The 57,671-nt window shown below is 46.8% G+C and carries 52 protein-coding genes (1 of these 52 cut by a window edge); 25 read left to right on the top strand and 27 right to left on the bottom strand.

What is annotated here, in order from left to right; genetic code table 11:
* Positions 1-68 precede the first annotated feature (68 nt).
* The 12 genes from QCB45_RS02275 to metG all read right to left on the bottom strand — a co-directional run bounded on the left by QCB45_RS02275 (position 69) and on the right by metG (position 11,333).
* On the bottom strand, positions 69-863 hold the full coding sequence (locus tag QCB45_RS02275; protein ID WP_279418917.1) for an RMD1 family protein: 795 nt from the start codon (positions 861-863) through the stop codon (positions 69-71).
* Positions 864-1,065: 202 nt separating this feature from the next.
* A complete protein-coding gene (locus QCB45_RS02270) occupies positions 1,066-1,293 on the bottom strand; it encodes a hypothetical protein (protein WP_279418916.1) in 228 nt (75 codons plus the stop codon).
* A gap of 28 nt (positions 1,294-1,321) precedes the next feature.
* Positions 1,322-2,230, bottom strand: coding sequence for a rhodanese-like domain-containing protein (locus QCB45_RS02265; protein WP_279418915.1), 909 nt, complete (start codon positions 2,228-2,230; stop codon positions 1,322-1,324).
* A gap of 17 nt (positions 2,231-2,247) precedes the next feature.
* Positions 2,248-2,679, bottom strand: a complete 432-nt coding sequence (locus tag QCB45_RS02260) for a DUF1841 family protein (RefSeq protein ID WP_279418914.1) — start codon at positions 2,677-2,679, stop codon at positions 2,248-2,250.
* A gap of 25 nt (positions 2,680-2,704) precedes the next feature.
* Entirely contained in the window at positions 2,705-3,337 is a 633-nt protein-coding gene (gene nth, locus QCB45_RS02255; RefSeq protein WP_279418913.1) for an endonuclease III, read from the bottom strand.
* Positions 3,338-3,376: 39 nt separating this feature from the next.
* Positions 3,377-4,072 (bottom strand): electron transport complex subunit E, encoded by a 696-nt coding sequence (locus tag QCB45_RS02250; RefSeq protein WP_279420005.1) that lies wholly within the window; start codon positions 4,070-4,072, stop codon positions 3,377-3,379.
* A gap of 58 nt (positions 4,073-4,130) precedes the next feature.
* Entirely contained in the window at positions 4,131-4,787 is a 657-nt protein-coding gene (rsxG, locus tag QCB45_RS02245; protein ID WP_279418912.1) for an electron transport complex subunit RsxG, read from the bottom strand.
* Positions 4,784-5,818 carry an RnfABCDGE type electron transport complex subunit D gene (locus QCB45_RS02240; RefSeq protein WP_279418911.1) on the bottom strand — a complete coding sequence of 345 codons (1,035 nt, stop codon included), beginning with the start codon at positions 5,816-5,818 and terminating at the stop codon, positions 4,784-4,786. Before QCB45_RS02240 ends, rsxG begins: the two co-directional genes overlap by 4 nt.
* Positions 5,815-8,085, bottom strand: coding sequence for an electron transport complex subunit RsxC (gene rsxC / locus QCB45_RS02235; RefSeq protein ID WP_279418910.1), 2,271 nt, complete (start codon positions 8,083-8,085; stop codon positions 5,815-5,817). The genes QCB45_RS02240 and rsxC overlap by 4 nt, the downstream gene beginning before the upstream one ends.
* Positions 8,082-8,633 (bottom strand): electron transport complex subunit RsxB, encoded by a 552-nt coding sequence (rsxB, locus tag QCB45_RS02230; RefSeq protein WP_279418909.1) that lies wholly within the window; start codon positions 8,631-8,633, stop codon positions 8,082-8,084. Before rsxB ends, rsxC begins: the two co-directional genes overlap by 4 nt.
* Positions 8,630-9,208, bottom strand: coding sequence for an electron transport complex subunit RsxA (gene rsxA, locus QCB45_RS02225; protein ID WP_279418908.1), 579 nt, complete (start codon positions 9,206-9,208; stop codon positions 8,630-8,632). Before rsxA ends, rsxB begins: the two co-directional genes overlap by 4 nt.
* Before the next feature lie 49 nt (positions 9,209-9,257).
* Positions 9,258-11,333, bottom strand: coding sequence for a methionine--tRNA ligase (gene metG, locus QCB45_RS02220; protein WP_279418907.1), 2,076 nt, complete (start codon positions 11,331-11,333; stop codon positions 9,258-9,260).
* A 275-nt stretch (positions 11,334-11,608) separates the two neighbouring features.
* Between metG and QCB45_RS02215 the strand changes: the two genes are divergently transcribed.
* Positions 11,609-11,926: an STAS domain-containing protein gene (locus QCB45_RS02215; RefSeq protein WP_279418906.1), complete on the top strand. Its 318-nt coding sequence runs from the start codon at positions 11,609-11,611 to the stop codon at positions 11,924-11,926.
* Between the two features lie 88 nt (positions 11,927-12,014).
* Here QCB45_RS02215 and apbC read toward each other — a convergent pair whose 3' ends face one another.
* Complete coding sequence (apbC, locus tag QCB45_RS02210; RefSeq protein WP_279418905.1) at positions 12,015-13,139, bottom strand: iron-sulfur cluster carrier protein ApbC; 1,125 nt, start codon at positions 13,137-13,139, stop codon at positions 12,015-12,017.
* Positions 13,140-13,503: 364 nt separating this feature from the next.
* On the opposite strand from apbC, the gene mutL reads away from it, so the two are divergent.
* The 9 genes from mutL (at position 13,504) to QCB45_RS02165 (ending at position 23,412) form a co-directional block, all read left to right on the top strand.
* Positions 13,504-15,408 carry a DNA mismatch repair endonuclease MutL gene (gene mutL, locus QCB45_RS02205; RefSeq protein WP_279418904.1) on the top strand — a complete coding sequence of 635 codons (1,905 nt, stop codon included), beginning with the start codon at positions 13,504-13,506 and terminating at the stop codon, positions 15,406-15,408.
* Positions 15,409-15,435: 27 nt separating this feature from the next.
* On the top strand, positions 15,436-16,386 hold the full coding sequence (gene miaA / locus QCB45_RS02200; protein WP_279418903.1) for a tRNA (adenosine(37)-N6)-dimethylallyltransferase MiaA: 951 nt from the start codon (positions 15,436-15,438) through the stop codon (positions 16,384-16,386).
* Between the two features lie 256 nt (positions 16,387-16,642).
* Positions 16,643-16,909, top strand: coding sequence for an RNA chaperone Hfq (gene hfq, locus QCB45_RS02195; RefSeq protein ID WP_347710068.1), 267 nt, complete (start codon positions 16,643-16,645; stop codon positions 16,907-16,909).
* Positions 16,910-16,981: 72 nt separating this feature from the next.
* Entirely contained in the window at positions 16,982-18,292 is a 1,311-nt protein-coding gene (gene hflX, locus QCB45_RS02190; protein ID WP_279418902.1) for a ribosome rescue GTPase HflX, read from the top strand.
* A gap of 161 nt (positions 18,293-18,453) precedes the next feature.
* Entirely contained in the window at positions 18,454-19,686 is a 1,233-nt protein-coding gene (gene hflK / locus QCB45_RS02185; protein ID WP_279418901.1) for an FtsH protease activity modulator HflK, read from the top strand.
* Positions 19,686-20,543, top strand: a complete 858-nt coding sequence (gene hflC / locus QCB45_RS02180; protein ID WP_279418900.1) for a protease modulator HflC — start codon at positions 19,686-19,688, stop codon at positions 20,541-20,543. The genes hflK and hflC overlap by 1 nt, the downstream gene beginning before the upstream one ends.
* A gap of 56 nt (positions 20,544-20,599) precedes the next feature.
* Positions 20,600-20,788 (top strand): DUF2065 domain-containing protein, encoded by a 189-nt coding sequence (locus QCB45_RS02175; protein WP_279418899.1) that lies wholly within the window; start codon positions 20,600-20,602, stop codon positions 20,786-20,788.
* A 72-nt stretch (positions 20,789-20,860) separates the two neighbouring features.
* A complete protein-coding gene (locus tag QCB45_RS02170) occupies positions 20,861-22,033 on the top strand; it encodes an ATP phosphoribosyltransferase regulatory subunit (RefSeq protein WP_279418898.1) in 1,173 nt (390 codons plus the stop codon).
* A 59-nt stretch (positions 22,034-22,092) separates the two neighbouring features.
* Entirely contained in the window at positions 22,093-23,412 is a 1,320-nt protein-coding gene (locus tag QCB45_RS02165) for an adenylosuccinate synthase (RefSeq protein ID WP_279418897.1), read from the top strand.
* A gap of 114 nt (positions 23,413-23,526) precedes the next feature.
* Here QCB45_RS02165 and QCB45_RS02160 read toward each other — a convergent pair whose 3' ends face one another.
* Positions 23,527-23,886: a response regulator gene (locus QCB45_RS02160; protein WP_279418896.1), complete on the bottom strand. Its 360-nt coding sequence runs from the start codon at positions 23,884-23,886 to the stop codon at positions 23,527-23,529.
* Between the two features lie 188 nt (positions 23,887-24,074).
* Here QCB45_RS02160 and QCB45_RS02155 point away from each other — a divergent pair, with 188 nt between their 5' ends.
* Positions 24,075-25,979 (top strand): SurA N-terminal domain-containing protein, encoded by a 1,905-nt coding sequence (locus tag QCB45_RS02155; RefSeq protein WP_279418895.1) that lies wholly within the window; start codon positions 24,075-24,077, stop codon positions 25,977-25,979.
* 200 nt (positions 25,980-26,179) lie between these two features.
* Here the strand turns inward: QCB45_RS02155 and QCB45_RS02150 are convergent, their stop codons facing one another.
* The 4 genes from QCB45_RS02150 to QCB45_RS02135 form a co-directional block, all read right to left on the bottom strand.
* Positions 26,180-26,452, bottom strand: coding sequence for a cupin domain-containing protein (locus tag QCB45_RS02150; protein WP_279418894.1), 273 nt, complete (start codon positions 26,450-26,452; stop codon positions 26,180-26,182).
* 30 nt (positions 26,453-26,482) lie between these two features.
* Positions 26,483-27,157, bottom strand: coding sequence for a high frequency lysogenization protein HflD (hflD, locus tag QCB45_RS02145; protein ID WP_279418893.1), 675 nt, complete (start codon positions 27,155-27,157; stop codon positions 26,483-26,485).
* A gap of 56 nt (positions 27,158-27,213) precedes the next feature.
* On the bottom strand, positions 27,214-28,335 hold the full coding sequence (gene mnmA / locus QCB45_RS02140) for a tRNA 2-thiouridine(34) synthase MnmA (protein ID WP_279418892.1): 1,122 nt from the start codon (positions 28,333-28,335) through the stop codon (positions 27,214-27,216).
* 79 nt (positions 28,336-28,414) lie between these two features.
* Positions 28,415-28,969: an rRNA large subunit pseudouridine synthase E gene (locus QCB45_RS02135; RefSeq protein WP_279418891.1), complete on the bottom strand. Its 555-nt coding sequence runs from the start codon at positions 28,967-28,969 to the stop codon at positions 28,415-28,417.
* Between the two features lie 117 nt (positions 28,970-29,086).
* Here QCB45_RS02135 and QCB45_RS02130 point away from each other — a divergent pair, with 117 nt between their 5' ends.
* The 3 genes from QCB45_RS02130 (at position 29,087) to QCB45_RS02120 (ending at position 33,466) form a co-directional block, all read left to right on the top strand.
* Positions 29,087-31,312, top strand: a complete 2,226-nt coding sequence (locus QCB45_RS02130) for an NADP-dependent isocitrate dehydrogenase (protein ID WP_279418890.1) — start codon at positions 29,087-29,089, stop codon at positions 31,310-31,312.
* Positions 31,313-31,473: 161 nt separating this feature from the next.
* Positions 31,474-32,814: a diguanylate cyclase gene (locus QCB45_RS02125; RefSeq protein ID WP_279418889.1), complete on the top strand. Its 1,341-nt coding sequence runs from the start codon at positions 31,474-31,476 to the stop codon at positions 32,812-32,814.
* A gap of 211 nt (positions 32,815-33,025) precedes the next feature.
* Entirely contained in the window at positions 33,026-33,466 is a 441-nt protein-coding gene (locus tag QCB45_RS02120; RefSeq protein WP_279418888.1) for a host attachment protein, read from the top strand.
* Positions 33,467-33,515: 49 nt separating this feature from the next.
* Here the strand turns inward: QCB45_RS02120 and QCB45_RS02115 are convergent, their stop codons facing one another.
* Positions 33,516-34,088 (bottom strand): alkylphosphonate utilization protein, encoded by a 573-nt coding sequence (locus QCB45_RS02115; RefSeq protein WP_279418887.1) that lies wholly within the window; start codon positions 34,086-34,088, stop codon positions 33,516-33,518.
* 306 nt (positions 34,089-34,394) lie between these two features.
* Between QCB45_RS02115 and QCB45_RS02110 the strand changes: the two genes are divergently transcribed.
* The 3 genes from QCB45_RS02110 to clpA all read left to right on the top strand — a co-directional run bounded on the left by QCB45_RS02110 (position 34,395) and on the right by clpA (position 37,973).
* Positions 34,395-35,213 carry a DnaJ domain-containing protein gene (locus QCB45_RS02110; protein ID WP_279418886.1) on the top strand — a complete coding sequence of 273 codons (819 nt, stop codon included), beginning with the start codon at positions 34,395-34,397 and terminating at the stop codon, positions 35,211-35,213.
* Positions 35,214-35,415: 202 nt separating this feature from the next.
* Entirely contained in the window at positions 35,416-35,727 is a 312-nt protein-coding gene (gene clpS / locus QCB45_RS02105; RefSeq protein ID WP_279418885.1) for an ATP-dependent Clp protease adapter ClpS, read from the top strand.
* Between the two features lie 2 nt (positions 35,728-35,729).
* On the top strand, positions 35,730-37,973 hold the full coding sequence (gene clpA, locus QCB45_RS02100; RefSeq protein ID WP_279418884.1) for an ATP-dependent Clp protease ATP-binding subunit ClpA: 2,244 nt from the start codon (positions 35,730-35,732) through the stop codon (positions 37,971-37,973).
* Positions 37,974-38,159: 186 nt separating this feature from the next.
* Here clpA and infA read toward each other — a convergent pair whose 3' ends face one another.
* From infA to aat, 7 genes are all read right to left on the bottom strand, one after another.
* Positions 38,160-38,378, bottom strand: a complete 219-nt coding sequence (gene infA, locus QCB45_RS02095; RefSeq protein ID WP_279418883.1) for a translation initiation factor IF-1 — start codon at positions 38,376-38,378, stop codon at positions 38,160-38,162.
* 48 nt (positions 38,379-38,426) lie between these two features.
* Entirely contained in the window at positions 38,427-38,726 is a 300-nt protein-coding gene (locus tag QCB45_RS02090; RefSeq protein ID WP_279418882.1) for a succinate dehydrogenase assembly factor 2, read from the bottom strand.
* Positions 38,719-39,417 (bottom strand): succinate dehydrogenase iron-sulfur subunit, encoded by a 699-nt coding sequence (locus QCB45_RS02085; protein WP_347710067.1) that lies wholly within the window; start codon positions 39,415-39,417, stop codon positions 38,719-38,721. The genes QCB45_RS02090 and QCB45_RS02085 overlap by 8 nt, the downstream gene beginning before the upstream one ends.
* Before the next feature lie 26 nt (positions 39,418-39,443).
* Positions 39,444-41,237 carry a succinate dehydrogenase flavoprotein subunit gene (sdhA, locus tag QCB45_RS02080; protein WP_279418880.1) on the bottom strand — a complete coding sequence of 598 codons (1,794 nt, stop codon included), beginning with the start codon at positions 41,235-41,237 and terminating at the stop codon, positions 39,444-39,446.
* Between the two features lie 8 nt (positions 41,238-41,245).
* Complete coding sequence (sdhD, locus tag QCB45_RS02075) at positions 41,246-41,599, bottom strand: succinate dehydrogenase, hydrophobic membrane anchor protein (RefSeq protein WP_279418879.1); 354 nt, start codon at positions 41,597-41,599, stop codon at positions 41,246-41,248.
* Positions 41,596-41,988, bottom strand: a complete 393-nt coding sequence (gene sdhC / locus QCB45_RS02070) for a succinate dehydrogenase, cytochrome b556 subunit (RefSeq protein WP_279418878.1) — start codon at positions 41,986-41,988, stop codon at positions 41,596-41,598. Before sdhC ends, sdhD begins: the two co-directional genes overlap by 4 nt.
* A 114-nt stretch (positions 41,989-42,102) precedes the next feature.
* A complete protein-coding gene (aat, locus tag QCB45_RS02065; RefSeq protein WP_279418877.1) occupies positions 42,103-42,873 on the bottom strand; it encodes a leucyl/phenylalanyl-tRNA--protein transferase in 771 nt (256 codons plus the stop codon).
* Positions 42,874-43,003: 130 nt separating this feature from the next.
* Here aat and dnaE point away from each other — a divergent pair, with 130 nt between their 5' ends.
* The 3 genes from dnaE to QCB45_RS02050 all read left to right on the top strand — a co-directional run bounded on the left by dnaE (position 43,004) and on the right by QCB45_RS02050 (position 50,226).
* A complete protein-coding gene (gene dnaE / locus QCB45_RS02060) occupies positions 43,004-46,480 on the top strand; it encodes a DNA polymerase III subunit alpha (RefSeq protein ID WP_279418876.1) in 3,477 nt (1,158 codons plus the stop codon).
* Between the two features lie 9 nt (positions 46,481-46,489).
* A complete protein-coding gene (locus tag QCB45_RS02055) occupies positions 46,490-47,368 on the top strand; it encodes a sensor domain-containing diguanylate cyclase (RefSeq protein WP_279418875.1) in 879 nt (292 codons plus the stop codon).
* 167 nt (positions 47,369-47,535) lie between these two features.
* Positions 47,536-50,226 (top strand): ATP-binding protein, encoded by a 2,691-nt coding sequence (locus QCB45_RS02050; RefSeq protein WP_279418874.1) that lies wholly within the window; start codon positions 47,536-47,538, stop codon positions 50,224-50,226.
* Positions 50,227-50,271: 45 nt separating this feature from the next.
* On the opposite strand, the gene thpR is transcribed toward QCB45_RS02050, so the two are convergent.
* Entirely contained in the window at positions 50,272-50,847 is a 576-nt protein-coding gene (gene thpR, locus QCB45_RS02045; RefSeq protein ID WP_279418873.1) for an RNA 2',3'-cyclic phosphodiesterase, read from the bottom strand.
* Positions 50,848-51,126: 279 nt separating this feature from the next.
* Here thpR and acs point away from each other — a divergent pair, with 279 nt between their 5' ends.
* From acs to QCB45_RS02020, 5 genes are all read left to right on the top strand, one after another.
* On the top strand, positions 51,127-53,076 hold the full coding sequence (acs, locus tag QCB45_RS02040; RefSeq protein ID WP_279418872.1) for an acetate--CoA ligase: 1,950 nt from the start codon (positions 51,127-51,129) through the stop codon (positions 53,074-53,076).
* A gap of 319 nt (positions 53,077-53,395) precedes the next feature.
* Positions 53,396-53,701: a DUF485 domain-containing protein gene (locus QCB45_RS02035; protein WP_279418871.1), complete on the top strand. Its 306-nt coding sequence runs from the start codon at positions 53,396-53,398 to the stop codon at positions 53,699-53,701.
* Between the two features lie 5 nt (positions 53,702-53,706).
* Positions 53,707-55,356, top strand: coding sequence for a cation acetate symporter (locus tag QCB45_RS02030; protein ID WP_347710070.1), 1,650 nt, complete (start codon positions 53,707-53,709; stop codon positions 55,354-55,356).
* Between the two features lie 139 nt (positions 55,357-55,495).
* On the top strand, positions 55,496-57,355 hold the full coding sequence (locus QCB45_RS02025) for a putative nucleotidyltransferase substrate binding domain-containing protein (protein ID WP_279418869.1): 1,860 nt from the start codon (positions 55,496-55,498) through the stop codon (positions 57,353-57,355).
* Positions 57,355-57,671 carry the start of a 3'-5' exonuclease gene (locus QCB45_RS02020; RefSeq protein ID WP_279418868.1) on the top strand. The gene runs 325 nt beyond the window's last position, so 317 of the gene's 642 nt are visible here — the first part of the coding sequence; the start codon lies at positions 57,355-57,357; its stop codon lies off the right edge, out of view. Before QCB45_RS02025 ends, QCB45_RS02020 begins: the two co-directional genes overlap by 1 nt.

Raw genomic sequence — 57,671 nt, 5'->3', positions numbered from 1 at the left:
ACCATATCGTTACTTCAAACCGAGCAGGCCTGCCCGGTTTGCTTTTGGTTTGGTGAGCAGAACTTTTATTAGAAAACGCCCAGAAGGTCATGAAAAATCGTGACCGCGATTTCAAATGCAATCAGCCAGATGATGATCCATTCCAGTAAGGAAGAGTGTTTGTGTTTTTGCTCTTCGGCCATCATGTCGAACAATTCATGGATGGTTTCCAATTTTTTGCTGAGTACTTCGATGCGTTGTTTGATCTCCAGGTAATCCGAGACCATGATGTAGAAGTGGTCCAGTTCGGGGTATTCCCAGAAGAAGTCGGGTATGTCCAATAGATCGTAGTTAAGCATGACATTGCTTTTGGTGATAAAAAGCAGACCTCTCAATTTTGCCAACTCCTTGCCACTGAGTTTCGATTTACCTGTGTCGGCAATATTGGCAGGAATGTAAGCCGTATCGTTGATGGTTTGTTGTACCTGGTATTCAAAATGCATCAGCTTGGTGGACTGGGCGATTCCGTGGGAAATCGCTAGCCGGCTCATCATTTCATCGTTTGACAGAGAAATGTGGTCGTTCTTTATGATTAGTTTGTCGCTGCCGGTCGAATAGCTGAATTCGTCTTCGATTAGATAATCCAACGGCTTGATGGCAAACGGTTCAAGTTTGTGCAGCAATTCAAGCCGGTCGACGATATCCAGATTGAAAAACACTATGACACCGTAATCGAAGATAAACGCATCTCCTTGTTTCCATTCGATATTGAGTACTTTTCGGTAAGCGGTGCAGCGAAGGTTTTCTAGAAGGTGTTGTTGAAGTTCGTCGAAATTGAAATTGTCACAGTAGCAGAGTGCATAGAGGGTGTGGTTCACGCTCATATTGATCGATCCTCTTTGGATATCGGTGCGCAAAAATAAAGAGTTGTGGTAACGGATGACGCAAATCAATTATCGCATTTTATCGTTCGCTGTCGAGCTATTTGACCTTATCCATTGGAGTGTTATTGAGGTGTTCGATAAAGGAGGAATGGGCAGTTCGAAAACGAACAGGCCTGTTCGTTTTCGATGTTGCTCGATGCGGTCAGTGATCGTGTCGCTCGGTTTGGTCTTCCGGATTCTTATATTTGTCCAGCAGGCTTTGAGTGTAGCGGAACGAAAGCCACAAAGCAGGGAAGGTGACACAGAAAGTAAATAGCGCTGTTAGGGCGCTTTTCAGGGCACCGTCACCTTGATAGACCACTACGGCCGCTACGACTAGACTAAGGACGATACTGTTGCGCAGTGCGCGTTTAACCGGTGACAGTTCCATGCCTGTTTCCTTTTAGTATGAATTCGATTTAAGGCGTTTTGCCGAGTTTCAACGGCAAGGTTTTATCGATGCCGTATTCCTGCATGGAGCCATCATACAACTTGACATGATTGAATCCCAGACTTTCAAGCATCGCCATACTGCGAGAGGCTCTGTGTCCCGAATTGCAGTAAACGATGATCGGTTGTTGCTTGTCTGAGATGCCCAATGACTTCAGATGATCCAGCAGTTTATTTTGAGGCAGTTGTTTGAATCCGTTGGTGACATCCAGTGCTTCGCTCCAGTCGAACCAGCGTGCAGACGGGATATGACCGGTACGCTTCTGTTTTTTATCTCCGATGTATTCCGGTTCGCTACGAGCGTCCAGCAGGGTGATTTTTGGATCGTCGATAGCGGCAAGAACTTCCTTTTTGTCTGCGGTCAGCACGTCGGTAAGGTTATTCGTCGGTAGTGGGTAATGGCTGATTGGCAGGCGTTTTGGAACAGTCTGTGTGACTGGCTTGCCCTTAAGAATCCATTCAACGATTCCACCGTCAAGCAGGCTGACTTTATTGTGGCCTAACTTTTTTAATTCCCACAATAAACGGCTGGCATTGAGATTGCCGATATCGTCGTATAGAACTATGTGGTCTTGAGGTTGGATGCCCAGCTGGGAAAGCACCATCACCATGTATTTTTCACCACCGCTGAGTGCCAGACCGTTCTGCGGGCGAATCAGCCAGTCGTAGTTGACCCATATGGCGCTTGGAAGGTGGAATTTCTGATAGGCCTGTTGGGAACTCAAATCGACCAGTAGCAGTTTATCTTGGTGTTTAGTTACCCAGTCGGCGGTGACAAACACATCGTTCTGAGAAGTAGTTTGGGCGTTTGCTGTATGGAAAAACAGACCGCTCAGGAAAAGGGTTAGGATTAGGGAAAACCGTTTGAATGTTTTCATATGACGTCTCTGTGTGTTTATTTGATCAATAAGGATTGAAGGCAGCGCAAATAGGTCTGCTCGTCGGGTTCGACCTGGTCGCGTTGCGCCATCCATAAGGATTCGGCCAGGCAATCCATCATGGCGTGTTCGGTTGCTTGAACGTCGCCAAGACGTTGCCCAAGTTGCTCGTAAACCGCTTGGATGCCATGCGGACGATCCAGCGCCACTTGTTCCTGCAAGGCGAGGTGCATGCCCATATGTAGGAAAGGGTTGGTTTCGCCGTCTTCCGGTTTGTATTCATTGCCCAGATGCTTTTCATTGCTGAGCATGCTGTGGTATTCAGGATGCATTTCGATGACGCGTGCCACCATCTGCTCCATCGCATCCATCGGTTGGCCGGTGCGGGCCTTTTGCCAGGTGTCGGCATAGAATTGACGAAGTCGATCTCGTTCGGTGGTGTAAAACATAGCTAACAGGCCTGTCTGGTTTAATTTATTCGGTTTTGTCTTTGTATTCGCACAGATCATAGATGCAACAGGCGCCACAACGGGGTTTACGGGCGGTGCAAGTGTATCTACCATGCAGAATCAACAGATGGTGTGCTGGAATAAGGAACTGCTTCGGAACGAATTTGAGCAGGTTTTTCTCCACTTCCAGAACGGTTTTTCCCGGTGCGATTTTAGTACGGTTAGAGACCCGGAAAATATGGGTGTCCACCGCCATGGTCGGTTGGCCGAAAGCGGTATTGAGCACGACATTGGCGGTTTTTCGGCCTACGCCCGGCAAGGCTTCAAGATCCTTGCGATTGTCCGGCACCTCTGAGTTGTGCAGTTCCACAAGCATTTTGCAGGTTTTAATGACGTTTTCAGCTTTGGTATTAAACAGACCGATGGTTTTGATGTACTCTTTCAGTCCGTCCACGCCCAAGGCATAGATGGCTTCGGGCGTGTTGGCGACAGGAAACAGTTTGGCGGTGGCGATGTTGACGCCTTTATCTGTTGCCTGAGCGGATAAAATTACGGCAATCAGCAATTCAAACGGAGTGGTGTAGTTGAGCTCGGTTTCCGGTTCCGGAATCGCTTCACTCAGGCGCTCGAAAATTTCCAGTCGTTTCTGTTTATTCATAGTGCTGTATTGTGTGTCTATTTTGTTGTTTTGCGGTACTTATTTGTGTTGCATCGGTGACGTCACCGCAACCTGAATACCCAATTGGTTTTGCTGTTTGGCTACTTTTTTTGCATCCACATAGTTCTTGAATGCGATCAATAATCCCAGACCGATAAAGGCACCCGGTGGCAAGACTGCCAACAGTACGCCCTGGTAGTTGTCACCGAAGTGGATCGTCCAGCTACGGGCGCTTTCACCGAACATCAGGTAGGCCTGGTCAAAGAGTGTGCCGTTGCCGATCATTTCTCGTAGGGCACCCAATAAAACCAGAACGAACAGGAAACCGATTCCCATGAAGAAGGCGTCCAATGCGGCTTTGTCCAATGAGTTTTTGGAAGCGTAGGCTTCGGCGCGACCAAGGATCGCGCAGTTGGTGACGATCAAAGGGATGAAAATGCCGAGTATGCCGTGCAGGGTATGGAAGTAGGCATTCATCAATAAGTCGATGATGGTCACGGCCGTTGCAATGATGGCGATGAACACTGGGATGCGGATTTCGTCGGAGACGTGCTGACGGATCAAGGAAACCAAGATATTGGACGTCATCAAGACAACCAGTGTCGCCAATCCCAGTCCTAAACCGTTGATGGCGTTATTGGAGACAGCTAACAGAGGACACAGTCCAAGTAGGGCAACCAAAGCCTGATTATTTTTCCATAGGCCGTTTTGGGCAATCAGCTTGTAATCATCCAGTCGGCTTTTAGTTGGCTCCGTGGATGTCTGAACTTCGGTTGCCGTTACGTTTGTGGAATCACTCATACAGTTTTTCCCCCTGTTGATTGATTAGGCGAAGCGCATTCTTCACGGCGGCTACGACAGCACGTGGCGTGATTGTGGCACCGGTGAACTGGTCAAAGTCCCCGCCGTCTTTTTTGACCGCCCAGCGTGGGTCGTTGTCGTCCCGAAGGTTGCGCCCGTCAAACTCTAGAATCCATGGATTCTTGTTCAATTCAATTTTATCGCCTAGTCCCGGTGTTTCTTTGTGTTTCAAAACCCGGACGCCGGAAATACGACCATCCGCCATGACACCGATCAATAGGTGGACTTCTCCGCTGTATCCATTTGGAGCGATGGCGGTTAGAATCAGGCCGCTTGGTTTGCCGTTCTTGCGTGCCCGGTACACGGTCACCGGCATTTCACTGCCAAGCATTTTCAACATGGCTGGGTCTGTGATGGTTTTAGTATCATTCAGGGGTTCATTGTCGTAAAGGTTTTTCGGCAACACCTGGTCGAAGGTTTCCATTAGCGTCGTTTTTTCAGCCTCGCTGACAAGCGGGTCGGTGATATATTTGATGCCCAGCAACAGAACGATACTGACCAGCACGAACAAGCTGAGTTTGCCGGCGGAACGCAGCATGGTTTGTAGCAGCAATTTGGTTTTAGATTCCTTCATTTCCGTATCACTCATCGTTTATGTCCGAATACGCGCGGTTGTGTGTATTGGTCGATTAGAGGAACCGCGATATTCATGAGCAGTATGGCAAATGCGATGCCGTCCGGGAAAGCGCCCCAATTACGGATAACGTAAACCAGTACGGCGATGCCCGCGGCATAAATCAATTTACCTTTTGGGGTCGTACTGGCTGTGACCGGGTCGGTTATGATGAAGAATGCGGCCAACATGGTTCCGCCGGTCAACAGTACCACGTCCATAGGAGGGTACAGTTCGGGGTCTACTTGGTTGAAGACAAAACTAATGATTGCAAGTGTCCCCAGGAACCCGATCGGGTATTGCCAGCTGATTACGCCGGAATAAAGCATCCATAAGCCGCCGAGCAGGAAGGCAAGGTTAATCCAGGCCCAGCTGTTCAGCCCTCCAAGTGTGGTTTGCATATCCTTGCTTAGTGTGTCTGTAATTGGCTGTCCTTGTGATAGGCCGGTGCGCATCTCATTAAGAGGCGTTGCACCAGTGTACATGTCCAATGAGACATCCGGAATGTGTCCGGTAAAGATGTACTGAGCAGACTGCATGAAGTCGAGCGTGTGTTGTGTGAATTCAACCGGCATGGTCCATTGAGTCATCTGAACCGGAAAGGAGATCAGTAGGAACGCATAACCAAGCATGGCCGGGTTGAATGGATTGTAGCCCAGTCCACCATAGAGGTGTTTGCCGAAGATGAGTGCGAATGCGCTACCCGTGACGACAATCCACCAAGGTGCATCCGGCGGAATACAGAACACCAGGCCGGTAATGGTGATCAGTGCGCTCATGTCTGTGATGAACGGCAGAACCGGACGACCGCGCAGTTTGAGCATGAAGTATTCGACGGCCAGTGCGGTGGTGAGTGCCAGCATCCATTGGATGACAATACCGAAACCAAACAGGTAGATGTGCGCTAAGAGCGCTGGGAAGGCCGCTATTTGAACTTGCAACATGACCTTGCGTACATTCTGATTGTTGTGCGCGTAAGGTGAGGAAGAGACGGTAGGCTGGTTCACTGAGGATTCTCCTGTTGCTCGTCACTGTCTTGTTTTTCAGCTTGTTGTTTTGCTTTACGTTCAGCAGCGCGTTTTCGTGCCGCCTCCATGGCCGCTTTGCGTTTGTCGACCGAAGTGTCGGTTTCCGTCTGTTCTGCAGAAGTATCAACCGGTTTGATTTGCTCTTCCGTTTTATCGCTATTTTGGGATTTAGCTGCCGCACGCTTTTTAGCAGCGGCTTTAGCGGCCTCCATAGCGGCTTTGCGTTTGTCTCCTGATGAATCTGTTTCAGGTTTTTCTGTTGCAGCGTCAGGTGATAGCGATTCGGTTTCTTTATTTTTGGTCTTGGCTGCTTCAGCTCGTTTTTTTGCAGCGGCTTTGGCCGCTTGCATCGCTGATTTGCGGGCGTCTTCTTTTTTGGACGCATCCGTTTCAGCAGTTTTCTGCGTCAGATCGGTCGGTTCTTCGGATTTTTGAGCTTTGGCTTGAGCGCGTTTTTTCGCTGCCATCATGGCCGCTTGTTTGGCCGCCGATTTTGTGTCTGCCTGCTTTGGTTTGGATTCTTCCGGCTGGGATGCCGTTTTTTCCGCTGCCGATTTTTGTGCCGCTTGTTTGGCCGCTTCAATCGCTTTCATACGGGCAGAGGGAACTTTATTGGTTTCCTGTCCTTCGGACTGGGAGGTTTTAGTCTTGGCGGCGGCACGCTTGGCCGCCGCTGCTTTGGCAGCTGCAGCCGCTGCGGATGCCGGTTTCTTGGTGGTATCTGCTGTTGCTTCCGATGATTTGGATGTCTGTTTTTTAACCGCTTCTTTTTTGGCTTTCAAGCGAGCTTCACGTTCCTGTTTTTCTCGCTCGATTCGCGCCAGTCTGAATTCATGGCGTTGTTTTGCCAGTTCGACCGCTTCTCTTTCGGCGTGAATTTCCTTGATTTCGGATTTTGCATGGCGGTAGTACTGGACAAGCGGTATGTGACTTGGACAGACATAGCTGCAGCAACCGCATTCGATACAGTCGAAAACGTTGAGTTTTTCGACCTTGTCGAATTCATGAGCCTGACTGTGCCAATACATTTGTTGTGGCAACAAGTTGACCGGGCAGGCATCCATACAGTCGCCACAGCGGATGCAAGGCATTTGCATTTCAACGGGCTCAGGTGGGTTGGCCAGAATACAGTTGGTGGTTTTGATGACAGGGACGTCGTTGTTCGCGACCTTGAAGCCCATCATCGGCCCACCCATGACTAGAGGGTAGTTGAGTTCGCTTTTAGGCGATGCCTCTCGAGCCAGAGCGGAGAACGGAGTTCCCATCATCACATTCATGTTATACGGTTGTTTCAAGCCGAGTCCTGATACGGTCACAAGGCGTGAAGTCAAAGGTTCGCCGAATTTGACCGCGTGATAGATGGCGGCATAGGTGGCGACGTTCATCATCAGCATGCCGACATCGACGGCATGCGCTTTGTGCGGCATTTCGACACCGGTCAATTCCAATGTGAGCTGTTTTTGTCCGCCCATCGGATAGACGGTCTCGACGACTTTGATTTCGACCTTGGTATTCGACGCAGCTTGTTTCATCGCTTTGATTGCTGCGGGTTTGTTGGATTCGATTCCACAAATAATGCGTTCCGCTCCCAAAGCTTCTGCGGTGATCAACGCGCCCTGAATGATGTCGCCGGCCTGAGTCTGCATTAAAAGGTCATCACAGGTGATGAACGGTTCACACTCGGCCCCGTTGATCAGCAGAGTATGGATTTTGCCGGCTTGATTCGGAATCTTGGCGTAGGTAGGGAATCCTGCGCCTCCCATGCCGACGATACCGGCATTCAGCAATATTGCTTTCAATGCCAGAGGCGAATCTGGAATGGAGCCGTCTACACCGAGTACATTGTCGATCGATTCATCCTGACCATCCGGTTCCAAAATGATCGCTTGATCTTGTAGCCCGGAAGGGTGCGGCAGGGTAACCGGTTCGATGGCGACAATCGTTCCGGAAGTTGGTGCGTGAACGGGAACGCTCAGAGCTTTGAATGGATCTTTGGACGGTTGTGCTAGAAGTTGGTTTTTTTTGACCTTGTCGCCGACCTGGACTTTGACTTCCGGCGTCAATCCCACCTGTTGTTGCAGAGGCAAGATAAGACGCTCGGGTATGATCTGTTTTCGGATCGGTTGGCTCGCAGACAAGGACTTATTGTATTTTGGAAATACGCCGCCGTTGAAACTGTGCATCCAACGCTTGGCTGCCGGATTGAACTTAGCCACTAACTTGATAACGGAGGAGAGCAAGTTCATTTACCTTTCTCCTTGTCAGCATTCGGTTCCGGCCATTTCCAGTTCTTTGTGGTGACCTCGACTGGAATCATGTCGATACAGTCAACCGGGCAGACTGGAACGCATTTTTCGCAACCGGTGCACTCTTGTTGGATGACGGTATGCATCATTTTGGTAGCACCCAGAATCGCATCGACAGGGCATTCCTTGATGCACAATACGCAACCGATACAAAGGTCTTCGTCAATGATCGCAGTCTCTTTCGGCTTTGGTTCCGATGCGGCTTCATCCATGGCCTTGGGTTCGAGGCCTGTGATCTCGGAAATTTCGATCATGACTTCGGTGCCGCCGGGTATGCACAAATTGACCTCTGCCTCACCGTTTGCCAGTGCGTCTGCATAAGGTCTACAGCCAGGGTAGCCACACTGGCCGCATTGGGTTTGGGGCAAAACCTTGTCGATCTGGTCGGCCATCGGATTGCCTTCCACTTTGAAACGTATGGAAGCGTAACCTAATAGGATGCCGAACAGAACCGCCAGGCCTAGGAAAATCAGAATGGCTTCGATCATTTAACTAAACCACCGAATCCCATAAATGCCATCGACATCAACCCGGCTGTGATCAAAGCGATCGGTGCGCCTTTGAATGGGGCGGGAACATCCGAAGCGTCCACTCTTTCACGAATTGAAGCGAACAGGATCATTACAAGCGTAAAACCGATTGCCGCCCCGAATCCGTATACCGCCGATGCGATAAAATCGTTCTTTTCACCGACATTCAGCAAGGCAACCCCAAGAACCGCACAGTTTGTGGTGATGAGCGGCAGGTAGATTCCCAATACTTGATACAGAGCAGGGCTGGTTTTGTGGATTGCCATCTCGGTGAAACCGACGACGGCGGCGATTGCCAGAATAAATCCAATTGTTTGTAGGTACTCAAGCCCGAACGGATGCAACAGATAGGTATAGATGATGTAACTGAGTACGGAAGAGAGCGTCATGACAAATGTGGTCGCCAATCCCATTCCCAATGCCGCATCGGTTTTCTTGGACACGCCCATGAAAGGGCATAGTCCCAGGAATTTGACCAACACGAAATTGTTCACCAGTACGGTACTGATCAGAATCAGGATATATTCTTGCATATACGCTCGCTTCGTTCAGCTATCACCCAATTGATTTGGCTCCAAGCCGTTATTTAACACGCATGCCCGGTTGTGCGCCTTCGTCTGGAGACAGGACAAACAGGTCGCTACCGCCAGGGCCAGCAGCAAGGACCATACCTTCTGACATGCCGAAGCGCATTTTACGTGGCTTGAGATTGGCGACCATGACGGTCATCTTGCCGATTAGTTGCTCTGGTTCGTAAGCCGACTTGATTCCGGCAAAGACCTGACGTTGCTCGAAGCCGATATCCAAAGTCAGTTTCAGTAGTTTATTGGCTTCCGGAACGGCTTCCGCATTGACAATCTTAGCAACACGAAGGTCAACCTTGGCGAAATCTTCAATAGAAATTTCTTCTGCCAGTGGATCAAATTCCTGTGGGGCCTGCGTGGCAGGAGCGGATGCCTTCGGTGCGTTAGCCGTCAGGCTTTGTTGTGAGTCTTCAACCATTTTCTCAATCTTTTCCATTTCCAAACGGGTCAACAAGGCTTTGAACTTGTTGATTGGATGTCCTTTAAGAGGCGTGGCTACGTCCTGCCAGCGCCACTCGTCGATATTAAGGAAGGTTCTTGCCTGTTCCGCCGTGGCCGGAATGACCGGTGCAAGATAGGTCATCAAAATACGGAACAGATTGATTCCGATACTGACCGATTCATGCAGCTCCTGCTCCTTGCCTTCTTCTTTTGCAAGTACCCAAGGTGCGGTTTCGGCGATGTATTCGTTGGCGCGATCCGCCAAGGCCATGATTTCACGCATGGCCTGACCGTAATCGCGTTTTTCGTATAGTTCGGCAATCATTTCAGCTTCGTTTGCAAAACTGTCGTAAAGCGCTTGGGCTTCATCGCTCCAGTCTGTGCTCAGTTTGCCGTCGAACTTCTTGACGACGAAGCCGGCACAACGGCTGGCGATGTTGACGACCTTACCGACTAAGTCCGAGTTGACTCTCTGTGCGAAGTCTTCCAGGTTCAAATCGATATCGTCGATACGACTGCTCAGTTTTGCTGCGAAATAATAACGCAGGTATTCCGGGTTCAAGTGGTTCAAGTAGGTCTTCGCCATGATGAAGGTGCCGCGTGACTTGGACATTTTCTGTCCGTCTACGGTCAGGAATCCGTGGGCGTAAATCGCATCCGGCGTGCGGAAACCTGCTCCGGATAGCATTGCAGGCCAGAATAGGGCGTGGAAGTAGATGATGTCCTTACCGATGAAGTGGTACAGTTCCGCATCACTGTCGGCTTTCCAGTAGTCGTCGAAGTTCAAGCCGGATTTTTCGCAGTAGGCTTTGAAACTCGCCATATAACCGACCGGAGCGTCTAGCCATACGTAGAAGAATTTGTCTTTTTCACCCGGAATCTGGAAACCGAAGTAAGGTGCATCACGGGAGATGTCCCAGCCGCGAAGACCGGATTCAAACCATTCGTCCAGTTTGTTGGCGATTTGGGTTTGCAGATGGCCTTTATGCGTCCAGTTTTTTAGCATCTCTTCGAAGTGCGCCAGTTCGAAGAATAGGTGGTCAGTCTCTTTTTCAACCGGCGTGGCGCCGGAAACTACGGATTTCGGGTTCAATAATTCCGTTGGGCTGTAGGTCGCGCCGCAGACTTCACAGTTATCACCGTACTGATCTTCCGCCTTACATTTCGGGCAGGTTCCTTTGATGAAACGATCCGGTAGGAACATCTCTTTTTCAGGATCGTAGTACTGAGTAATGGTTTTGCGGCTTATGTGGCCCTTTTCTTTAAGCTGGGTGTAAATATAGCCGGCCAGCTCTTCATTTTCCGGTGAATTGGTGCTGTGGTAATGGTCGAAGGCAATATTGAATCCGGCGAAATCGGCCTGATGCTCTTCGGATGATTTTGCAATCAATTGTTCTGGTGTGATGCCTTCGGCTTGGGCACGCAACATGATCGGCGTACCGTGGGCGTCGTCAGCGCAAACATAAGTACACTGATGTCCGCGCATTTTCTGGAAACGAGACCAGATGTCTGTCTGGATGTATTCGACTAAATGCCCCAGGTGGATTGGACCGTTAGCATAAGGTAATGCACTGGTAATCAAGATCTTTCTAGGGGATTGCTTTGCAATAGAAGAATTCGGTTTTTCAGACATCTTAAAAGAATCCATTTTCAGTTGTAAGTTAATAAGTTTTTAATCGAATGCAAACGCCGCCAGTTCAAGCGTAAACGATTGTTCGAAAGTAACCTGATATTATAGCTGCTTTATGGGGGGTGGTGTGTATTTGTTGGCTTAAATTATGTGGTTTTACCTGTTGGTTGATGATCAAAGTGACCACTTTAATACGTGTTTTTGCAGATAGTGTTTGAATCGAGTTTTAGTCTCATTTATTATGGGGTCAATTTGACAGGTTTTTCGAGAGGCAGATTGTGGGTGTTGAGTGTAAGGTTTTAAATCATGATGTCATTATTTCGATCATCGGAAGTTTTGATGTCAGTTGCTATGATGCATTCAACGATTCCTACAAGGCGTATCTTTCGTCCGTTGACAATGTTTTTACGATCGATATGCGGGAGACGACCTATCTGGACAGTTCTGCACTGGGGATGTTGTTGTTGCTTAGGGAACGTACCGGAGGCGACCGAAAGCGTGTCAAGATCATGAACGTCACCGAGCCTGTTATGGAAATCCTGAAGATGGCACACTTCGATCAGTTGTTTGTGATCGAGTCGGTGCAGGGCGGTTAGTAGGAAGATCGATTTTCGCAGAAGGAAATCGTATATAAAAAAAGCACGCTTTTAGCGTGCTTTTTTGTTTGTTGGTTTCGTTTCTTTTTTATGTGTTCTGAATGACAATCTCGGGGAACAGGTTGCCGTAGTTGCGTTTGGTGACACCGATCTTGGCGCCGATCTGGTGAGCCATGTTACGGTATTTTTGTGCAATCGAGCTGCTCGGTTCTGCTGTGACAGTCGGTTTTCCTATGTCCGCTTCTTCACGGATGCGCTTGTCGAGCGGTAACGAGCCAAGGAAGTCTACATTGTAGGTTTCTGCCAGTTTTTGGCCGCCATGTTCGCCGAATACCGCCTCTTCGTGTCCGCAATTAGTGCAGATGTGGGTAGACATGTTTTCGATGATTCCAAGAATTGGGATTTCCACTTTTTCGAACATCTTCAGACCTTTCTTCGCGTCGATTAAGGAAACTTGTTGCGGTGTGGTGACGATGACCGCGCCTGTGACCGGAATTTGTTGTGCCAGTGTGAGTTGGACATCGCCGGTTCCTGGTGGAAGGTCAATGATCAGATAGTCCAGATCGTTCCAGTCAGTTTCTTTTAGTAGTTGGGTCAAAGTTTGGGTGACAATCGGCCCGCGCCAGATCATTGGTGAATCTTCTTCAATCAGTGCGCCAATCGACATGACCTGCAAGCCATAGGCCTCAAGCGGTTTCATGGTTTTGCCGTTTTCGGATTGAGGTTTCTCTTTGATGTTCAGCATGGTGGGAATGCTTGGGCCGTAGATGTCGGCATCGAGGATGCCGACTCTCGCACCTTCCTGTTGCAGTGCTAGAGCCAGGTTGACGCTGGTGGTGGATTTACCGACGCCGCCTTTTCCGGAAGCGACGGCAATGATGTTTTTGATGTTTTGTAATGGAGATGTGCCTTTCTGGGCGTCGTGAGCGACGATTTGCGTCTCCCAGTTGATTTTGACAGACTCGATTTCAGCTATCTGTTTTAGGTTGTGTATGGCGTTCTGTTCGATGGTTGGCCACAGGCTTTTGCATGGATAGGGCATCTTCAGGGTGAGTTCAAGCAACCCTTTTTTAAATTGCATGTCACTAACCGACTTGAGTTCGATCAGGTCTTTTTCGCTGGTCGGGTCAATGGTTTTTTTGAGTTGTTGTTCGATTTCTGCTTGCAGGGTTTCAGAAATTCCGTTGCCGAATAGTTTGTTTAAAATTCCCACTGAGAGCCTCTTTCGTTTTTGGTTTGCGTTTTTGTGCGCTGAATCTAAATTACCCGCCATTTTATCAGGTGTTTGCAGGATAAAAAATCAGACTCTTTAAGTGGTTATTTCAATGGTGCAGGAATGGGGAAAAGGTAAGAGGTTTTTTGGAGTACAGGTGTTTGCGTTTGAAACCGAACAGGCCTGTTCGGAATGATTGGTTAGAATTGGCGTTAAGCGAACGCTTCATCAGCATAAAAAGTGGATTTGTAGATGCTATAATCTTGCATTTCGGGTATTTTGCAAATTCCCGGTTTTTTTCAAGTATCATTTGAAAAACCAGCTGCCAACAAAAATCCATTACTGTATACAAAGTGAATTTATTTTGAGTTCTTCGAATACATCTGTTCAGTCTTCCGGTCGTGAGAATATCTCCGCGACACGTTCTGTCATCACTCAATTGCCATCTCATCTGGCCGATCAGATCGCTGCGGGTGAAGTCGTAGAGCGCCCGGCTTCAGTGGTCAAGGAGTTGTTGGAGAATGCATTGGATTCCGGTGCGAGTCAAATCGATGTGGTGATTGAGCAGGGGGGCGAAAAATCCATTCAGGTAATCGATAATGGTTGTGGTATTCCCAAAGAGGAATTGAACTTGGCGGTGAGCCGTCACGCGACCAGCAAAATCAAGACGGTGAAAGATTTGGCTGCTGTGGCGACATTAGGGTTTCGTGGCGAGGCGTTGGCCAGTATTAGTTCGGTATCACGATTTGAAATTGTCAGCAAAAGCGACGAGAAGGGAGCAGCTTGGCGGTTAGGTGCGGAAGGCGAAGGCGCTTGGAGTGAGTTGACACCGGTTGCCGGTACGATGGGAACTCAGGTGTCGGTTGAAGACCTGTTTTTTAATACACCGGCCCGAAAGCGTTTCCTACGTTCGCAGCAAACCGAGTTCTCCCATATCGACCAACTGGTTAAGCGTGTTATGTTGAGTCGCCCCGAGGTGGGTTTCAAACTGGTGCACAACAGTAAGGTCGTACGTCATGTGCTTCCTGTGATTGATGACGCCACACGTCAGAAACGCCTGGCGCAACTAATGGGACAGCCTTTTGTTCAACAAAGTCTGGAAGTTGAATTTGAAGCGCAGGATATCAGAGTGAGCGGTTGGGTTGGGTTGCCGACGTTTAATCGCAGTCAGACAGATATGCAGTATTTGTTTGTTAACGGACGGATAGTGCGTGATCGTATGCTTTCCTATGCCGTCAAACAGGCTTATGCCGATGTTTTGTATCATGGCCGTCATCCGGCGTATCTGTTATTTTTGGAAGTCCCTCACGAACTGGTCGATGTGAACGTGCATCCTGCTAAATACGAAGTTCGTTTTGCAAACGGCCGTTGGGTTTATGATTTTCTGAGACGTTCGGTGCGCGAAGCCGTTAGTCGCCCGGTCAGTGCGGAACAAGGTAGCGGCCGCAGTTTATCGGGTATGAATTCGGTGGAGATGCCGACCTCGCCTCAAGTTCAGTCGTCTATGCAGTTCCAGGCGCCTGTTGGCGCATCGTCAGAAATCTCTTCCGGAGCCGGTTTTCAGTATTCTGGTTACGGGCAATCGGCTTCGAATAATGAAGTTTCAGAGGCTTTGAAGGCCTATTCAGCCTCAACATCGGGCGTGATACAAAGAGAGTCCGGATCAATTGCTGAAACAGATGAAGAATTTAAGCTTGGGTTTGCGAAAATGCAGCTTCATGGTGTGTTTATTTTGGCGGAAAATAAACATGGGCTGGTTTTGGTGGATATGCATGCCGCTCATGAAAGAGTGGTTTACGAACGTTTGAAAACTCAATGGCAACAGCAGTCACTAGTCAGCCAGCCATTGCTGGTACCGATGGTATTAGCTTTGGAGAGTTCCCAGATTTCGGTATGGCAGGAATTTCAGCCATGGTTTGAAAAACTCGGATTTGAGATGGAACCGATGGGGCCGGAACAATTGAAAGTTAGTGCGATTCCGGCCTTGCTGGGTAAAAATGATATCGCCGGTTTGGTGAACGACATGTTGGCGGATTTGGCTGTGGCAGGAGAGTCGCAACAGGTCGAAGAAAAAATTAATGTCATTCTTTCGACTATGGCGTGTCACGGTTCGGTCAGAGCGAACCGCCAGTTGACGGTTGAAGAGATGAATGCGTTGTTACGTGAAATGGAGCGGACCGAACGTTCAGACCAGTGTAACCATGGCCGCCCGACCTGGGTGCAGCTTTCGATGGAACAGCTGGACGGCTTGTTTATGCGCGGGCAGTAAGTATCGGATTTGTGTAAAAGGGAAAAAATGTCCATACAGAACATGATTGAGAAACGCCAGTGTTTGGCCTTAATGGGCCCCACCGCATCAGGTAAGAGTCAGCTTTCGATGGATTTGGCGGCCAAGTATCCAATCGAGATAATCAGTGTGGATTCCGCTTTGATTTATCGGGATATGGATATTGGTACCGCGAAGCCAAGTGCCGAAGAGCTGGCTGCGGTTCCGCACCACCTGATCGATACACACGATGCGGCTGAGAGTTATTCCGCCTCGGAGTTTGTGGAAGACGTTCATCGTTTGGTTGAGGAGATCTTTGCTCGTAACCGTTTGCCGGTTTTGGTCGGTGGAACCATGATGTATTTCAATGCCTTGCAGCAAGGGATGTCGGATTTGCCTTCGGCGGACGAATCTGTACGTGCGAAATTGCAGGCGCAGTGGGAGAGTGAGCCTGAAGCTCTGCACGAACGTTTACAGATGGTTGATCCGGTTTCTGCCGAGCGTATTCACCCTAACGATCCTCAGCGTTTGATTCGTGCCTTGGAGGTGTATGAGGTTTCCGGTAAAACCTTGACGGAGTTGCGTGCTCAGCCGAAGTCGAATTTGCCGAAATTTGATCTGTTGAAGGTGGCATTAATCCCTGAGGATAGAGTACGTCTGCACAAGCAGATCGCGATCCGTTTCCAGTCCATGTTGGAGTCCGGTTTTCTGCAAGAGGTGAAGGCTTTGATGTCCCGCAGTGACTTGAATCCGGAAATGACGTCCATTCGCAGTGTAGGTTATCGACAGGCCTGGTCGTTTTTATCGGGTGAGTATGATTATGAAACCTTCGTTGAGAAAGGGTTGGTGGCGACTCGTCAGTTGGCGAAACGTCAGCTGACCTGGTTGAGGAAGGAAGAAGGCTTGATCGTTTTGGATCCGTTTGAGGTTTCAAGGGAAGATCGGTTGCAGGTGGTAGTCAAGTTGATTGAATCTGCCTGAAAAGACGATAAAATGGTCGTGCGGTGCCTATTTTTGTCAATTTAATAAGACGGATTGCTAAAAACGCTAAAAACAAAGTAATGCACTGTGTTATTCTTGCTAAATTAGCTTGTCTTGCTAAATTAGCTTGAATTTAAAGTTTTAGTTAATATAGTTTTACTATGCTTTACTTTGTAAAGTGTATTTATTTAAAGACTCGGATAATTAAAACAACGACCGGGTAATAAAAAAACAAAATAAAAAATAGGAAATAATCATGGAGAGTAAGAAGGTGGCAAAGGCTTTACCTATTCAAGATCCGTATCTGAATGCGTTGCGTAAAGAAAAAATCAGCGTATCCATTTACCTGGTGAACGGAGTTAAATTGCAAGGGCGAGTGGATTCGTTCGACCAGTTTGTCGTTTTGCTGAGAAGTAACGTGACGCAGATGGTTTACAAGCATGCCATTTCTACTATCGTGCCAATGCGTGATCCAAAGCCTTATGAGGCGGGTGCAGAAGAGAACAGTACCGCAGATGCCTAATCTGTGTGACTCGATCGAGCAGCCGCTGATGGGGCTATGTGCTAGCGCTGCTTAAGGAAACTGTACTGTTTAATGGAATTATTTGATCGTCTCGATCGACGTGAGCTGGATCGTGCTATTCTGGTTCACGTCGATTTTCACAATGAAGCGGACCGTGAAGAATTGGATGAGTTTTATGAGCTCGTGGATTCTGCCGGAGCCGAAATCTGTCAGTTAATCACAACCAAACGTCAAACACCTGATTCTAAATTCTTTATCGGTAAAGGTAAAGCGGAAGAGGTTAAAGAAGCCGTCGAATTACACGATGCGGACGTTGTGATTGTCAATCACGCGCTGTCTCCCGCACAGGAAAGAAATCTTTCGACCTACTTGGATTGCCAGGTTCTGGATCGTGTCGGCCTGATTCTCGATATTTTTGCGCAAAGGGCGAGATCCCATGAGGGTAAGCTGCAGGTTGAACTGGCTCAGCTCAAACGCATGTCTACACGCCTGGTGAAAGGGTGGTCTCACTTGGACCGTCAGGGCGGTATCGGAGCGAGAGGGCCGGGTGAAACACAGCTTGAAACCGATAGACGTTTGGTGCAAGGTCGTATCAAGCAGTTGGAAGCACGAATCGAAAAGGTTCGAAAACAACGAAATCTAGGAAGAAGAGCGCGTACGAAGTCGGAATTACCGACGATTACGATTGTTGGATACACTAATGCCGGAAAGTCGACCTTATTCAATCATATGACGACAGCGGGTGTGTATGCGGAAGACCGACTTTTCGCAACGCTCGATTCGACATTGCGACGCGTGCATCTGCCTGGTGCGGGTCCGGTCATCTTTGCGGATACGGTCGGATTTATTCGCCATATTCCACACGATCTTGTCACTGCCTTTCGTTCAACATTGGAAGAGACTCGTGAAGCGAGTCTGCTGATTCATTTGGTGGATGCTGCCGACCCTCACAGAGAAGAGAAGATTGCGGATGTTCTCGATGTTATTGAAGAAGTCGGTGCTCAAGATGTTCCTCAGTTGATGGTGTTCAATAAGATCGATATGCTGGATCCGGCAGTAGAGCCAAAGGTCGATTTTAATGATGACGGTAAACCTGAGAGGGTGTGGGTTTCTGCAAAGAACGGCTTGGGAATTGATCTGTTGATGGAGACCGTCGCGTCTTTCTTTAAAGGCGAGTTTTATACGGTCTCTTTGACGCTCGATGTCAGTGCTGGTAAGAGGAGGGCTGAGCTGTATGAGCTTGGCACGATTCTAGAGGAAGGTTTTGACGAATCCGGCAATAGTTTGTTCAAGATGCATCTGACTCGTCAAGAATGGGATGTTGTTCGTAATTGGAACGAATTGCTGGATGCGAAGGTTGTATCGGAAGAGGCAGCTCAATAATTTAAGTTTTGTAAAGTGGCTGTCTCCTGAAACATCTACAGTCTCTACTCAATAAAAAATTTTAATGGGTGACATTTAGGTGCTTTGACACTAAAATGTTCTCTATTTCGTGTCCTCAAAAAATGATGCGTCTCATAGGCCAATTGTATGGAGAGAGATTAATGGCTTGGAACGAACCAGGTAAATCAGATCAGGACCCTTGGGGAAACCCCGGGAATTCCGGTAATCAAGGTGGTAACAGACCGCCGAGAAAAAATAATGATCAGGATATTGATGCATTATTGAAAAAAGCTCAGAGCCTTTTTGGAGGTGCTGGAGACAAATTCAATAGTGGCGGCGTCGGCGGTATTGGCGGAAGCATTATCCTTGGTGTTGTTCTGGTTATCTGGCTTCTCTCCGGCATCTATATCGTTGACCCTGCGGAACGCGGTGTTGTCACCCGTTTCGGTGCGTTTGTTGAAGAGACCAAGGCCGGACCACATTGGCATATCCCATATCCGATTGAAACCGTTCGAGTTGTAAATGTTGATCAGATCCGTACCGCGGAAATCGGTTACCGTTCCGATACTCGAAACAGCCGTTCTGGCGACGTTCCGACAGAATCTTTGATGTTGACCAAAGATGAGAATATCGTTGACCTTAAAATTGCAGTTCAATATAAGATTGAAAGCGCCAACCAATATTTATTTGAAGTGTCTGATCCGGATGTGACTTTGCGTTCTGTTGTTGAGAGTGCTTTACGTGAGGTTGTCGGTCAGAATCGAATGGATTTTGTCTTGACTGAAGGGCGTAATGAAGTGGTTTCAAAAGTTCAGCAGCTTGCGCAGGCGAACTTAAACGATTATCGCACCGGGCTGATGATTACCAGTGTCAACCTTCAGGACGCTCAGCCACCTGAGCAGGTTCAGGATGCTTTTGCCGATGTGGTCAAAGCACGAGAGGACCGTGAGCGTGTCATTAATGAAGCCGAAGCTTATTCAAACGATATCTTACCGAAAGCTCGCGGTAAAGCGGCACGTGAATTGGAAGAGGCCAGTGCCTATCACGATCGTGTGATTGCTCAGGCAACGGGTGAGGCCGCACGCTTCAGCAGTATCGTGGCCGAGTATGAGAAAGCGCCTGAAGTTACCCGTCAGCGTCTATACATCGATGCGATTTCAAACGTTTTAGGTAATACCAGTAAGGTCTTCGTAGGGTCAGAAGGTGGCAACAATCTATTGTATCTTCCGTTGGATAAGATGATCGGTGGACAGCAGGCCGTTCCCTTCAAACCAGCTGCTACACAAGCCGCTCCTGTGACGTCTTCGAGTTCGGACACGCGTAATAGCAGTTCGAATAATTCGAAATCATCACCTAATATTCGTGAATATCTAAGGAATAGGGAGCTACGATAATGAAATCTGTATTGTTAATTCTAGTGGCGGCCGTTCTTTTTATTGGAAGCAGTTCCGTCTTTGTCGTCAATCAGTGGGAAACCGCCGTTGTGTTACGATTGGGTGAGATCGTTAAAAGTGACGTCAAGCCTGGTTTGCATTTCAAGACACCGTTTATCAACAATGTACGCACGTTTGATGCGCGTATCCAGACATTGGATTCTGCTCCTGAGCGGTTCTTGACGAGTGAGAAGAAGAATTTGGAAGTCGATTCGTTCGTTAAATGGCGAATCAAAGACGTAGAGAAGTTCTATACGACCATGAACGGTGATAATCGTTTGGCGGGCATGCGCCTGGGTCAAATCGTAAAAGACGGCTTACGTGCTGAATTCGGTAACCGTACCGTTAAAGAAGTCATTTCGGGTGAGCGTGTCGAAATCGCACAAAAGATTAAAGATACCACTGCAAGTGCATCTAGTGATTTCGGTATCGAGATCGTTGATGTACGAATCAAGCGTATCGATCTAGCCAAAGACGTCAGTGATTCGGTTTACCGCCGTATGGAAGCGGAACGTAACCGTGTCGCTAAAGACCTGCGTTCGAAAGGGGCTGAAGCCGCAGAAAGAATTCGAGCAGATGCGGATCGACAGCGTGTAGTCATTTTGGCTGATGCCTATAGTGAAGCGGAAATCCTTCGAGGTCAGGGGGATGCGAAAGCGGCCGAGATCTATGCGAAGGCCTATAATCAGGATCCGGAATTCTATTCGTTTTACCACAGCTTGAACGCTTATCAGAAGTCGTTTAAGGATAAGTCGGATATTTTGTTGGTCGATCCGAAATCGGATTTCTTCAAATATTTTGACGGATCCTCTAAGTAGTTGACGGATCATAGAAGAGTATAAAAGGTGGGGTAACCCACCTTTTTTATGGAAGCATGTTAGAAAATACATTATTAGCAGCAATCGCGCTTGTGTTCATTTTGGAAGGTTTACTGCCTTTCGTGTTTCCTGAATTTTGGCGCAAGGTCATGACGGAAGCTGTGCAGTTATCGGAAAAGCAACTCCGGGTTATGGGGTTTCTTAGTCTGAGTATCGGTATGGTGTTGCTGTTATTATTTAGTTAATCATGGCAATTTGATTTAAAATAAAGCGTTTGAATTTAATTTGACCTAAATTTACAAAGAAAGAAGTTAAAGATGCAACAATCCTCGTGGTTCACTCCTGAAGGTCTAGAAGACCTTTTACCACCTCAAGCCCAAAAGTTGGAATTTTATCGTCGAAAGCTGATCGACGGATTTCATCTATCGGGTTATGACTTGGTTCTACCTCCGATAGCGGAATTTACGGATTCCCTTTTGACAGGGACGGGGCTTCATCGAGCAACGGATACGTGCCGCTTCACCGATCAGGAAAGCGGTCGCATGATGGGGGTACGTTCTGATATGACTCCTCAAGTTGCTCGAATTGTGAGTAATCGTTTGAAGGCTTCGGAAGGTATTTCCCGTCTTTGTTACGTTGGTGAAGTTTTGAAAACCCGCAACAATAAGGCGAAAGGTTCTCGAAGCCCAATCCAGGTAGGTGCCGAATTGTTTGGTCATCAAGGGGTTGAAAGTGATATCGAAGTCATCGAGTTGATGCTTGAAAGCTTGAGCTTGATTTCACTTCCTCAATTGCAGCTCAGTTTAGGTCACGTCGGCGTTGTGGATGAGTTGATGTCGCTTGCTAATCTTTCTGAAGAACAACAGGCCGATTTGCTGGATATTTTGAAGCGTAAAGCGATTCCCGAGTATCAGGAGTGGTTAGCCAAAACGGATATGAGCGCACAGATTCATACCGTGTTCTCGGGGATGCTTGATTTGGTCGGTGATGCGCAAACGGTGATTTCTGAAGCTAAGAAGTTGTTCTCCGGTCTGGAAAGCTCAGTACTCGATTCTGCATTGGGGCATCTTGAGCAAATCGTCAGTCACATTCTTACAACTCAGGATGTGAGTATACATTTGGATTTAGCCGATATTCGCGGTTATCACTACCACACAGGTGTTATTTTTGGTTGTTATAGTACCGGACGCCAACTCCAGTTGATTGCTAAAGGCGGTCGTTACGACGGAATCGGGGCCGATTTTGGAATGTCGTTGCCAGCAACCGGATTCAGTCTGGATCTTAGAACCGCACTGGACCTTTTAGAGCCTGTAGAAGAGATTGTTAAGGGGCGTGTCTATGCACCGGTTTCCGCTGATATGGCTCTGAAAGCAAGAGTCGCGGAATTAAAGAATGAAGGTTATCAGGTCATTAGTGCTTATGACGGCGAATCCGTGGAAGAAGGTGCCGCCAATCTGGTATTCGAATCAGGTCAATGGATTGTTAAGTAATTGGTTTAATTCACTAAGTGTGAGTTATTTAAAAATCGTTAATTTTTAAGAAGTAATTTATGTCAAAGCGTAATATTGTTGTTGTTGGTACCCAGTGGGGAGATGAAGGTAAGGGAAAGATTGTTGATCTGTTAACTGATCGCGTCGCAGCCGTAGTCCGTTTTCAAGGTGGACACAATGCCGGTCACACTTTGGTGATCGATGGTAAGAAAACGGTTCTTCATCTGATTCCATCGGGTATTTTGCGCGAACATGTAGAGTGTTTCATTGGTAACGGTGTGGTTTTAGCGCCAGATGCGCTGGAAAAGGAAGTTACACAACTTGAAGAGAACGGTCTTAAAGTACAGAATCGTCTAAAGATCAGTGAAGCTTGTCCGTTGATTTTGGATTACCACGTGGCAATTGATCAGGCTCGTGAAATTGCACGAGGCAATAAGGCGATTGGAACTACCGGCAGAGGGATCGGACCAGCCTATGAAGACAAAGTTGCCCGTCGTGGTTTGCGTGCCGGCGATTTAAAGGACATGGACCAGTTTAAGGAAAAGCTTAAAGAGATCCTGACATACCACAACTATATGTTAGAAAACTTTTATAAGGTCGAGCCTGTCTCTTTTGACGATCTTTGGTTGAAGTGCCAGAGATACAGCAAGATGATCGTTCCAATGCTGGCGGATATCCCCAACCTTATTGACGGTTACAACCGTGCAGGTAAGAACCTGATGTTTGAGGGTGCTCAAGGTACGTTGTTGGATATCGACCAGGGGACTTACCCTTATGTAACGTCTTCAAACACCACGTCTGGCGGTGCTGCTTCAGGTGCTGGAATCGGACCGACACAGCTTGATTATGTGCTTGGTATTACTAAGGCGTATGCGACCCGAGTAGGTGGTGGTCCTTTCCCGACTGAATTGATTTACGATGTTGCGACTGACGAAGGTGACGATATCGGTAAGGAATTGGGAATGCGTGGCCATGAGTTCGGGGCGACAACCGGACGTCAGAGACGTTGTGGTTGGTTTGACGCTGTCGCGTTACGTCGTTCGGCACAAATCAACGGTTTGACCGGTATGTGTCTGACAAAGTTGGATGTAATGGACGAATTGGCCGAGGTTAAGGTGTGTGTGTCTTATTCCAAGAATGGGGAAACCTTGATGCTGCCGCCAAGCAGTGCGGATGAGTATGAAGCGTGCGAGCCGAATTACATCACCATGCCAGGTTGGCAAACCTCAACAGTTGGAATCGATTCTTGGGACGCGTTGCCTGAGGCCGCCAAGAACTATATCCGCTTTTTAGAGAAAGAGGTCGGCGTGCCGGTTTCAATCCTGTCTACCGGTCCGGATCGTTCTGAAACCTTGGTTTTGGAAGATCCGTTTAAATAAAAAACGGTTGCGATGTCAGTCGCATTCTGTATGAAAAAGCCCGGGTAAATCATGGATTTTCTCGGGCTTTTTCATTTCAGTTGGTGGATTTAGACCAATGCTGAATAGGGAAGATCAGTTGGTTAAACGCTCGATTACTTGAATTAACTTATCCGGAATGAAAGGTTTGATGATCCAGCCGGTCGCGCCTAAACTTTTTCCTTGTTGTTTCATCTCCTCATCAGCTTCGGTCGTCATCATCAGGATTGGAATCGATTGATATTGGGGTTGTTGTCTAATTGTCCGTAAGAAATCGAAGCCATCCATGTTTGGCATGTTTACATCGGAAATAATGATGTCATAAGCTTGCTGTTGAATCGCTTTCAAGCCTTGTACCCCATCTTCGGCGAGCGTAAGCTCGTAGTGACTTTCGAGAACCATCTCCACAAGACGACGCATTGATTTTGCGTCATCCACATATAAAAGCTTTTTCATGGGCACTCGCTTTCCGTTCGGATTTGTGGAATTTTTATTATTAGATTCAGTGTAAGCGTTTGAATTGTTCAGGTAAATTTTAATTCCATTAAATTTATTTGAAAATCGTTATAAAGAAGATGAAACGCCCCAGTGAGATTGGTATCATAGACGCTATTTTATAGATTGTTATCAGTAAAGGACGAAACATGCTACAAACCATTAGAGATAAGGCACAAGGCTGGATAGCTTGGGTGATTGTTGGTCTAATTATATTAACCTTTGCGTTATTTGGAATAGATCAGTATGCACGCGGCGATAAGGTTGTTGTGGTCGCTCAGGTTAATGGTGAGGATATCACAGCCCGTGATTTCCTAATGTTGTATAACCGTCAAAAATCTCGTCTGGAAAAGCAGTTTGGCGATATGTACGATCAGGTCGTTAAGGACAGCGAGTTGCGTGATCAGGTGTTGGATGCCCTGATTGAGTCGGAAGTGATTCGCCAATGGTCGAATGATAACGATATGATCATTAGTGACCCTCAGTTGGCGGCAACGATTCATGCTGCGGATGTTTTTCAGCAGGACGGTAAGTTCTCTCAGAAGGTTTATGAAGAGATTTTGATGCGTAACGGCATGAATGTGGCGCGTTTTGAGTATGAACAGAGACAGTTCCTATTGGAGAATCAGTACCGATCGTTAAGTTTAGGCTCTTCTTTTGCGACCGAATCGGAAATTGAGCAGTTGGCTCAGCTGCAAGCTCAGCAACGTAACGTCAATTACTTACGTATTGACCAGCGTCCTTTCCTGAAAACCGTTGAAGTCACGTCCGATCAGGTTGCCGATTATTATGATAAGAATAAGTCGGCTTATGTTGAGCCAGAAAAAGTCGTTGTTCAGTATGTTGAACTGTCGAAAGAAGAGTTGGCTAAAAAGATTCCGGTCAATGACAAGGTGCTGAAGGCTTATTATGAAGACAATAAACTATTGTTTACCTTACCGGAAAAAAGACATGCTAAGCACATTCTGATTTCCGTTGAAGGGGATTCAAAAGAAGCGGATGAGAAGGCGAAGAAAACCATTGCCGAAGTCCAAGCAAAGTTAAAAGCGGGCGAGTCCTTCGAAGAGTTGGCCAAAACCTATTCACAAGATCCTGGCTCGGCTCAGTCTGGTGGTGATCTTGGTAGTTTCGAGCAGGGAATGATGGTTCCAGCTTTTGATGAAGCGGTTTTCTCTATGAAGGTCGGAGAGATCAGTCAGCCGGTCAAGACGGATTTCGGTTATCACTTGATCAAACTCGACGGCATTGAGCCTAAAAAGATTGAGGCATTTGCCGATGTTAAAGATCAGGTTACAAAGCAATACCAGTTGCAAGAAGCCGAAAAACAGTACTTCGATATTCTTGAGAAACTGAATACCATTGCTTACGAGCAGTCTGATAGTTTAGACCCTGCTGCGGAAGCGACCGGCCTTGAAGTGAAGACTTCCAAGCCTTTCAGTCGTGAAGGTGGCGCAAGTGCGGTCACCTCAAACGGCAAGGTGATCAATGCTGCATTTTCGGATGATGTTTTGAAGTCACGATTGAACAGTTCATCAATCGAGTTGTCGCCGAACCATTCGGTAGTGATTCGAGTCAAGGATTACTTTGAAGCGCATCAGAAGTCTTTGGACGAAGTCGAAGCTTCTATCAAGGAGAATCTAGTACGAAAAGCAGCCATTGCCGAAGCGGCTAAACTGGCGAAAGACCTGTTCGCCAAAGTCGAAGCTGGCGAGAATCCTGAATCTCTGATGCGTGATGGGATCGAGTGGAACACAGTCGGTTGGATTGACCGCAATAACCGTCGTATCCTTCCGCAAATGACTGCAGAAGCGTTTAAGGCGAATAAGCCACAAAGTGACAAACCTACTTGGCGTTCTTACCAGCTAACCACTGGTGATACGGTTCTTATTCAGGTTACCGGTGTCAAAAACGGTGAAGTCACTGACGATCAAAAAGCCCAGTTAAGCAAGGCTGTGACAGACTTGATGGGCAGTACCGAAGTGCAGGGACGTTTGAAAGCGATTCTTGCCAAAGCGGAAATTGTTAAAAAACAAAACTATAAAACGCTTAAGTAATCCTTGGATTCAGACAGCGTGAGTTATGACTCATTTAAGAAGGGGTCATAATTCGACTCATAGAAATTAAGAAGCCAACTGAACAGGCCTGTTCAGTTGGCTTTTTTGTTTATTACTGTACGGTTTTGGGTTGGTTGTACTTGTCTACGAGTCTAAAAAGACTTTGGTGACACGTTAACGGGGTTTGTTGTGGTTGGCTCTTATCTGAATAGGTAGTGCTTACGGATAGGCTTGGTGATATGCCAGTGGCAGTTCATACCTTGCGGGAAGGTGACGAGGTCTCCGGCCGTGATGGTAACCGCTTCTCCAGATTCAGGTTGAATCGTCGCTTCGCCTTCAAGAATATAACAGACTTCTTCCATGTCATAAGTCCAAGGGAAGTTTGAATTTTCCTTTTCCCAGATTGACCAACTGTCGATTCCTAGCCGTTCAATTGTTTGCTGAGATGGATTGGATTCGATCTTAATTTGCATGTTCATTCCTTGTTTATGAAAGAAACTTGTTTATAAGTCAGGGTTGAAATAGCTAGGCGGTTCCTGGTCATGGCCGGGTCTGGATAAAGCTTGGGCGGCACGCAGATATTTTTTGCGTGACCAGATCAATCCCCAGCGTGATCCGCCAACCTGTCGCCATAGAGTCGCTGCGCGGATACCAGCCAGTAAAAGGGCACGGATTTTATTGGCAGTCGTCGAGTTTTGGAGATGACCGTGTTTGCCATTCACCATGACCCGAGGGGAGACATTGCTGATATTTTCCGTATAGGTGCGGGCGAGTGATGCTACGACGTTTTCATGCAGTTCGCCGAAGTGCGACTGTTGTGCTTTTGCCGTTTCAAGCATGCTGTATATCTTATCCATGGCTTCTGGAATTTGATTCAATTTTTTTTCCAGAATGATCATGCTCAGGACATAGCGAGTGATTTCAACATTGCGGTTCTGAATGGCCTGATCCGAACTCATTTGTGCCAGAAGGGTGTTTACGCCGAGTTGGATGTTTTCCACGTTTCCTCCAAAAACATCCAGCGTGTCTTTAGGCTGATCGCAAAACAACGAATTGATAGTGGTTTTAAAAGCCGTTTCGTCTGTTTTTCCGGTCGTTGCTAAATCGTAGACCATTTTGGCACTTTGGTAGATTCCTATAAGGGCAACGGCACGGTCATGATCATTGTAGTTCGACATAATGTTTCCTGGTTCATTTAACGGTGTTAAAACAAGCTTTATCTATCCAATAGAAATTAAACTCTGCGTTCAGAAAGTTGATGCAGGCGTTGGTCGATAATACCTCCACCCAGACAGTCGTCGCCGTCATAGAATACGATCGACTGGCCTGGTGCGACAGCCGTTTGAGGTTCGTCGAACTGAACGACTATCTCTCCATTCACGTTCTCTGTAATTCGGCAGGGCTGCTCCTGCTGACGGTATCGTATTTTTGCTTTCAATGGCGCATTCAAAGTAGGGCAGTGTCCAGATACCCAGTCCATTGCGTTGGCAATGACGATCGGATGCTGTAATAACGGGTGTTCTTTGCCTTGTACGGCGATCAACTGGTTGGTTTGCAGGTTTTTATCGGCTGCAAACCAAGGGGAGTTGTCCTTGCCGTAGCCTCCACCGATGCCAAGCCCTTTTCTTTGGCCAATAGTGTAATACATCAAACCTTCGTGTCGACCGATGACATTGCCTTGGTCGTCAATAATGTCTCCTGGCTGTGCAGGAATAAAACGCTGCAAGAAGTCCTTGAATTTGCGCTCACCAATGAAACAGATTCCGGTACTGTCCTTTTTGTCATGTGTGATCAGATCGGCTTCTTCCGCCAATTGGCGGACGTACGGTTTCTCCAGCTCACCAATCGGGAACATGGATTTGCTCAACTGGTGTTGTTGAAGGGTGTACAGGAAGTAACTCTGATCCTTGTTGTCGTCCAATCCTTTAAGAAGGTGGCAAGTGCCATCGTCATCCCGGTGAATACGTGCATAGTGGCCGGTAGCGATGTAATCCGCTCCCAGGGTTAGTGCATGGTCGAGGAAAGCCTTGAATTTAACCTCTTTGTTGCAAAGGATGTCCGGATTGGGTGTTCTTCCCGCTTTGTATTCTTCAAGGAAGTGCTCGAAAACGCGATCCCAGTATTCATTGGAAAAGTTTTCGATGTGCAGTGGAATGTCCAGTTTTTCGCAGATGGCCATGACATCTTTCAAGTCTTCCGCAGCCGGGCAATAATCTTCCGTGTCATCACCTTCCCAGTTTTTCATGAACAGGCCTTCGACATCATAACCTTGCTGTTTAAGCAGAAGTGCCGTAACGGAAGAGTCGACGCCTCCAGATAGGCCGACAATGACTTTTGTTTCTGAGTTATTTTTCATAAGCGTATTTTAGCAAACTCGGTCGTATAAATTCATTAAGCAACCCCGGAGTGTATTTGCGAGGTTTCGGATATTTGTTTCAGTGTTCAATCAAACGGCTTTCACCCGGCTGAAGATCTTTGAGTTGGAAGTCGCCGATGCGAATCCTAATCAAGCGTAAGGTAGGAAAGCCGACGGCTGCGGTCATTCTTCTAACCTGACGGTTTTTGCCTTCTGTGATGGTCATTTCGATCCAACTGGTCGGTATGTTCTTACGTTCCCGAATCGGTGGGTTTCTATCCCATAGCCACTTAGGTTCGTTGACTTTTTTCGCTTTCGCCGGACGGGTCATACCATCTTTGAGTTGGACCCCTTGCTGCAGTTGTTTGACCGCTTGTGGCGTGACGTCGCCTTCCACTTGCACCAGATAAGTCTTGATCCACTTATGTTTGGGATCGGATATCTTATGTTGTAGTTTGCCGTCATCGGTCAGTAATAACAAACCTTCGGAATCCCGGTCAAGGCGACCCGCAGCATAAAAGCCGGGTAATTTTATGTATTTCGCCAAGGTTTCCCGTTGATCCTGATATTGAGGGTCGTCGGTAAATTGGCAGAGTACATTGAAAGGTTTGTTGAATAAAAGAATCTGGCTCATGGGCGCTTTACTTAAGTTTCTTGGGACTTCCCGTGCGAGTGCGTTAGAATATTGCGTATTCTAACATTTTTAATTGAACCAAGTTCTCAGGTCGAGGCGAATAATTCAGGAATTCACATGACAGAACAATCTAAAATTATTTATACCCTAACAGATGAAGCACCCGCATTGGCGACTTACTCTTTGTTGCCGATCATCCAAGCCTTTACCGGTGTAGCCGGAATTGAAGTCGAAACAAGAGATATTTCATTGGCCGGGCGTATCATCGCAAACTTTCCGGATTACTTGAAGGAAGAGCAGAGAATAGGGGATGCGTTGACGGAATTGGGAGAATTGGCCAAAACACCAGAAGCCAATATCATTAAGTTACCGAACATCAGTGCGTCGATTCCGCAGTTGAACGCGGCAATTAAAGAATTGCAGGCTCACGGTTACGCCGTCCCGGATTATCCGGCTGAACCTCTGAACGACGAAGAAAAGGAAATTAAAGCGCGTTATGCAAAAGTTTTGGGAAGTGCGGTAAATCCTGTTTTGCGTGAAGGTAACTCCGATCGTCGAGCACCTGCGTCGGTTAAGAATTACGCTAAAAAGAACCCGCATTCAATGGGTGCCTGGTCTGCGGACTCGAAAACGCATGTTGCACACATGTCCTCCGGCGATTTTTACGGTTCAGAAAAGTCTACTACACTGGCAGAAGCGACCGAATTCAAAATCGAGTTTGTTGACGGTAACGGTGAAGTAACCGAGTTGAAAGGTTATGCGCCATTACAGAAAGGTGAAATCATCGATGCGGCGGTCATGAACCAGAAAGCTTTACGTGCATTCTTGGCTGAGGCGATGGAGGAGGCGAAGGAACAAGGGATTTTGTTTTCGTTGCACTTGAAAGCGACCATGATGAAAGTTTCCGACCCGATCATCTTTGGTCAGGCGGTGTCGGTTTTCTTTAAGGATGTGTTTGATAAGCACGCACAAACTTTCTCAGAATTGGGTGTTAATCCAAATAACGGTTTGGGGGACGTCTACAGCAAAATCCAATCTCTAGCAGCTGACAAGCAAGCTGAAATTGAAGCCGATATCCAGGCCGTGATGGCATCTCATGCCGATATCGCGATGGTGGATTCAGATAAAGGAATTACCAACTTGCACGTGCCGAGCGATGTCATCGTGGATGCCTCCATGCCTGCAATGATTCGTACTTCAGGAAAAATGTGGAATAAGGACGGGAAGCAGCAGGATACTTTGGCCGTGATTCCGGACCGTTGCTATGCGGGTGTTTATCAGGAAACGATCAATTTCTGTAAGCATCACGGTGCATTCGATCCGACGACCATGGGTACCGTACCCAATGTCGGATTGATGGCCCAGAAAGCGGAAGAGTACGGTTCGCATGACAAAACCTTCCAGATGAACGGAAACGGGATGGTTCGAGTTGTTGACGCAAAAGGAAAGACCTTGCTTGAGCAAACGGTTGAAGAGGGGGATATTTTCCGCATGTGTCAGGTGAAAGACGCACCGATCCAAGACTGGGTTAAGTTGGCTGTTAACCGCGCGCGTGCAACGAATACGCCAGCCGTTTTCTGGTTGGACACGAATCGAGCGCACGATCACCAATTGATCGAGAAAGTGAATAAGTATCTTTTGGAATACGATTTGACCGGCTTGGAAATTCATATCATGTCTCCGGAAGAGGCAACGCGTTTTACGCTTCGTCATGTAAAAGAAGGACAAGATGTGATTTCTGTGACGGGTAACGTATTGCGTGATTATTTGACTGACTTGTTCCCGATTCTGGAACTGGGGACATCCGCCAAGATGTTGTCGATCGTACCTTTGATGAACGGTGGTGGCTTGTTCGAGACTGGTGCGGGCGGTTCGGCGCCTAAGCACGTTCAGCAGTTCCTGAGCGAAAATCATTTGCGTTGGGATTCATTGGGAGAGTTCTTGGCACTGGCGGTTTCGTTGGAACACTTGGCTGTTAATTTTAATAATCCAAAGGCTCAATCTCTTGCGGATGCTTTGGATAAGGCAACAGGCAAGTTTTTGGAAAACAATAAATCCCCTTCCCGTAAAGCGGGTGAACTGGACAACCGTGGAAGTCATTTCTATCTGGCAATGTATTGGGCTCAGGAGCTGGCTAGCCAGACAACCGACAAATCATTACAGGCGACTTTTAAGCCGGTTGCCGAAGCGTTGGCATCGAGAGAGACCAAGATTGTTGATGAATTGAATTCGGTTCAGGGGCAGAGTGTTGATATCGGAGGGTATTACCAGCCTAATACAGAACTTGTTTCTCAAGCAATGCGTCCAAGCTCGACATTAAATTCGGTATTGGACTCTATCTAAGTTTTTATTGAGCGAGTAAATGTGAACGATATTAACTGTTAATATCGTCTTTTTTAAGAGAAAGCCAAATTGAATATTTTGTTCAATTTGGCTTTTGTGTTTCAGGATTAGAAATAATCTGGTAGTATAAGTACCCCTCTAATAAGTAAGTAATTTTTACAATGAATATTTTAATTGTCGATACCTCTGCAATCTATCGCAAAGTTGTCAGCGAACTGTTGAATAATGACGATATTTCGATTTCTGAGGCGAGTAATGCAAAGGAAGCCTTGGAATATCTTGAGCATGAAACGCCGAATGCGATCAGTGTTGCGCATGAGTTAGGGGATATGAACAGTTTCGAGTTTCTTGAAAAGATTAATAATCTGGACAGATTTCAGTCCGTTCCAAAATTCCTGATTACCTCTAACGTCAGCAAAGAATTCAAACTTCAGGCGTATGACGCCGGATTTACTGAGATTTTCGTCAAGTCTGATTTTAAGAACCTCAAGCGTGCAATGAAAAGCCTGTTGTATTATGCGACCGTTAAGATTTCCGCCAAAGTCCTTTACGTTGAAGATGCTCAAAGCACCGCGGATTACACAATGCATATTATGAAAAATGCAGGGTGGATTGTGACTCATGTCAAAAGTGGAGAAGCGGCGGCTGAGCTGCTGGAAGAGCAGAAGTTCGATTTGGTTGTGACCGACTTGGTGTTGGAAGGACAGATTAGCGGTATTGGTTTGATTCATTTAATCCGACAGGGACGGGAAGACATTCGTAATACACCGATTCTGGCCGTATCGGGTTGGAATGACTTATTGCGACAGGTTTATGTTTTGAAACATGGGGCCGGTGATTTCATTGCTAAACCATTCCATGAAACCGATTTTCTGGCAAGGGCCATCAACTTGATTATGAATAAACAGCAGTTGGATGCTTCGATCGCATCCCAAAAAGCGCTTCATGATAAAGTGAACCTGGATCCACTCTCTGGTTTGAATAATCGCCATTATATTGATGAGTTTGGTGAGCGTCTGGTCAAACAAGCTTTAGTTCAGAGTGAGCCGATTGCATTGTGTGTGATTGATATCGATTATTTTAAGCAGATAAATGATTTGCACGGACATGCAATTGGCGATGAGGTGTTGCGCCAGATTGGTGATATGATTCGCGAAAACAGTCACCCTCGAGATGTTTCTGTCCGCTATGGCGGCGATGAAATGGTAATTATCATGCCTAATTGCGGTTATTCAGCCGCTTCTTTCAAGGCAGAGCAGTTACGCAAAAAAGCAGCTTTGTTGAAGCCGGATGGGATTGATATCAGTGTGACGATCGGTGTTTCTTGTGTTGATAAAAACCGTGGACTTCACCTAGTGGAGTTGATGGGGAATATCGGTGAGGAAGATGACGATCTGATCGTCGATTTTAACACCTTGTTTGAAGCGGCCGATCAATCTCTCTACATTGCTAAAAAAGCAGGAAGAAACAGAGTTTGTATCAATAAACAATTGCTTGATTGATTTAATGGGCCTGTATAGGCCCTAAAAAATTAATAAGTTTTGTAACCTTTGTTTCTAGCGGTTTTTTCATATTTTTGTTTGATAATCAATGCTGTATTTCAAAAACGTAAGGTTTCTTTTTTAGTGAATAGGCGTAGAATGAAATCCTAAGGTTATTCATTTAAAGATGGGTAACATTCTGATTAACAATAACTTTCTTGAGGTGTTAATTATGAAAACAGTATGGATTCTTGTTGCAGATAGCAGTCGAGCCCGTATTTTTACTGCCGAAAATTCAGTCTCCGAATTGGTGGAGATTGAAACTCTAGCGCATCCCGAAGGGCGACTGCACGAGCAGGAGTTGGACAGCGATTTACCAGGGAAGGCTAATGGAACACAAGGTGCCGGAGGGCATGTGTATACGGATGAGGTGAGTCCGAAAGAGCAGGAAGAAGTCAATTTTGCAAAAAGCGTTGCCGGGCACCTGTGCGATGAGTTGAACCAGAATAAATTCGAAAAACTATTTGTGGTCGCAGCCCTTTCATTTTTGGGTGAATTGCGCAATTCATTTTCAACTCGGTTGAGCAAGCATGTTGCTTATACACTGGATAAAAATGTGGTCGCGATGACGCCTCAGGAGATTAGAGCTTACTTGCCTCACTCATTTGCTTAGACGGGAATTGTTTTAAGAGATAAAAAAACCGCCTTTAGGCGGTTTTTTATTAGTTGGCTTTCTTCAGGTATTCTGTCACCAGTACGATTTGAGTACCGTTAACCTTACCTTCAATGTGGATCGGATTGTCGGTCAAATGAATGTTCTTGACCAGCGTGCCACGCTTGGCTGTAAATCCACCGCCTTTTACTTCAAGGTCTTTAATTAGTGTGACGCTGTCGCCTTCTTGAAGGATGGCTCCGTTGCTGTCTTTGTGTACGACTGCATCTTCGTCGTCAGTCGGCAAACCAGCATTTGCCCAAGCTTTGACATCGTCTTCCATATACATCATATCCAACAGGTCTTGAGGCCAACCTTCGGAACGCAATTGGTTTAATAAACGATAAGCCATTACTTGTACCGCCGGTACTGGTGACCACATGCTGTCGTTCAGGCAACGCCAATGGTTCGCATCCATCTTTTCAGGGGACTCGATCTGTTCCTTACACGTCTGACAAACAACGATGCTCTGATCTACACTGCCGTCGCTTGGCGCAACTTCGTAAGTACTTAGATTTTCTTCGGAACCGCACAGTTCACACTTTGAACCGCTACGATCTAATAATGCCTGCTCAATACTCATAATTTTCCCCTTTACTTAAAACCGCCATATTATCGCTTATATTCGGATTGAATTTGCAGGAATTTTGAATCAAAGCCCGGTTTATTAATGGTTGTATGGGGCTTGAAGAGGTTTGTGTAGAAGTATGGTTAATGGCTTCTGATACCTCATTTAATATGAAATTTCGAAGGGCTTTGTTTTTCATTCAGACGGTCTTTTTTTTTATAGGGATAGGCGTTAGAATGAATTTGATTTTGATGTTTAAGCATAGTATTTTAGCTTGGTAATATCAGACCGATTTTTCAGAATTGAGAATATACCTATTGAATGGCTTCCTTAAACCGTCCTTATAACTCACATGTCGATTACTTTGCCGTTTTAGGGGTTCATAAAGAAGCTTGCCCGAACACGGTAAAACAGGCCTATCGAAAATTGGCGCGTCGTTATCATCCCGATGTTTCAAAAATGCACGACGCCAAAAAGAAGTTTCAGGAAATTGCCGAAGCTTATGAGATTCTAAGTAAGCATAGAGAAGCTTACTGGCGGGATTTTGAAATGCATAACCGCTCTCAGTTCAATAGGAAATCTTCTGCCAATCAAAAGCAATCCAGATCCCAAACAAAAGCCAAGACCAAGCAGCAAACCAATGAAAGTCAGTCTCGGCAATATAATGGTTATCGAGCTCATAAGCCGATAGACGGAAAGGATCGTCTGATCACGTATCCTTTGACCCTGCGTTATGCTATCCGTCTTTTGAAGTTGCAATCGTTTTACATTCCAAGTCTGAAAGTCAAAATGAAATTTACCCGAGAAGCTTTAATGGGCAAAACTTTTCGTCTCAAAGGCAAGGGATACGGTGGCTTGTTTGGCGGAAAACCGGGCGATTTTCTAGTTCGATTTGAGATCAAAAACGAGAGCCTTGAGTGGAGGCTTGAAGGGGCCGACATCTATGGGACCTTCAATGTTGCCGAACCATTGTTGGCGGAAGGAAATCAGATACGGTTGGAAGCGCCTAGCGGCTCTTTTTCAATTGAGGTTCCCTCAAACTATTCTTCCGATACGTTCATTCGTATCGATAATATGGGGCTGCCTCCAGGTGAGAAGGAAAGAGCCGGTCATCTTTACGCCCGTCTGATCGCGGCATAGAAATTTCCTCAAATTTTCCTTTCATGATACGCTATTGCAAAAGGGTAATAGGTTCAATTGATTTTGGCGCTTTGTTTCCCGCCGCTGCTTGAAAAGGCTACAATATGGCCTTATTCAAATTCATGTAATCATTCCGTTCAATTTCAATGTAGCGCGTCAAAGCCGCTGCTAAACGAATAAAAAAGAAGTAAAGATTTCAGCTATGTCTCAGGATTATGATGATGGCAATCTGCTTTTAGAAGCGGCACGCGCCAAAGTAAAACCGCCGAAACGCTATCAAGTAGTGTTGTTGAATGACGATTACACCCCGATGGATTTTGTTGTTGAAGTACTCATGCGTTTCTTCGGATTGGACGAAGCGAAGGCCAATGCTGTTATGCTAGCGGTGCATCATGAAGGTAAAGGGGTGTGTGGTGTCTATAGTCGTGAAGTGGCAGAAATGAAAGTTCAACAGGTGAATCGATTTTCACGCCAGAATAAACATCCGTTGATGTGCCAGTTAGAGGTGGCCTGATTGTGTTAAGCAAAGAATTACAAATGACCTTAAGTAATGCCTTTAGTGTGGCTCATGAATACGAGCATGAGTTCGTGACACTGGAGCATTTGTTGCTTGAGTTGTTGGGCTTGCCGGAAGTCCAGGATGCCATTCGTGCCTGTGGTGCCGATGTCAGCAAGATAGAAGAGGGCTTGGAGAAGTTCTTGGAATCGGAAATGGTGAGCCGTAAACCGGACGAGCTACAACCGACCATGAGTTTTCAGCGCGTTATAGAACGTGCCATCTATCTGGTGCAGTCAAACGGTTACCCTGAGGTAACTGGACTACATGTTCTTGCTTCGATGTTTTCGGAACAGGACTCCCAAGCGGTTTATCTTTTAGAAAGTAACGGTGTAGACCGTGTTGACGTGTTGAGTTACATCTCGCACGGAGTGACCGCCAGTGATTCTGAAGAGTATATTATTCCTGGCGGCGATAATGCGGAACAGGGTGAAGGGCAGGCAGAATCCAGTGAAGGGAAGACGCCGCTTGAATCGTTTGCGATCAATTTGAACCAGGAAGTTGAAGACGGCAAGATCGATCCGATTATAGGACGGCAGTGGGAACTTGGCCGAACTTTGGAAATTTTGAGTCGTCGTCGTAAGAACAACCCTTTGTTGGTTGGTGAGCCGGGAGTCGGTAAGACCGCCGTGGCGGAAGGCCTGGCGTATCAGATTGTGAACCAAAAGGTACCAGAGCAGTTATTGGACGCCGTTGTATATAGTCTTGATATGGGAGCTTTGTTGGCCGGTACCCGTTACCGCGGTGATTTCGAAAAGCGTTTCAAAGGCTTGTTGAAAGAGTTGGAACAGCAACCGCATGCCATTTTGTTTATTGATGAAATCCATACCATCATTGGTGCCGGTGCGGTACAGGGGGGAGCGATGGATGCTTCCAATTTGATGAAGCCCGCCTTGTCTTCAGGCAAGCTTCGTTGTATCGGTGCGACCACTTATGAAGAACATCGAGGTATCTTTGAAAAGGACCGTGCTTTGGCGAGACGCTTCCAGAAGGTAGACGTCAAGGAGCCGACCAGCCAGGAAGCGTTTGAAATCCTGAAAGGACTGAAGGATAAATACGAAGAGCATCATCAGGTCAAATATACACTGCCAGCTCTGAAAGAAGCGGTGGCACTGTCAGCCCGTTATATTACCGACCGCCATCTGCCGGATAAGGCCATTGACGTGATTGACGAAGCCGGAGCCAAACAGGCACTACAAACGGCGAGCAAGCGTAAGAAACAGATCGGTGTGACAGAGATTCAAAATGTGGTGGCTAGCATTGCAAGAATTCCGGTTTCTCAGATTACCCAGAAGGAAAAGGACAAACTGCATGACTTGGGTGATAACCTTAAGCGTGTGGTGTTTGGTCAGGATCATGCTGTCGACCAGTTGACGTCCGCCATCAAGTTGGCGCGATCCGGCTTGAGTGACCCGAACAAGCCGACCGGTTGTTTCCTATTTGCCGGGCCGACGGGTGTCGGTAAGACCGAATTGACACAGCAGCTAGCCACGCATTTGGGCGTTGAGATGTTGCGATTCGATATGTCCGAGTATATGGAACGTCACACGGTTTCTCGTTTGATCGGTGCGCCTCCGGGGTATGTTGGGTACGATCAGGGAGGACTTTTGACCGAAGCGGTGAATAAGCAGCCTCATGCCGTTGTGTTACTGGATGAAATCGAGAAAGCGCATCCTGATGTCTTTAATATTCTGTTGCAAGTGATGGATCACGGTACCTTGACCGATAACAATGGCCGAAAAGCGGACTTCCGAAATGTGATTCTGATCATGACTTCCAATGTAGGGGCAGAGCAGATGGCACGTGCCAGTATGGGCTTTACCGTGCAGGATCATACTATGGACTTTGAGGCGGAATTGAAAAAGGTCTTTACACCTGAGTTCCGCAACCGTTTGGATGGCGTGATTCAGTTCAATCGACTTTCAGAGGAGTCGATGGCTTCAGTGGTGAATAAGTTCATTTACGGATTAGAGCAGTCGCTTGCAGATAAGAAGGTGATATTGAAGGTGACTGAGGCTGCACGAAGCTGGTTGGCCAAGAACGGTTATGATCCATTGATGGGGGCACGTCCGATGAGTCGCCTGATTCAGGAGAAAATCAAACAGCCTTTGGCGGACAAATTACTGTTTGGTGAGTTACAGAACGGTGGCAAGCTGGAGATTGATTGCAAGGATGATGCTTTGGTTTTTAACGTCGAAACTTGATGGTTTGAAAGCTGGATCAAACCGGACAGGCCTGTTCGGTTGGTCATTTTGATGTTTAACTACGCAAGAGCCCAATAAAAAAGCCCGTTTATCCATTACAGATAAACGGGCTTTTTTAATTAATTTTTCTAGGCGGCTGTCGACAGGCTATGAGCGCTGTCGACGGTATTTTATGATCGGTAGGAATTACTTACCGCGGTAAGTGATACGGCCTTTGGTTAGATCATAAGGAGTCAGCTCTACTTTGACTGAGTCACCGGCAAGAATTCGGATATAGTTTTTACGCATGCGTCCGGAAATGTGCGCCAAAATTTGGTGACCGTTTTCCAATTCCACTTTAAACATGGTATTCGGTAGGGTTTCGATAACTACACCATCAAATTCAATAACATCTTGTTTTGCCATAAGCCTAGGTAAATCCTTAGAAAAAAAATTTGCGCGGATTATACCAATTTATTGGTTTGTAATCAAATAATTATTTCGGATTGCGTCAATCAGCCCTTGATAACATGTAGGAATTTCATGGCCTGTAACGTTATTGGCTGAGGGGTCTTTTAGTAGCCAGTTAAACAGAGCTTGGTCGGATTCAAGTAGCAGTTGTTCGAACAATCGTCGGTCAGCTTCGCAAGCATGAAGCAAAGTAAGGCTATAGGCACTTAGGAGCAGTTCTGTTTCGAGGTTGCCGCGTTTGCATAAAAACAGCATACGACGTAACCAGGCCTGTTCGGTTTGATTGCTTTCAGCTTCAGCCATTTTTGACGATCATTCCTTTGAGTTCCTGAATTGCCCGGCTCGGGTTGAGTCCTTTTGGGCAGGCGGCGGTACAGTTTTGTATATGACGGCACCGGAAGGTTTTCATCGGGTCGTCCAGTTCTTGCAAGCGAGCTTTGGAATCGATGTCTCTGGAGTCAATGACGAAACGATTGGCTGCGAGCAATGCAGCCGGGCCAAGGAATTGGTCGGGATTCCACCAGAAAGAGGGGCAGCTTGTGGAGCAGCAGCCACACAGGATGCATTCGTAAGCACCATCCAGCTTCTTTCTCTGTGCCGGAGTTTGGAGGTTCTCCAATTGAGGGCTGGAATTTAGAGGCTTCAGAAACGGCTGGACTTCGCGGTAATGTCTGTAGAACATTTCCATGTCGATGATCAAGTCCTTAATAATCGGCAGCCCGGGCATCGGTTTGATTGTAATAGGCTCTTTTAGAGAGGAGAGCGGTGTGATGCAGCTGAGGCAGTTTTGACCATTGACGTTCATTCCGTCCGAACCGCAGACACCTTCCTGGCAGGAAAAACGAAAGCTCAGACTTGGGTCTTGTCGTCGAATTGCGTGTAACGCATCCAGAAGCATCATATCTGGAGTGATATCGGTATCTTCCAGATAATAGCTCTGATCGTAAGCTGATTCGTCGGTTTCCGGATTGAAACGGCTGATAATGAATTCCATAGTCATTGTCCTAATAAAGAACCGGGTCAGTAAACCCGTTTTTTGGGTTCGAATCCCGAATGGTTTTGCGGCTGCAAATTGACTGCTTTGTAAACCAGTTTGTGTTCTTGCGAAAAATACAATGTGTGTTTCAGCCAATTTTCATCGTCGCGTTCCTGATGGTCTACTCTTGAATGCGCGCCGCGGCTCTCTTTACGCGCTAAGGCTGAGTGCACTGTGGCAAACCCGATGGCCATTAGGTTCTCCAGCTCATAAGCGGCCAGTCTTTCCAGATTGAATATTTGCGAGTGATCATGTAAAGCGACCGAATTCAGGCGCTGCTGGAGTGCCTCAAGCTCTTTTAGGGCGGTATGCATACTCTCTTCGTTTCGGAAGACGCCGCAACCTTTTTCCATGGCGATTTGCATGTCTCGTTTGATGGCATCGACAGAATCGCTTGTGTCTGTTTCGATGGCTGTCCTCTGCCATCTTTGTATACGCTTAATAACCGGTTCCAGATTCATCTTGGAGTGAGTTTGCTCAGATTCGATTTTTAGTTGTTGGCTGATCGTTTGTGCCGCTTTGCGTCCGAATACCACGATGTCGAGCAGAGAGTTTCCACCTAGGCGGTTGGCGCCATGTACCGATACGCAGGCACACTCGCCGATGGCGAAAAGTCCTTTGACAGCTTGTTGTTGATTTCCTTCGGGTACGATGACTTGGCCGGAGAGGTTGGTCGGGATTCCCCCCATCATGTAGTGGCAGGTCGGAAAAACCGGCATGGGAGCATCAACTGGATCGATGCCGAGAAAGGTCATGCTGATGTCTCTAATTCCCGGTAGGCGTTGGGTGATGGTTTCCGCTGGAAGGTGGGTCAGGTCAAGCAGTACATGGTCTTTGTTCGGGCCGCAACCCCGGCCTTCCTGAACCTCGATGGAGATGGCGCGCGCAACCACGTCCCGTGAGGCGAGGTCTTTTACGTGAGGAGCGTAATGAGCCATAAAGGCTTCGCCTTGAACATTGCGCAGAACACCGCCTTCACCACGGGCGGCTTCCGAAATAAGCATCCCTTTACTCGCAACACCCGTTGGATGAAATTGCCAGAACTCCATATCCTGCAAAGGCAGGCCGGCTCGTAGCACCATGCCTAGACCGTCCCCGGTATTGATACTGGCATTGGTGTTGTTGCGGAACAGTTGTCCTGCACCTCCGGTTGCTAAAAGTATGTGATTACTTTTCAGAATCCGAAATTCACCGTTGTGAATGTTCATGACGAGCATGCCGCAGATTTCTCCGTCCGTGTTTTGAATCAAATCCAGCGCATAGTACTCTTCGTATATGGTTGTGCCGACTCTGAGGTTCTGTTGGTATAGGGAATGAAGAATCGCGTGACCGGTGCGGTCGGCCGCCGCACAGGTCCGGTAAGCCTGATCCTCTCCGAAGTTCTGGCTTTGACCGCCGAATGCCCGTTGGTATATTTTTCCGTTTTCCAGACGAGAAAAAGGAACCCCAAAGTGTTCCAGTTCACGGACGATTTCAGAGGCCTCCTGACACATGAATTCAATTGCGTCTTGGTCGCCTAGGTAATCGCTGCCTTTGATGGTGTCGTACATATGCCATTGCCAACGATCAGGAGTGACGTTTCCGAGTGCGGCGTTGATGCCACCCTGAGCAGCCACCGTATGTGAGCGGGTCGGAAACACCTTGGATATCATGGCGATGTTATGACCTTGTTCGGTTAATGCCATGGCGGCACGCATTCCTGCACCGCCTGCGCCTACCACTAGTGCATCGTAGCTTTCGATTACGATTGTTTCAGGGGTAATGTCTCTCTTGGCCATAAGGTTCTCTAGTGAATGGAAGTGGTGAGCATCCGGAAAAGGATCCAGGCGATGTCCAGGCTTGCTAATATTAACAACCAGCGTAATCCCCACAGCCAATACAGCGTTCGGTTGTTAGGTGTGTAGTCGATCAGAATATCGCGTAAACCAATCCAGGTATGAATGCCGGTAAAGAAAATAGCGATTAGGCTTGGCACCAAGTATTGGGGCTGAATGAGTGTGCCGAACAGTACTTGTAAGTTTTCTTGGTATGGCATCGTCAGTGACTGCCAAGCAAGCAAGGGCAGGTAAAACAGCAGGTATAGAGCACTCAATCGCTGCCAGAGGTGGGCTTTGCTACCGGAAAGAGTGTTCAGTTTCATAATGACCAGGCCTGTTTAAAAATGAAGAGGCTTATCAGCAACCATGCGAAAAGCAAAGCAATGCCTGTTGGTTTGGCGTTGATTATTGAGTAAGGAGCGGCTGTGGTGAAATGTTCGGCAAGCAGGTGTCGAAAGCCGCTTAACCAGTGGTAGCACAAGCTAATCCAGAAAACCGTGTTCAAACAGCGGATGATACAGTGACCCCGAATGCCTTCCAGTGTTACACCATCATGAAAAACAACAAGGTTGGCCAGTGCCAGATAACCCAGAAGCGAAATGAAAAGCATCAGGCCTGTGATTCTGTGAGCGGCGGATAACCAAGCGTTGAAAGGAAAGCGGAATTTCCTCAAACTCAAGTAAACAGGGCGGTTAGGCGGGTGCTGGTACATGCGTTCACCTCTGTACGCGTTTTTAAGCAGTGAATCCATTTTACTGCAAATTAAAGTGGCCGCTAGAGGTGTAAGAGATAAAGTTTTTAATCGGCTCAGAAAGAACCTTTTCGATCAGGCTTCGTTAAGAGCTTTTTGGAAATACACATGATCCATTGCAGCTTTTACCCAGTCGATTTCCATTTCCCATTGCATGGCAGGGAACGGTTGCTGCAATTGGTGTTGTAACAGCGCTTCGAATACCAGCCGGGAAACCAGACTGGCGCCCATGCTCTTAAGATGTTCGGTTTCGATCTGGGTATCAATCATATTGAATCCCCAAGCTTTTAATTGCATGGAGAGGGCAACTAGTGCGATTTTTGATGCGTCGTTGGCTTTGGCAAACATTGATTCACCGAAAAACATCTTGCCGATGGAGATTCCATATAATCCCCCGACGAGTTCATCATCCTGCCAGACTTCGACCGAATGCGCATGACCGCTTTGATGAAGTTGTGTATAAGCGGTAAGCATCTCGTCGGAGATCCAAGTGCCTGCTTGGTCTTTTCGGTCGATAGACGCGCAGTTTTTCATGACCCCGACAAAGTCTTGATCCAAGGTGACTTTGAATCCGGGCATTCCTGCCATTTTTTTGATAGTTTTGCGCAGGCTGCGTCGGATTTTAAGATCGTCAATAAACAGGACGCTACGCGGATCGGGTGTCCACCAAAGGATCGGCTCGCCGGGATTGAACCATGGAAAAATGCCTTTTGAATAGGCCTGTAGAATCCATTCTTGTGTCAGAGCGCCGCCCATTGCGAGTAGGCCGTCGGGGTCGCTTAAGGCTAGATGGGTAGGCGGAAAAACAACGGGCTGAGGGTCCAGCCAGTAGGGCATTTGGGTCATAGTTAAAAAGTGTTCTGGTTCTGAAAAATGGTTTTTTATGGAATCTTTTTATCCACACGGTAAGGCGGAACCGTTAGAATACCATAATTATTCCCACTCACGTTTGATTCAGAGTTCAGCTTAGTATTTTATGACTTCATTTGTACATTTACATGTTCATTCCGAGTATTCCGTTGTTGACAGTACCTTAGGGGTAAAGTCTGTTGTCGGCCTGGCTAAGAAAGGTGGACAACCGGCCATTGCCTTGACGGATCAATCCAACTTGTTTGCCTTGGTCAAGTTCTATAACGCGGCGATTGGTTCGGGCGTTAAGCCGATTATTGGTTCTGAGATTTGGATCGAAGACGCAGATGAGTCGGTTTTTAAGTGCGTTCTCTTGTGTCAGGATGAACAAGGTTACTTGAATCTTTCCCATTTGATTTCAATGGGTTATCTAAAAAACCAGAAGTTGTTTCAAAATGATATGGTGGCGTTGATTAAACGCGAGTGGTTGGAACAGTATAACGAGGGGCTGATTGTTCTTTCTGGCGGTCGTGAAGGTGACGTCGGTGCAGCAATTTTGGCAGAAAAGCCGAACCTGGTCGCCACCCGGATGAAGTGGTGGCAGACGCACTTCCCAGACCGTTTTTATCTGGAATTGATTCGCACAGGAAGAGATGGTGAAGAGGCTTATATTGTGGGTGCGGTTGAAGCTGCACAGCGATATGAAGTGCCGGTTGTAGCGACGAACGATGTGCGTTTTGCGAGTCCTGAAGATTTTGAGGCCCATGAGGTTCGGGTATGTATCCATGACGGCTACGTTCTTGACGATCCAAACCGACCGAAACGATATTCCGAAGAGCAGTATTTCAGAACGACTGAAGAGATGGTCGCCTTGTTTGACGATCTACCTGAAGCCATTGAGAACACGGTTGAGGTTGCCAAACGTTGCTCGTTGAATCTGACTTTGGGAACCTACTTCCTGCCAGATTTCCCGGTTCCTGAAGGGATGACCATCGACGAGTTTTTCGTTGAGGAGAGTCATAAGGGGCTTGAAGAACGCTTGCAGTTCCTGTTCGGTCATCTGGATGCGGAGGCTTACGCTGCTAAGAGAGAAGAATACTACGCCCGTATCAAGTTTGAGCTAGATATTATTTTGCAGATGGGATTCCCCGGTTACTTCCTGATCGTTGCCGACTTCATTCAATGGGGTAAAAATCACCAGATTCCGGTCGGACCGGGACGTGGTTCCGGTGCGGGTTCTCTTGTGGCCTATGCACTTAAAATCACCGATTTGGATCCAATTCAATACGACCTGCTTTTCGAGCGTTTTCTGAACCCGGAACGTGTTTCCATGCCCGATTTCGATGTCGACTTCTGTATGGATCGCCGAGACGAGGTGATTGATTATGTTTCTCGTCATTATGGGCGAGACCATGTCTCCCAGATCGTAACGTTCGGTACCATGGCCGCAAAGGCGGTTGTACGTGATGTGGGTCGAGTATTGGGTCTTGGTTACGGTGTCGTTGACGGTATCGCCAAACTCATTCCGAATGAATTGGGGATCAAGCTTAAGGACGCAATCGAAAAAGAGGAGGACCTGCAAGCCAAGCGCGACAATGATGAAGATGCGCGACAGTTACTGGAGCTTGCACTCAAACTTGAAGGAACGGTTCGTAACACCGGTAAGCACGCTGGTGGGGTGGTTATCGGACCGAAACCTCTGGATCATTTCTGCCCGGTTTTGTGTGAACCGGACGGCAGCAGCGTAGTCACGCAACTTGATAAGAACGACGTAGAAACAGCAGGCCTGGTCAAATTCGACTTTCTGGGTTTGAGAACTTTGACGATCATCGACTGGGCATTACAGTCGATCAACGAAAACAAACAGCCGGGCGATGAAGGGTTTGTCGACATCGCACGTATTCCGCTGGACGATGTGCAGACTTTCGATCTCATCAAGACCGGTAAGACCACGGGGGTGTTCCAGTTGGAATCCAGTGGGATGCAGAACCTGATCGTTCGTCTGAGACCGGACTGTTTCGAAGACATTATCGCTTTGGTTGCCCTGTTCCGCCCGGGTCCTTTGGAATCGGGGATGGTTGACAACTTCATTGCCCGTAAGCACGGTAAAGAGAAGGTTTCCTATCCGGATCCGCAATATCAGCACGAATCGTTGCAACCGATTCTAGAACCGACCTATGGGGTTATCCTGTATCAGGAGCAGGTTATGCAGATCGCGCAGGTTCTTGCCGGCTATACGCTGGGGGGCGCCGATATGCTACGTCGTGCGATGGGTAAGAAAAAACCGGAAGAGATGGCGAAACAGCGATCGGTGTTTAAGGACGGGGCGATCAGTATCGGCGTCGACGGCGATCTCGCGATGAAAATCTTCGATTTGGTTGAAAAGTTCGCGGGTTATGGTTTCAACAAATCCCACTCGGCTGCATACGCATTGGTCTCTTATCAGTCAGCCTGGTTGAAGACTCACTATCCTTCGGAATTTATGGCTGCCCAGATTTCGTCCGACATGGACAACACCGACAAGGTCGTGCATATGGTTAATGAGTGCTATGCGATGGGCTTGGAAGTGTTGGCTCCGAACATCAATACCGGTGCGGTGCACTTCAAACCGTTTGGTCCGCGTACCGTCAATTACGGTTTGGGTGCAGTCAAAGGTGTAGGTGAGTCGGCTTTGGAGGGCATGATCGAAGAACGCCGGGCAAACGGTGATTTTAAGGATCTATTTGATTTCTGTTTGCGCGTTGGCAAGAAGATCAACCGCCGAATGTTGGAGGCATTGATACGCTGCGGCGCGCTGGATTGTTTGCATGAAAACCGCAATGCGATGCTGGAAAGCGTTCCAATGGCGTTGAAACAGGCGGAGCAGCAACAGAAGAACGACGAGCTTGGACAGAATGATCTGTTCGGCGATATGCTTTCGATTGAAGAAAGTGGTAGTTCCCAGTTGCTGGATGTGCCAGAAATGACCGAGAAATTGCGCCTAAGAGGGGAAAAAGAGACCTTGGGTCTCTATGTCAGCGGTCATCCAATCGATATTTACCGTGAAGAACTGGATCAGTTGATCGGCAGTTCTTTGGCGAGCTTGAAGCCAGAAAAATGGCAGAAGAAATGGGCGGCTGGTCTTGTAGTTGGATTGAGGGCTAAGATTACCAAGCGAGGTGATCGCATGGGCTTCATGGCGATTGACGATAAAACCGCTCGTCTGGAAGTGGTGATGCGCCCGGCAGTGTACGAATCGATTAAAGACAATATCAAAGAAGATATGGTTGTAATGATCTATGGTGAGGTGAGTGAAGACACCTTTAACGGCGGTATAAAGCTTGATGCCGAGCAAGTGGTGAGCCTTGCGGAAGCCCGTATCGAAAAGGCTCGTGCCTTGAAGCTGTTTGTCGATGAAGCGACCACGGATTTGAATCGAATTCATGACTTGAAAGTTTTGTTGGGTTCTTACCAAGCAGATAACGGTTTGCCGATTGTGGTTGATTACAAAAACCAAATGGCAAACGTGCAGATGAAAACCAATGATGGTATTGTTTATTTTCCGGATGATGAGCTGATAGAGACCTTGAGATCACAAGGTTGGCAACCCGAGGTTGTACTATGAGTAGAGGCAATGGGTAACCAAAACGAGATACTCGACCAATCCATCTATGAAGCGGTAATCAATGCTTCCCATGATGCCATTGTGATTGTTGATGCAGACAGTCAGGTATTCTTTTGGAATGAATCGGCCGAAAAGTTGTTTGGTTACTCTTCCGATTTTATGGTCGGCAAGAATATGCATTCGTATATTACCCCCGACCGCCACCGCGCTATTTCTCATGTTGCGTTCAAGAAATTTCAGGAAAGTGGAGAAGGTCGCGCTTTAGGTCGAATGGTTGAAATTGAAGCGCTCAGACAAGACGGTGTCGAGATATGGGTGGAGTTGAGCTTGACGGCCTTTGAAGTCGAAGGCAAACGTTGGGCTTTTGCAATCATCCGCGACATCACCGAGAAAAAACGCCTCGAAATCGAGTTGCAGGAAGAGGCCAGTACCGATGCGTTAACAGGGTTGAGCAATCGCCGAGAATTTCAACGTCAGCTCGAATCACATCTGGATCACCCCATGAGTATGGCGATTATCGATATTGACCATTTCAAGCAGATTAATGATGGCTATGGACATTTGATCGGGGATGAAGCGATCCAGATGGTGGCTGGTTGTCTGACCGATATGTTTTCCGATGCGATCAGCGTTGCTCGTTTAGGGGGAGAAGAGTTCGGAGTTCTGTTTTCGAGTGATGATATTGATTTGGTTTTCAATTTCTGTGAAGAGTTCAGGATTTTGTTATCAAGACAACGTTTTTCGGAACATGATCTTTCCTTGACCGTCAGTATTGGCGTCTCCGGATACAAATCCACGGCCAGAGGGATGTTCTATGCCGCGGATGTTGCTCTCTATGAGGCCAAAGCGGGTGGGCGTAACCGGGTCTGTCTGGCTCAACGTGGCTGAATGTCTGCAGCCACAATAATTCATTTTTATCCAAAAAATTACTTACCTATTATTTTTTCTGTTTCTTCAATCGAAAAAATTAGTTTTATTTAATCCATCCTTCTGTCTAATTTTGTCATAATTTGTGTGGTTACTATGAGATTTAGTGACACATTTACGCAGCGACGGTGTTGGAGAAATTTTTGGTGTTGAAAGTTCCTAAGGTTCAATTTAAAAACTCGACTTTATTGAAAAAGCCTTTATGGGTTTCGATTGCGACGTTGTTTGCGTTGGTCGTAATCAGTGTTCCTTTGATTATGATACTTAATCAATATCACGAAGAGATTGTCCGTCAAAACTTCATTGAGCAAGAATCCCGGATACTAAACGACCAGATTAGACAGAAGATCGATATCGGTGATTCCATCTCTATTTCCTATGCCCAGAACTCTGCAATCCGTGATGCGCTGCTGTTCGAGGAACGTGGTCCGATTATTAAAGAGCTGAAGGATATGAATCGGCAATTTTCGCAAAAAAGCCGTTTTCAGAATGTTCAAGCGCACATCATCACTGTTGACGGGCGGTCTTTAGTCAAAACTTATGATTTGGAAAGTTATAGTCAGGATTTGACTGGACAGGATTTGGTCAAGCGGGCGATCGAAACAGGTAAATCGACTTCCGGTATTAATATCGGGGGGGCGGCGAATTATTTCCGAGTCATTAACATCCAACCCATTTATTCTTTAAACGACGAGTCAGAAATAATCGGTTTTGTGGGTGTTTCGCAAGGTTTGCGCAGTGTTGAGGATTCGTTTGCGACGAACCAGGTCGATTATGCACTTTTTGCTCCGGCGGGAAATGAAACAGAATCCAATGCCAGGCAGTTTATAATCAGTAAGGCGGATTATTTTGAATCGTCTCCACTGTCCGGGTTGGTTTTTATTGAAAAGCAACTTCGTTCGCAGAACCTTTATTTTTTCGATGACCGAATTGTTTATACCCAGCCGATTGTTGATCACGACAATCATATACTAGCGGTTCATGCCGTGTCGATTCCATTGCAGGAATATCATGCGAGGGTCTGGCAGCGTAACGTGGATGCCATCTACATTCTTGCCGCTATCTTATTAAGTACCTTGTCGATATCCGGGCTATTACTGCTGGTGATGAAGCGCAGCGTAATCAATCCATTGGCCGTATTTGAAAAAACGATTAAAAAAATTACTTCAAGCAAGGAGTACGGCACTTCGGTCAAAATTGCTTCCGATGACGAGATAGGAAGGTTGTCCGAGCAGTTCAATGCGCTTTTGAGACAGACGGAGGAATTGATTCATTCTTTAGAGTATCAACAGGAGGCGATTGACAGCTCCTTGATTGTATCGAGAACGGATCTTCATGGAACCATCACTTATGTCAATCAGCAGTTTGAGCGGATCAGCGGTTACAGTGCAGAAGAATTGATCGGTCAATCGCACAGTCTTGTCCGTCACCCGGATATGCCAAAAGAAACGTATAAGGAATTGTGGGAAACAATACAGGCCGGACAGGTTTGGAAAGGGCAGATTAAGAACAGGGCGAAAGACGGTTCCGCCTACTATGTAACGACTCATATCCTGCCCATCGAAAACCTGAGTGGCGAGGTTACCGAATATCTGGCGATTAGAGAAGATATTACGGAGCTGGTTGAATTGAAAGAGTCTCTTCAATCAGCCAAGGAAGTTGCAGAAAATGCAAGTCGAGCAAAATCTCAGTTTTTGTCCAGTATGAGTCATGAGTTGAGAACGCCTCTGAATTCGATTATCGGCTTTACTCAGTTATTGGAGTTTTCGGATTTAAATGACAAGCAGAAACAGCAGTTGCAGAATATCAGTAATAGCGGTCGTCATCTGTTGGTGTTGATAAACGATATTCTTGAATTGGCCAAAATTGAGGCTGGAAACTATGAAATGAGTTTGGAACCGGTGAATGTCAAGGAGTTGGTGTTGGATTCCTTTTCGATGGTCGAAACCCTGGCCAAGATGAAGCATGTCACCTTGCATTGCAATGATGAGGGTTTGAATCATTTTATTAAGGTCGATTTCACAAGGGTCAAGCAAGTGTTGCTGAACTTCTTGGGTAATGCTATTAAATACAACCGTAGTCAGGGTGACGTATTCGTCTATGCGAAAATGGTTGAGGAAGACGGTTGTAGGTGGATTCAGGTTCATGTCAAAGATACGGGGTTAGGGATAGCGCCAAAAGAATTGAAACATCTGTTTGAGCCTTTTAATCGTCTGGGTCATGAGAATTCGAATATTGAAGGAACGGGAATCGGTTTAAGCATTGCAAAGGATTTGGTCGACCAACTTGGTGGTCGGATAGGTGTTGAGAGTACGGAAGGTGTCGGATCAGATTTCTGGTTCAGTTTCCCTGTAATTGAGGGGTTAGGAGAATCGGGTACGGAACAAATAGCCGTTGTAAGTCAGGAGGATGATGTCTTCAAATCGCCGGATGCCGGGAAGAATATCAACGGACTGCGTGTACTTTATATTGAGGACAATCCGTATAACGTTAGTTTGATGGAAGATATTATCGATACGCTTGACGGGGTTGAACTGACAGTCGCAAACAGTGCTGAACTGGGGTTGGCGATTGCCGAACAGGTGATTCCGGATGTGATGTTCATTGACATCAACCTGCCTGGTATGAGTGGTGTTGAGCTGTTGCCTTTACTTAAGGATCTGCCCGAGCTGAAACAAAAAGGGACGGCTTTTTACGCTCTGAGTGCCAATGCTATGGAAGGTGATATACAAAATGGAATGGAAGCCGGTTTTGACCGTTACTTGACTAAGCCAATCAAAGTGAATGAAATTCTGATGCTTCTGAACGCATCCGTTTGAGTGAAAACTCTTTGAATCTGTTATGAATGATCCGGTAGGTGTGCATCAGGATTCATAACGTTCCAGCTCAAGGGTTTGTAAGGGGGTGTAGATTGGGGAGTGGTCAGTAAGTTGGCTTTGGTAGAGAGTCAAGCGATCAACCGTCAACCATATATCTTCAAGTCTTCGGAATTCTTCCGATAAATGAATAGATTCTAATTCCATCTTTTTGGGAATCCGTCCTAGGCTGATGTGGGGCCGAAATGCTTGTTTGGCTTTACTTAGGCCATAAGGTTTGAGCTGGTCTTGGATTTCACGCACCAGATATTGCAGCAAAATCGTTGCGTCGAGTGAAGCAACAATGGTGTGGGGATGTATCTCGCTGGGAAATAAACGGATTTTCTGGATTTCTGCTTCAAAATAACTCATCCCTTCGGCAAACCAGCCCGACATAGCGTTGCAGATAATATGAACCTTTTCTGGATCCAATTTTCCTCCAAGAAAGTGCAGTGTCAGGTGATAGTTCTCCGGCGGAAACCAGATGATTTCCTTTCCCCACTCCGTGTTTTTAAGGCGTTCCGTGATTTTCGTCAATTGTTGCGTTGTTGTGTGATCAATCGGTATTGCAATAAATGCACGCATAGTAGCTATTTCCTGATTCCGAAACGCTTTGGTTTATATCTTGGTTTATATTCTGGATAAATCTTGATTTGAATCGTTCAAACCGGAGAGAAACCATTTTATGGAAGTCACTGGCAACGAATTTGAAAACCAACCTAAGATTATAAGATTTTATTATAAGAAAAATAGGGATGAAGCTTTAACTTTGCACCTCAGAAGAGTAAACTTCTTGCTCATTAATGCTTAGTTATAGCACATCCCCATTTTCCTGAAGAAAAATAAACTAAAGAGAGTGTATCCATGTCTAATATCGAGTCGATCTTAACAGAGAGCCGAGTATTCGAACCGAGTGACGCCATTAAATCGAGCGTAGCCATCACAGAAGAAAAACTGGCAAAGATGCGAGCAGATGCCGCTGAAGATTACGTTGGTTTCTGGTCTGGACTGGCAAAAGAAAAGTTGACGTGGACCAAGCCTTTTACGGTCGGTCTAGATGAGAGTAATGCGCCACATTATAAGTGGTTCTCAGACGGTGAGTTGAACGTTTCTTACAACTGTATCGATCGTCACTTAGACACTAAGAGCGATAAGTTGGCAATCATCTTTGAAGGTGATCAAGGTGATGTTGAGCATCATACTTATAAAGAACTGCACGATCAGGTGTGTCGTTTTGCCAATACTCTAACGGCGCAGGGCATCACCAAAGGTGACCGCGTTATCATTTATATGCCAATGATTCCACAAGCGGTCATTGCGATGCAAGCTTGTGCGCGTATCGGGGCGATTCATTCCGTCGTATTTGGTGGGTTCTCTGCTGAAGCCTTGCGTGACCGTATCGTCGATGCGGGTGCCAAGTTGGTAATTACTACCAACGGAAGCCGTCGCGGCGGTAAATCCATTCCGCTTAAAACAGCTGTGGACAAAGCACTTGAACACGATTGCGAACAGGTTAAAAAAGTCATCGTCTACAAGCGTACCGATGACGAAGTATCTATGAAAGAAGGGCGTGACATCGATTGGATGGATGCAGAAGCGGGTATGAGCAATTATCATGAACCGGTTCCGGTCGATTCAGAACATCCATTGTTCTTGCTTTACACTTCCGGTTCAACCGGTAAGCCGAAAGGGGTTCAGCACAGTTCGGGTGGTTACCTGTTGAATGCACATGTGACCAATGAGTGGATGTTTGACCTAAACGATAATGATGTGTTCTGGTGTACGGCCGATGTGGGCTGGATCACAGGTCATAGTTATGTCGCTTACGGACCGCTTTCAGTCGGTGCGACCATGTTGATGTTCGAAGGTGTACCGACCTATCCGGATGCCGGCCGTTTCTGGCAGGTCTGTCAAGATCATGGTGTAACCGTTTTCTATACGGCTCCGACTGCAATTCGTGCCTTGATGAAGTTCGGTGCGGATCTGCCTAAGCAGTACGACCTTTCTAAATTGAGAATTCTGGGAACGGTCGGTGAACCGATCAATCCGGAAGCTTGGATGTGGTATCACGAAGTTATCGGCCGTGGTGAGTGTCCGATCATCGACACATGGTGGCAAACCGAAACCGGTGCACACATGATTGCACCTTTCCCTGTGACGCCTTTGAAGCCTGGTTCTTGCACTTTACCGCTTCCTGGTATTGATGCGGCTATTTTGGATGAAGAGGGGAACGAGCTTGAAAATAATGACGGTGGTTTGCTGGTCATCAAGAAGCCTTGGCCATCGATGATCCGTAATATCTGGGGTGATGACCAACGTTACCGTGATACTTACTTCCCATTGCAAGGTAAACCTTACTATGTGGTAGGTGACAGTGCACACAAGGATGCAGACGGTTATTTCTGGATTCTTGGACGTGTCGATGATGTCTTGAACGTATCTGGACACCGTTTGGGAACGATGGAGATTGAATCCGCGTTGGTTTCCCATGCCAAAGTGGCTGAAGCGGCTGTAGTTGGACGCCCTCACGATGTCAAAGGTGAAGCGGTTGCGGCGTTTGTGGTGTTGAACGTTGATATTCCAGAAGGTGAAGAGCGTAATACTTTGATTCAAGAGTTGCGTAACTGGGTGTCGCAGGAGATCGGACCGATCGCCAAGCCTGACGATATTCGCTTCGGAACCAATTTGCCGAAGACGCGTTCTGGGAAAATCATGCGTCGTTTGTTGAGAACAATTGCGAAAGGTGAGGAAATTACCCAGGATACTTCAACGCTTGAAGATCCATCGATTTTGGAGCAGTTCCAAAATAAATAAGAGTTGATGCTTTCAGACAGGCTAAAAGCTTGTCTAAAAACTTAAGAAACCCAGAGTGGACAGGCCTGTTCGCTTTGGGTTTTTTCGTTTTAACACCTTGATTTGAAAGAGATAAAAAACATATTATTTTTATGGGTATTTTTCTGTAGCAAATCCCTAATAATCATTGTTAAAAATGTTAGAATTTCGCACCCAAATATATTTTGCTGTTAATAAGTAAATCTTATTTCAGCTTTGGGTTTCGTACCTACATAATAGGGGAACTTTTTGTAGGAGCGAAAAGTGGTATTTACAGAGAAAATCTCAGAGGAGAATAGTTTTGGATCAAGCTAAGATTGAGAAGATTAAAAGTCTTCCGCAGTATCAGCAGCTGGTTAAGGAGCGTACGGGCTTAGCCTGGAAGCTTTCGATCGCCATGTTGGTGGTTTACTACGGGTATATTATGTTATTGGCATTTGACCCTGCGTTTTTCACCACGATTGTAAGTGGTGATCATGTATCGATCGGTTTCCCGGTTGGTGTGGGTATTATCGTGTTTGCTTTCTTGTTGACGGGTTATTACGTTAAGAAAGCCAACTCGGATTTCGATGAGCTAACGGCTCAAATCAAGAAAGAGGTTGAATAATGACTATGATGAAGAAAGCATTATTTGGCCTTTTGGCTTTGGCATTTGCACCTTTGGCAATTGCTTCCGGAATCGACGTAGAGGCTCCAGCCGCTAAAGAAACCAACTGGGCAGCAATTTCAATGTTCGTGGTTTTCGTTGGTTTGACTCTTTACATTACATACTGGGCGGCACAGCGCACTAAATCCGCTAAAGATTTCTATGCTGCAGGTGGCGGAATCACCGGTTTACAAAACGGTTTGGCGATTGCGGGTGATTATATGTCTGCAGCGTCTTTCCTGGGTATTACCGGTATGGTTTACCTGAAAGGGTATGACGGATTGATTTTCGCAATCGGTTTCCTTGTCGGTTGGCCAATTATCTTGTTCTTGATGTCTGAACGTCTACGTAACCTTGGTAAATATACGTTTGCCGACGTTGCAGCTTACCGTTTCCAACAGACTCCAATCCGCGTTTTAGCGGCTTTCGGTGGGGTTGCTGTTGTTATCCTTTATTTGATCGCTCAAATGGTGGGTGCAGGTAAACTGATCGAGCTTCTGTTCGGTCTGGACTTCAACTATGCGGTTGTCATGGTCGGTATTCTGATCATCGCTTATGTTTCATTCGGTGGTATGTTGGCGACGACTTGGGTACAGATCATCAAAGCGGTTCTATTGCTTTCCGGTGCGACATTCATTGCGATAGCGGTTATGTACCAGATGGGCTTCAGCTTTGAAACGCTATTTAAGACAGCGGTTGAAAACCGTGGCGGTAACATGGATATCCTGTATTCAGGTGGTTTTGTTTCCGATCCGATCAACGCAATCTCTCTAGGTATTGCTTTGATGTTCGGTACGGCTGGTCTTCCACATATCCTAATGCGATTCTTCACCGTTCCGGATGCGAAAGAAGCACGTAAGTCTGTTTTTTATGCGACTGGTTTCATTGGTTACTTCTACATCCTTGCATTCATCATCGGTTTTGGTGCGGTTGCTTTGATTGTCGGTGCCGAGTATTTCGACGGGCCTAAGTTGATCGGTGGTAACAACATGGCGGCGATCCACTTGTCGAGCGTTGTTGGTGGTGACTGGTTCCTAGGGTTCATCTCAGCGGTTGCTTTCGCAACAATTCTTGCGGTTGTTTCCGGATTGACGTTGGCGGGTGCTTCTGCACTTTCACACGATATCTATGCAAACGTAGTCAACAAGAATGCGACAGAAGCACAGGAAACCAAAGTGGCTAAGATCGCAACACTGGTTATCGGTGGTTTGGCGATCTTGTTCGGTATCGGATTCAAAGATCAGAACATCGCATTCGTTGTGGCTTTGGCATTCACCATCGCTGCATCGGCTAACTTCCCGGTATTGATCATGTCTATGTTCTGGAGCAAGATGACTACCCGCGGTGCTGTAATCGGTGGCTGGTTAGGTCTGATCTCTGCCGTTGTTATGGTTATCCTTGGGCCGGTTGTATGGACGCAAATCCTAGGTATGGGTGATGCGATCGTTCCGTACAAGTTCCCGGCGTTGTTCACAGTTGTGATCGCGTTTGTCGGTATCTGGTTCTTCTCGATTACCGACAAGTCTGCACGTGCTAAAGAAGACCTAGACGGCTTCGAAGCACAGTTCATCCGTTCTCAGACGGGTATCGGTGCGGAAGGTGCTTCTGAGCACTAAGTGATTGAGTTCGATAGAAGGTGTCATGATGGTTCAAGTCTTGCACTTTCTTGAAGAATGATTCAAAGAGGGCTGTTATGCTATGCGTAACGGCCCTTTTTCATTTTTGTATTTTGGGTTTTTACCTTAAGGTTTTGGTATGGCGATAGAACAGCAATCACAGTTTTTAGAGAACATTCCACCATTCGACAGTTTGTCTGTCTCCGTTTTACAAGAAGTCGCAAGTCATCTCGATGTGGTGTATTTTCCTGTCGGTTCCGCTATAGAAGTGAATCGACAGGAAAATGCATACCTCTACTTTATCATCAAGGGTCGTGTTGCCGAATATCGGGAGCAAGAGTTGATTGCCCATTACGGGGTGAGGGGGTATTTTGGTGAGCAGGGCTTGCTTGGGACTGATAACGCAGAAGGAATGCGTGAGTTCAAAGTGTTGGAGGAATCGATTTTGTATCGATTGCCCGCAGAAGTGTTCAGCCGTTTGTTGGATAGTCAGCCGGTTTTCAAACAACATTTCCTGTCGTCCATTGTTGAGAAGCTGGATGCACTGCATCAATCAATGCAATTGATGACCTCGACAGAGGTAATGATGGATACAGTTTGCTCGGCGCCGATTCATCCGTTGGTGATGCTTGATGGTTGTGTGACGCTGCAGAAGGCGGTTGAGCGTATGGTCGAAATTCAATCGGATGCTTGTGTGGTTGAACTAAAGGGTGAAAGTTACGATTACGGCATTGTTACTTCAACCGACATCATGAAGATTATTGCGTCGGGTGATTTCAATGAAAATGCCATATTGAAGGATTTTGCCAATGGACCTTTGGTGACGGTGCATGAATTCGACTATTTGTTCAATGCGTTGCTGAAAATGACCAAGTTTAAGATTGATCGACTGGTCGTGCGTAGCGATGATGGTTTGATCGGCTTTTTGCTGCAAAAAGATTTAATGGGCTTGTTTGCCAACCAGTCCGGTTTGGCGTTGATTAAGATCGACCAAGCTGAAAACGTTGAGGATTTTAGAAGGGTTGCAGAACAGATTGACGACTTGATTGTGAACTTGCAGAGAAAAGGAATCAAGACACATTACATCGCCAAACTGGTCAACGAGCTTCACCGTAAACTGATGGAGAAGCTGTTAACTTTGTATCTGCTTGAATCAATTTGTAACAAGGTCAGTCTTTTGGTTATGGGGAGTGAAGGTCGTTCGGAGCAGGTTCTCCGCACGGACCAAGATAATGCAATCTTGTTTGAAGAATTGTCTGAGGATGAGCAGTCCAAGTTGACGGAGGCGAGCGAACAGTTCAGTCGGGCGTTGATCGACATCGGTTTTCCTGCCTGTAAAGGGGGGATTATGGTCTCCAATCCGATGTGGAGGCGATCCGTTATTGAGTTTTCGGATCAACTCAAGGAATGGTTTGATCGGCCTACTGAAGAGAGTTTTATGTACATATCCATTCTGTATGACGCTCAAATCGTTTTCGGCGATGAGACGATGCTGGATCGTCTGCGTGAAGTTTTATTCAAGAGATTACGGGATAATCCAGTCTTTTTGAGGCACTTCGCTAAGACGGCTCTGCAGTTCGATACGCCAATCGGTTTCTTTGGTGGCTTGAGAAGTGATAAGCGAGGTGGTCAGGCCCGTATAGACCTGAAGAAAAGCGGTATCTTTCCGATCGTCCACGGAGTCCGTTGTTATGCAATTGAAGCTGGTCTCAAGCAAGCGAATACCCACTGGCGAATCAAAGCGCTTATGGATTCGGGTGTGTTGGATCAGGATTTCGGCATTGAATTGGGTGAGACCTTGAATTATTTCCACGGTTTGCGCTTGGATGCTATGTTGCAGCAGAAGATGCAGGGTCGTCCCGATGACGAATTGGATAATTACATCGATCTGCAGACATTGAGTCATTTGCAACAAGATCTTCTTAAACAGGCGTTTACGGTAGTTGATGAGTTCAAGCGCAAATTGCAGAAACGTTTCAGGCTGCACGAGGTGATGTGATGTTGTCTATTTGGCGTGATTGGCGCCGTAAGTGCCAGGCAAACAAGCTTAAGGATCCTGATTACAAATTCTTGTTTTCTGAGCCTCAAGATGACAATGTTTACGTCTGTTTTGATTGCGAGACGACGGGGTTGAATCCCAAAAAAGATAAGATCGTCTCCTTGAGCGCCATCAAAATTAAGGGAAATCAGGTTTTGACCAGTGGGGCGCTTAATCTGCTGATTCAGCAAGAGGGATTGATTTCGCCTGAAAGCATTGCTGTACACCGCATACGTAATGTGGATTTGCAGGATGGGGAGATTGAGGTTTTGACAGA

The organism is Thiomicrorhabdus sp. ZW0627 (assembly GCF_029767005.1).
Classification (GTDB): domain Bacteria; phylum Pseudomonadota; class Gammaproteobacteria; order Thiomicrospirales; family Thiomicrospiraceae; genus Thiomicrorhabdus.
Note: the sequence above shows the minus strand (reverse complement) of the source record. Positions and strands in the feature narration are given on the sequence as shown.

Coding starts and splice junctions, on each gene's coding strand:
- QCB45_RS02275 (WP_279418917.1), bottom strand. CDS start 863: ATGAGCGTGAACCACACCCTCTATGCACTCTGCTACTGTGACAATTTC.
- QCB45_RS02270 (WP_279418916.1), bottom strand. CDS start 1,293: ATGGAACTGTCACCGGTTAAACGCGCACTGCGCAACAGTATCGTCCTT.
- QCB45_RS02265 (WP_279418915.1), bottom strand. CDS start 2,230: ATGAAAACATTCAAACGGTTTTCCCTAATCCTAACCCTTTTCCTGAGC.
- QCB45_RS02260 (WP_279418914.1), bottom strand. CDS start 2,679: ATGTTTTACACCACCGAACGAGATCGACTTCGTCAATTCTATGCCGAC.
- nth (WP_279418913.1), bottom strand. CDS start 3,337: ATGAATAAACAGAAACGACTGGAAATTTTCGAGCGCCTGAGTGAAGCG.
- rsxG (WP_279418912.1), bottom strand. CDS start 4,787: ATGAGTGATACGGAAATGAAGGAATCTAAAACCAAATTGCTGCTACAA.
- rsxC (WP_279418910.1), bottom strand. CDS start 8,085: ATGAACTTGCTCTCCTCCGTTATCAAGTTAGTGGCTAAGTTCAATCCG.
- rsxB (WP_279418909.1), bottom strand. CDS start 8,633: ATGATCGAAGCCATTCTGATTTTCCTAGGCCTGGCGGTTCTGTTCGGC.
- rsxA (WP_279418908.1), bottom strand. CDS start 9,208: ATGCAAGAATATATCCTGATTCTGATCAGTACCGTACTGGTGAACAAT.
- metG (WP_279418907.1), bottom strand. CDS start 11,333: ATGTCTGAAAAACCGAATTCTTCTATTGCAAAGCAATCCCCTAGAAAG.
- miaA (WP_279418903.1), top strand. CDS start 15,436: ATGTCCATACAGAACATGATTGAGAAACGCCAGTGTTTGGCCTTAATG.
- hfq (WP_347710068.1), top strand. CDS start 16,643: ATGGAGAGTAAGAAGGTGGCAAAGGCTTTACCTATTCAAGATCCGTAT.
- hflX (WP_279418902.1), top strand. CDS start 16,982: ATGGAATTATTTGATCGTCTCGATCGACGTGAGCTGGATCGTGCTATT.
- hflK (WP_279418901.1), top strand. CDS start 18,454: ATGGCTTGGAACGAACCAGGTAAATCAGATCAGGACCCTTGGGGAAAC.
- hflC (WP_279418900.1), top strand. CDS start 19,686: ATGAAATCTGTATTGTTAATTCTAGTGGCGGCCGTTCTTTTTATTGGA.
- QCB45_RS02175 (WP_279418899.1), top strand. CDS start 20,600: ATGTTAGAAAATACATTATTAGCAGCAATCGCGCTTGTGTTCATTTTG.
- QCB45_RS02170 (WP_279418898.1), top strand. CDS start 20,861: ATGCAACAATCCTCGTGGTTCACTCCTGAAGGTCTAGAAGACCTTTTA.
- QCB45_RS02165 (WP_279418897.1), top strand. CDS start 22,093: ATGTCAAAGCGTAATATTGTTGTTGTTGGTACCCAGTGGGGAGATGAA.
- QCB45_RS02160 (WP_279418896.1), bottom strand. CDS start 23,886: ATGAAAAAGCTTTTATATGTGGATGACGCAAAATCAATGCGTCGTCTT.
- QCB45_RS02155 (WP_279418895.1), top strand. CDS start 24,075: ATGCTACAAACCATTAGAGATAAGGCACAAGGCTGGATAGCTTGGGTG.
- QCB45_RS02150 (WP_279418894.1), bottom strand. CDS start 26,452: ATGCAAATTAAGATCGAATCCAATCCATCTCAGCAAACAATTGAACGG.
- hflD (WP_279418893.1), bottom strand. CDS start 27,157: ATGTCGAACTACAATGATCATGACCGTGCCGTTGCCCTTATAGGAATC.
- mnmA (WP_279418892.1), bottom strand. CDS start 28,335: ATGAAAAATAACTCAGAAACAAAAGTCATTGTCGGCCTATCTGGAGGC.
- QCB45_RS02135 (WP_279418891.1), bottom strand. CDS start 28,969: ATGAGCCAGATTCTTTTATTCAACAAACCTTTCAATGTACTCTGCCAA.
- QCB45_RS02130 (WP_279418890.1), top strand. CDS start 29,087: ATGACAGAACAATCTAAAATTATTTATACCCTAACAGATGAAGCACCC.
- QCB45_RS02125 (WP_279418889.1), top strand. CDS start 31,474: ATGAATATTTTAATTGTCGATACCTCTGCAATCTATCGCAAAGTTGTC.
- QCB45_RS02120 (WP_279418888.1), top strand. CDS start 33,026: ATGAAAACAGTATGGATTCTTGTTGCAGATAGCAGTCGAGCCCGTATT.
- QCB45_RS02115 (WP_279418887.1), bottom strand. CDS start 34,088: ATGAGTATTGAGCAGGCATTATTAGATCGTAGCGGTTCAAAGTGTGAA.
- QCB45_RS02110 (WP_279418886.1), top strand. CDS start 34,395: ATGGCTTCCTTAAACCGTCCTTATAACTCACATGTCGATTACTTTGCC.
- clpS (WP_279418885.1), top strand. CDS start 35,416: ATGTCTCAGGATTATGATGATGGCAATCTGCTTTTAGAAGCGGCACGC.
- infA (WP_279418883.1), bottom strand. CDS start 38,378: ATGGCAAAACAAGATGTTATTGAATTTGATGGTGTAGTTATCGAAACC.
- QCB45_RS02090 (WP_279418882.1), bottom strand. CDS start 38,726: ATGGCTGAAGCTGAAAGCAATCAAACCGAACAGGCCTGGTTACGTCGT.
- QCB45_RS02085 (WP_347710067.1), bottom strand. CDS start 39,417: ATGGAATTCATTATCAGCCGTTTCAATCCGGAAACCGACGAATCAGCT.
- sdhA (WP_279418880.1), bottom strand. CDS start 41,237: ATGGCCAAGAGAGACATTACCCCTGAAACAATCGTAATCGAAAGCTAC.
- sdhD (WP_279418879.1), bottom strand. CDS start 41,599: ATGAAACTGAACACTCTTTCCGGTAGCAAAGCCCACCTCTGGCAGCGA.
- sdhC (WP_279418878.1), bottom strand. CDS start 41,988: ATGTACCAGCACCCGCCTAACCGCCCTGTTTACTTGAGTTTGAGGAAA.
- aat (WP_279418877.1), bottom strand. CDS start 42,873: ATGACCCAAATGCCCTACTGGCTGGACCCTCAGCCCGTTGTTTTTCCG.
- dnaE (WP_279418876.1), top strand. CDS start 43,004: ATGACTTCATTTGTACATTTACATGTTCATTCCGAGTATTCCGTTGTT.
- QCB45_RS02055 (WP_279418875.1), top strand. CDS start 46,490: ATGGGTAACCAAAACGAGATACTCGACCAATCCATCTATGAAGCGGTA.
- thpR (WP_279418873.1), bottom strand. CDS start 50,847: ATGCGTGCATTTATTGCAATACCGATTGATCACACAACAACGCAACAA.
- acs (WP_279418872.1), top strand. CDS start 51,127: ATGTCTAATATCGAGTCGATCTTAACAGAGAGCCGAGTATTCGAACCG.
- QCB45_RS02030 (WP_347710070.1), top strand. CDS start 53,707: ATGATGAAGAAAGCATTATTTGGCCTTTTGGCTTTGGCATTTGCACCT.
- QCB45_RS02025 (WP_279418869.1), top strand. CDS start 55,496: ATGGCGATAGAACAGCAATCACAGTTTTTAGAGAACATTCCACCATTC.